The 57,671-nt window shown below is 39.9% G+C and carries 53 protein-coding genes (1 of these 53 running past the window's edge); 40 read left to right on the top strand and 13 right to left on the bottom strand.

What is annotated here, in order from left to right; genetic code table 11:
- Nucleotides 1-40 precede the first annotated feature (40 nt).
- The 4 genes from FSZ17_RS22375 to pdxK form a co-directional block, all read right to left on the bottom strand.
- Nucleotides 41-454, bottom strand: a complete 414-nt coding sequence (locus tag FSZ17_RS22375; RefSeq protein WP_082625268.1) for a rhodanese-like domain-containing protein — start codon at nt 452-454, stop codon at nt 41-43.
- Nucleotides 426-1,091, bottom strand: coding sequence for a bacillithiol biosynthesis deacetylase BshB2 (gene bshB2 / locus FSZ17_RS22370; protein WP_057772689.1), 666 nt, complete (start codon nt 1,089-1,091; stop codon nt 426-428). Before bshB2 ends, FSZ17_RS22375 begins: the two co-directional genes overlap by 29 nt.
- 98 nt (nt 1,092-1,189) lie before the next feature.
- Entirely contained in the window at nt 1,190-1,534 is a 345-nt protein-coding gene (locus tag FSZ17_RS22365) for a YojF family protein (protein ID WP_057772691.1), read from the bottom strand.
- A 185-nt stretch (nt 1,535-1,719) separates the two neighbouring features.
- Nucleotides 1,720-2,547, bottom strand: coding sequence for a pyridoxine/pyridoxal/pyridoxamine kinase (gene pdxK / locus FSZ17_RS22360; protein WP_057772693.1), 828 nt, complete (start codon nt 2,545-2,547; stop codon nt 1,720-1,722).
- Nucleotides 2,548-2,803: 256 nt separating this feature from the next.
- On the opposite strand from pdxK, the gene FSZ17_RS22355 reads away from it, so the two are divergent.
- From FSZ17_RS22355 to FSZ17_RS22330, 5 genes are all read left to right on the top strand, one after another.
- On the top strand, nt 2,804-3,475 hold the full coding sequence (locus FSZ17_RS22355; protein WP_057772695.1) for a response regulator transcription factor: 672 nt from the start codon (nt 2,804-2,806) through the stop codon (nt 3,473-3,475).
- The gene (locus FSZ17_RS22350; protein ID WP_057772697.1) at nt 3,472-4,830 is read left to right on the top strand and encodes a sensor histidine kinase; all 1,359 of its coding nucleotides are present in this window, start codon (nt 3,472-3,474) and stop codon (nt 4,828-4,830) included. Before FSZ17_RS22355 ends, FSZ17_RS22350 begins: the two co-directional genes overlap by 4 nt.
- Nucleotides 4,831-5,183: 353 nt before the next feature.
- Nucleotides 5,184-6,098, top strand: a complete 915-nt coding sequence (locus FSZ17_RS22340) for an ABC transporter ATP-binding protein (protein WP_057772699.1) — start codon at nt 5,184-5,186, stop codon at nt 6,096-6,098.
- Nucleotides 6,098-6,808 (top strand): ABC transporter permease, encoded by a 711-nt coding sequence (locus FSZ17_RS22335; RefSeq protein ID WP_057772701.1) that lies wholly within the window; start codon nt 6,098-6,100, stop codon nt 6,806-6,808. Before FSZ17_RS22340 ends, FSZ17_RS22335 begins: the two co-directional genes overlap by 1 nt.
- A gap of 1 nt (nt 6,809) precedes the next feature.
- Nucleotides 6,810-7,535 (top strand): ABC transporter permease, encoded by a 726-nt coding sequence (locus FSZ17_RS22330; RefSeq protein WP_057772703.1) that lies wholly within the window; start codon nt 6,810-6,812, stop codon nt 7,533-7,535.
- Nucleotides 7,536-7,569: 34 nt separating this feature from the next.
- Here FSZ17_RS22330 and FSZ17_RS22325 read toward each other — a convergent pair whose 3' ends face one another.
- Together FSZ17_RS22325 and FSZ17_RS22320 are read right to left on the bottom strand one after the other, a co-directional pair.
- Nucleotides 7,570-8,259: a response regulator transcription factor gene (locus tag FSZ17_RS22325; protein WP_057773185.1), complete on the bottom strand. Its 690-nt coding sequence runs from the start codon at nt 8,257-8,259 to the stop codon at nt 7,570-7,572.
- Between the two features lie 427 nt (nt 8,260-8,686).
- Entirely contained in the window at nt 8,687-9,631 is a 945-nt protein-coding gene (locus FSZ17_RS22320; RefSeq protein ID WP_057772705.1) for a c-type cytochrome, read from the bottom strand.
- 405 nt (nt 9,632-10,036) lie between these two features.
- Here FSZ17_RS22320 and fdhD point away from each other — a divergent pair, with 405 nt between their 5' ends.
- From fdhD to FSZ17_RS22255, 13 genes are all read left to right on the top strand, one after another.
- Complete coding sequence (fdhD, locus tag FSZ17_RS22315) at nt 10,037-10,783, top strand: formate dehydrogenase accessory sulfurtransferase FdhD (RefSeq protein ID WP_057772707.1); 747 nt, start codon at nt 10,037-10,039, stop codon at nt 10,781-10,783.
- Between the two features lie 60 nt (nt 10,784-10,843).
- Nucleotides 10,844-13,816 carry a formate dehydrogenase-N subunit alpha gene (fdnG, locus tag FSZ17_RS22310; protein WP_146846573.1) on the top strand — a complete coding sequence of 991 codons (2,973 nt, stop codon included), beginning with the start codon at nt 10,844-10,846 and terminating at the stop codon, nt 13,814-13,816.
- Nucleotides 13,816-14,634, top strand: a complete 819-nt coding sequence (locus tag FSZ17_RS22305) for a 4Fe-4S dicluster domain-containing protein (protein ID WP_057772713.1) — start codon at nt 13,816-13,818, stop codon at nt 14,632-14,634. Before fdnG ends, FSZ17_RS22305 begins: the two co-directional genes overlap by 1 nt.
- Entirely contained in the window at nt 14,627-15,298 is a 672-nt protein-coding gene (locus FSZ17_RS22300) for a formate dehydrogenase subunit gamma (RefSeq protein ID WP_057772715.1), read from the top strand. The genes FSZ17_RS22305 and FSZ17_RS22300 overlap by 8 nt, the downstream gene beginning before the upstream one ends.
- A gap of 98 nt (nt 15,299-15,396) precedes the next feature.
- A complete protein-coding gene (locus FSZ17_RS22295; RefSeq protein ID WP_057772717.1) occupies nt 15,397-16,194 on the top strand; it encodes a formate dehydrogenase accessory protein FdhE in 798 nt (265 codons plus the stop codon).
- 19 nt (nt 16,195-16,213) lie between these two features.
- On the top strand, nt 16,214-16,816 hold the full coding sequence (mobA, locus tag FSZ17_RS22290) for a molybdenum cofactor guanylyltransferase (RefSeq protein WP_057772719.1): 603 nt from the start codon (nt 16,214-16,216) through the stop codon (nt 16,814-16,816).
- A gap of 38 nt (nt 16,817-16,854) precedes the next feature.
- Nucleotides 16,855-18,084, top strand: coding sequence for a molybdopterin molybdotransferase MoeA (locus FSZ17_RS22285; RefSeq protein ID WP_057772721.1), 1,230 nt, complete (start codon nt 16,855-16,857; stop codon nt 18,082-18,084).
- A 12-nt stretch (nt 18,085-18,096) separates the two neighbouring features.
- Entirely contained in the window at nt 18,097-20,034 is a 1,938-nt protein-coding gene (locus FSZ17_RS22280; RefSeq protein ID WP_057772723.1) for a molybdopterin biosynthesis protein, read from the top strand.
- A gap of 28 nt (nt 20,035-20,062) precedes the next feature.
- Complete coding sequence (locus tag FSZ17_RS22275) at nt 20,063-20,530, top strand: molybdenum cofactor biosynthesis protein MoaE (protein WP_057772725.1); 468 nt, start codon at nt 20,063-20,065, stop codon at nt 20,528-20,530.
- Nucleotides 20,523-20,756, top strand: a complete 234-nt coding sequence (gene moaD, locus FSZ17_RS22270) for a molybdopterin converting factor subunit 1 (protein ID WP_057772727.1) — start codon at nt 20,523-20,525, stop codon at nt 20,754-20,756. Before FSZ17_RS22275 ends, moaD begins: the two co-directional genes overlap by 8 nt.
- Nucleotides 20,757-20,774: 18 nt before the next feature.
- On the top strand, nt 20,775-21,794 hold the full coding sequence (locus FSZ17_RS22265; protein ID WP_057772729.1) for a MoeB/ThiF family adenylyltransferase: 1,020 nt from the start codon (nt 20,775-20,777) through the stop codon (nt 21,792-21,794).
- Between the two features lie 567 nt (nt 21,795-22,361).
- Entirely contained in the window at nt 22,362-22,646 is a 285-nt protein-coding gene (locus tag FSZ17_RS22260) for a YwdI family protein (RefSeq protein WP_228460255.1), read from the top strand.
- A gap of 47 nt (nt 22,647-22,693) precedes the next feature.
- A complete protein-coding gene (locus FSZ17_RS22255) occupies nt 22,694-23,065 on the top strand; it encodes a DUF423 domain-containing protein (protein WP_057772731.1) in 372 nt (123 codons plus the stop codon).
- Between the two features lie 92 nt (nt 23,066-23,157).
- Here the strand turns inward: FSZ17_RS22255 and gerQ are convergent, their stop codons facing one another.
- Nucleotides 23,158-23,604, bottom strand: a complete 447-nt coding sequence (gene gerQ / locus FSZ17_RS22250; RefSeq protein ID WP_057772734.1) for a spore coat protein GerQ — start codon at nt 23,602-23,604, stop codon at nt 23,158-23,160.
- Between the two features lie 431 nt (nt 23,605-24,035).
- Complete coding sequence (hemQ, locus tag FSZ17_RS22245) at nt 24,036-24,782, bottom strand: hydrogen peroxide-dependent heme synthase (protein ID WP_057772736.1); 747 nt, start codon at nt 24,780-24,782, stop codon at nt 24,036-24,038.
- A gap of 373 nt (nt 24,783-25,155) precedes the next feature.
- Between hemQ and pta the strand changes: the two genes are divergently transcribed.
- Entirely contained in the window at nt 25,156-26,133 is a 978-nt protein-coding gene (gene pta / locus FSZ17_RS22240; protein WP_057772738.1) for a phosphate acetyltransferase, read from the top strand.
- Nucleotides 26,134-26,371: 238 nt separating this feature from the next.
- On the top strand, nt 26,372-27,208 hold the full coding sequence (locus FSZ17_RS22235) for an octanoyl-[GcvH]:protein N-octanoyltransferase (protein WP_057772740.1): 837 nt from the start codon (nt 26,372-26,374) through the stop codon (nt 27,206-27,208).
- A 511-nt stretch (nt 27,209-27,719) separates the two neighbouring features.
- Here FSZ17_RS22235 and FSZ17_RS22230 read toward each other — a convergent pair.
- The gene (locus tag FSZ17_RS22230) at nt 27,720-28,457 is read right to left on the bottom strand and encodes an RsfA family transcriptional regulator (RefSeq protein WP_057772744.1); all 738 of its coding nucleotides are present in this window, start codon (nt 28,455-28,457) and stop codon (nt 27,720-27,722) included.
- Between the two features lie 312 nt (nt 28,458-28,769).
- On the opposite strand from FSZ17_RS22230, the gene FSZ17_RS22225 reads away from it, so the two are divergent.
- The 3 genes from FSZ17_RS22225 to FSZ17_RS22215 all read left to right on the top strand — a co-directional run bounded on the left by FSZ17_RS22225 (nt 28,770) and on the right by FSZ17_RS22215 (nt 31,190).
- On the top strand, nt 28,770-28,994 hold the full coding sequence (locus tag FSZ17_RS22225; protein ID WP_057772746.1) for a YuzB family protein: 225 nt from the start codon (nt 28,770-28,772) through the stop codon (nt 28,992-28,994).
- Nucleotides 28,995-29,344: 350 nt separating this feature from the next.
- On the top strand, nt 29,345-30,658 hold the full coding sequence (locus tag FSZ17_RS22220) for an HD domain-containing protein (RefSeq protein WP_057772748.1): 1,314 nt from the start codon (nt 29,345-29,347) through the stop codon (nt 30,656-30,658).
- 22 nt (nt 30,659-30,680) lie between these two features.
- Nucleotides 30,681-31,190, top strand: coding sequence for a YwgA family protein (locus FSZ17_RS22215; RefSeq protein WP_057772751.1), 510 nt, complete (start codon nt 30,681-30,683; stop codon nt 31,188-31,190).
- 70 nt (nt 31,191-31,260) lie between these two features.
- Here the strand turns inward: FSZ17_RS22215 and FSZ17_RS22210 are convergent, their stop codons facing one another.
- Entirely contained in the window at nt 31,261-31,446 is a 186-nt protein-coding gene (locus tag FSZ17_RS22210) for a 2-hydroxymuconate tautomerase (RefSeq protein ID WP_057772753.1), read from the bottom strand.
- A 408-nt stretch (nt 31,447-31,854) separates the two neighbouring features.
- Here FSZ17_RS22210 and FSZ17_RS22205 point away from each other — a divergent pair, with 408 nt between their 5' ends.
- Nucleotides 31,855-32,511 (top strand): site-2 protease family protein, encoded by a 657-nt coding sequence (locus FSZ17_RS22205; protein ID WP_057772755.1) that lies wholly within the window; start codon nt 31,855-31,857, stop codon nt 32,509-32,511.
- Between the two features lie 60 nt (nt 32,512-32,571).
- Entirely contained in the window at nt 32,572-33,084 is a 513-nt protein-coding gene (locus FSZ17_RS22200) for a YwhD family protein (RefSeq protein ID WP_057772756.1), read from the top strand.
- A gap of 366 nt (nt 33,085-33,450) precedes the next feature.
- On the opposite strand, the gene FSZ17_RS22195 is transcribed toward FSZ17_RS22200, so the two are convergent.
- Entirely contained in the window at nt 33,451-35,514 is a 2,064-nt protein-coding gene (locus tag FSZ17_RS22195) for a transglycosylase domain-containing protein (RefSeq protein WP_057772758.1), read from the bottom strand.
- Between the two features lie 271 nt (nt 35,515-35,785).
- Between FSZ17_RS22195 and speE the strand changes: the two genes are divergently transcribed.
- From speE to FSZ17_RS22170, 5 genes are all read left to right on the top strand, one after another.
- Entirely contained in the window at nt 35,786-36,616 is an 831-nt protein-coding gene (gene speE / locus FSZ17_RS22190) for a spermidine synthase (RefSeq protein ID WP_057772760.1), read from the top strand.
- Between the two features lie 66 nt (nt 36,617-36,682).
- Nucleotides 36,683-37,558: an agmatinase gene (speB, locus tag FSZ17_RS22185; RefSeq protein WP_057772763.1), complete on the top strand. Its 876-nt coding sequence runs from the start codon at nt 36,683-36,685 to the stop codon at nt 37,556-37,558.
- Nucleotides 37,559-37,752: 194 nt separating this feature from the next.
- Nucleotides 37,753-38,190: a YwiB family protein gene (locus FSZ17_RS22180; RefSeq protein ID WP_407643417.1), complete on the top strand. Its 438-nt coding sequence runs from the start codon at nt 37,753-37,755 to the stop codon at nt 38,188-38,190.
- Complete coding sequence (argS, locus tag FSZ17_RS22175) at nt 38,187-39,857, top strand: arginine--tRNA ligase (protein WP_057772765.1); 1,671 nt, start codon at nt 38,187-38,189, stop codon at nt 39,855-39,857. The genes FSZ17_RS22180 and argS overlap by 4 nt, the downstream gene beginning before the upstream one ends.
- A gap of 113 nt (nt 39,858-39,970) precedes the next feature.
- Complete coding sequence (locus FSZ17_RS22170; RefSeq protein WP_057772766.1) at nt 39,971-40,150, top strand: XapX domain-containing protein; 180 nt, start codon at nt 39,971-39,973, stop codon at nt 40,148-40,150.
- Nucleotides 40,151-40,516: 366 nt separating this feature from the next.
- Here the strand turns inward: FSZ17_RS22170 and cls are convergent, their stop codons facing one another.
- Nucleotides 40,517-41,719, bottom strand: coding sequence for a cardiolipin synthase (gene cls, locus FSZ17_RS22165; RefSeq protein WP_057772769.1), 1,203 nt, complete (start codon nt 41,717-41,719; stop codon nt 40,517-40,519).
- Between the two features lie 217 nt (nt 41,720-41,936).
- Between cls and FSZ17_RS22160 the strand changes: the two genes are divergently transcribed.
- The 10 genes from FSZ17_RS22160 to FSZ17_RS22115 all read left to right on the top strand — a co-directional run bounded on the left by FSZ17_RS22160 (nt 41,937) and on the right by FSZ17_RS22115 (nt 56,911).
- Nucleotides 41,937-44,027: a (Fe-S)-binding protein gene (locus tag FSZ17_RS22160; protein WP_057772771.1), complete on the top strand. Its 2,091-nt coding sequence runs from the start codon at nt 41,937-41,939 to the stop codon at nt 44,025-44,027.
- A gap of 675 nt (nt 44,028-44,702) precedes the next feature.
- The gene (locus FSZ17_RS22155) at nt 44,703-45,890 is read left to right on the top strand and encodes an acetyl-CoA C-acetyltransferase (protein WP_057772773.1); all 1,188 of its coding nucleotides are present in this window, start codon (nt 44,703-44,705) and stop codon (nt 45,888-45,890) included.
- Between the two features lie 42 nt (nt 45,891-45,932).
- Nucleotides 45,933-46,784, top strand: coding sequence for a 3-hydroxybutyryl-CoA dehydrogenase (locus tag FSZ17_RS22150; protein ID WP_057772774.1), 852 nt, complete (start codon nt 45,933-45,935; stop codon nt 46,782-46,784).
- Between the two features lie 147 nt (nt 46,785-46,931).
- Nucleotides 46,932-48,062: an acyl-CoA dehydrogenase gene (locus FSZ17_RS22145; protein WP_057772777.1), complete on the top strand. Its 1,131-nt coding sequence runs from the start codon at nt 46,932-46,934 to the stop codon at nt 48,060-48,062.
- Between the two features lie 91 nt (nt 48,063-48,153).
- Nucleotides 48,154-49,293, top strand: a complete 1,140-nt coding sequence (locus FSZ17_RS22140) for an acyl-CoA dehydrogenase (protein ID WP_057772779.1) — start codon at nt 48,154-48,156, stop codon at nt 49,291-49,293.
- Nucleotides 49,294-49,822: 529 nt separating this feature from the next.
- Complete coding sequence (locus FSZ17_RS22135; RefSeq protein ID WP_057772781.1) at nt 49,823-50,467, top strand: TetR/AcrR family transcriptional regulator; 645 nt, start codon at nt 49,823-49,825, stop codon at nt 50,465-50,467.
- A gap of 181 nt (nt 50,468-50,648) precedes the next feature.
- On the top strand, nt 50,649-53,915 hold the full coding sequence (gene icmF / locus FSZ17_RS22130) for a fused isobutyryl-CoA mutase/GTPase IcmF (RefSeq protein WP_057772784.1): 3,267 nt from the start codon (nt 50,649-50,651) through the stop codon (nt 53,913-53,915).
- 146 nt (nt 53,916-54,061) lie between these two features.
- Nucleotides 54,062-54,250, top strand: coding sequence for a hypothetical protein (locus FSZ17_RS22125; protein ID WP_057772786.1), 189 nt, complete (start codon nt 54,062-54,064; stop codon nt 54,248-54,250).
- A gap of 234 nt (nt 54,251-54,484) precedes the next feature.
- A complete protein-coding gene (rpoE, locus tag FSZ17_RS22120) occupies nt 54,485-55,048 on the top strand; it encodes a DNA-directed RNA polymerase subunit delta (protein WP_057772788.1) in 564 nt (187 codons plus the stop codon).
- 258 nt (nt 55,049-55,306) lie between these two features.
- On the top strand, nt 55,307-56,911 hold the full coding sequence (locus FSZ17_RS22115; protein WP_057772791.1) for a CTP synthase: 1,605 nt from the start codon (nt 55,307-55,309) through the stop codon (nt 56,909-56,911).
- A gap of 492 nt (nt 56,912-57,403) precedes the next feature.
- Here FSZ17_RS22115 and FSZ17_RS22110 read toward each other — a convergent pair whose 3' ends face one another.
- Nucleotides 57,404-57,671: the 3' portion of a DUF2529 domain-containing protein gene (locus tag FSZ17_RS22110; RefSeq protein ID WP_057772792.1), read on the bottom strand. It continues 260 nt past the right edge of the window; the window shows 268 of its 528 coding nt (coding positions 261-528); the start codon falls outside the window, past its right edge — the gene reads right to left on this strand; its stop codon occupies nt 57,404-57,406.

Raw genomic sequence — 57,671 nt, 5'->3', positions numbered from 1 at the left:
CAGCTTTCCGCAATGAAAAGGGAAAGCTGCTTTCTATTTTTTATTCTATTTCATATTTCCATTCATTCATCCCTTTTTCGACATTAGAGACATGCTTAAAGCCGTTTTCGATAAGAATTTCACTTGCCTGTGCGGAGCGATTTCCGCTTCTGCAAATGATTAAATAGTGTTGATCCTTATCAAGCTCATCCAATCGGTCCTCTAATTCAGGGAGGGGAATCAATTTAGCTCCTGGGATATGCCCTTCATAAAACTCATCTTCTGAACGAACATCAATGACAGTAACTTTATTTGCATCAATTAATTCTTTTGCTTCATCGATGCTTACATTTTCATAAGAAGCATTTGAACTGCATCCAGCTAAAAGACTAGCTATGAGAATGAAGAAGAAAAACTTTTCATCGAACACACTCCCAAGCTTTAACTTAGAACGGATAGGTCCAAAACCTTTCATAATGAAACCGCGCTATTACTTCCGGATCTTGATTCTCTAAATTTATCGCCGTCTGACTTACCATAAGCTGCGTTTGGGATACATGCGCTTTGATTGCGGCAAGTTTTTGATTGGCATAAGCAGCTACATGATTGACGATATCTGCTTGGCCAATTTCCTCCTCACAGTTATGGGAAAAGGCAACACAATGAACCTTGGGCCGGTTTTCTGCTGGCATCTCTTTGACAGCTCGAATCACGGCTGCTCCGCAGGCATCATGGTCGGGATGCACGGAGTATCCAGGGTAGAAGGTAATAACTAAGGAAGGATTCACATCCTTAATGATGGCGCTCATATGGCTAGCTAATACTTCCTCATTCTCAAATTCCACCGTTTTATCACGATAGCCAAGCATTCTTAAATCAGTGATTCCGAGGATATTTGCTGCATCCTGTAATTCCTTTTTGCGAATATGGGATAATGACTCCCTTGTAGCAAAAGGAGGATTTCCCATATTTCGTCCCATTTCTCCCAACGTTAGACAGGCATAGGTAACAGGTGTCCCGTTTTGGGTATAGGAAGCAATCGTTCCTGATACACCAAATGCCTCATCATCGGGATGAGGGAATACAACAAGAACATGTCTTTCTTTTTCCATGTGGTGTTCTCCTTTCCATGATAAATTAATTTCGGATTTTTAGAATCCTATCGAATAAGGGGAATTGGCGGAAATTCTGCCAATCTTACCTTTCACTTTTAGAAGGGGGTTTCGCTTAGTTGCAGGGCAACAGCAAGCTTGCCTTCGAAATCATGTCCAGCTAAAAGGAGACGACCCTTTTCATCAATTTCAAAATGTGTAATTCCCTCTGCGTATACCCAGCCAAAGTTCATTTTGAGCCCAACTCGATAAGGGCCTTTCCCTGTTATTTTTCCGTGCTCATATTGTAGAAGGGCATTTCGAATATAGGCGCCAGAAGAGAAAAAAGACTTATCGAAATGGGAAGCATATGCTCCATTTGTTGTTTCTAGATGAATATACACATCTTTTTTTGCCAGGCGGTCAATCTCTTTTTGGACTTGCTCAATGATAACCTGTTCCATTATGGGCCTCCTTTCCATGCTTTATCAAATCTAAATTAGTATATGAATCAAGCTTTTAAAAATAGTTCATCAATTACCCATACATTTTACTAAATAAAAGTCCTAAAAGCGAAACTAATGCTTAAAAAAACAGAGCTCAAAGGCTCTGTTCATAGATTTATCGCAGATTCGCATTTTGAAGTAACTTATTCTGATTCTAAACGTCCTGCACCAAATTTGCGGTGAGCACAATGCATAGTAGGCCCAACAAATTGGTTTAATTTAAAGCCATGGTTGATGGCAGCTGTAATGAATTCTTTTGCGGTTTGAACGGCTTCCACGACAGATTTGCCTTTTGCAAGCTCTGCTGTAACGGCAGAGGAGTATGTGCAGCCAGCACCATGTGTATAAGTCGTAGTAACGCGTTCGCTTTCGTATAGCTTGAATTCCTTGCCATCGAATAGAAGGTCAACTGCTTTCTCATGTTCCAATTTGCTGCCGCCTTTAATTAACACGTATTTTGCACCAAGCTCATGAATTTTGACAGCTGCTTCCTTCATATCATCAACTGTTTTAATTGGACCTGTTTTCGCTAATTGCCAAGCTTCAAAGAGGTTTGGTGTGACAACAGTTGCGCGAGGAACAAGGATTTCTCTTAATGCATCTGCTGTTTCAGGATGAAGGACCTCATCCTCTCCTTTACAAACCAAAACAGGGTCAATGACGACGCGGTCTAATTTATTTTCATCAATTGTTTTTGCAGCAAGCTCAATAATTTCTACGGAACCTAGCATGCCTGTTTTCATCGCATCAATGCCAGTTGATAAAATGGTTTCCAATTGAGCTTTTAGCGTATCGATAGCAATTGGAAATACATTATGACTCCAATCATTTTTTGGATCCATTGTTACGATTGTTGTAAGGGCGGTCATTCCATATACGCCAAGCTCTTGGAATGTTTTAAGGTCAGCCTGAATTCCAGCGCCTCCGCTTGTATCTGAGCCTGCAATTGTTAAGACTTTTTTCAACGACATGTGCAAATTCCTCCTTGAAGTTTTACTTCTTAAAGATAGACTGTGTTAAAAATCAGTGTTGATAATGCTATTTTTTTGTTGATTGGAGCGGAAAGCGAGTGCCTGCAGCGGAAATCAACAGGGAAATTTTAACATAGCATAAAGATAAGGTTAATCTTTTTCTAATTATAACAATATTCACTTTGGGGAGAAACTTTAAAATATGATTCTTTAATTTCCAGTTGATTTTCTCTATGATAATGATAGGTGATGAAAAATGAGGAGAATTCTATACATAGAAGATGATTTAGAGATTGGCAGCTGGGTAAAGGAAGATTTAGAGCAACGAGGTTTTGAGATTCAATGGTTAAAATCAGGGGATGGGTCTGAGAAAATCGTAGCCAATCATGACCTTGTCATACTTGATGTGATGCTTCCTGGCCTTGATGGCTTTACAGTAGGCCAACGGTTAAAAAAAGAGGCACCTCAAATCCCAATCTTAATGCTATCAGCCCGTACAGCTGTAGATGATAAGCTGCAAGGATTACAATTTGCTGATGACTATTTAACAAAGCCCTTCCATCCAGACGAATTGGCTGCAAGGATTGAGGTGTTGCTAAGAAGATCAGGTCTATCACTTTCAAATGAGCTGCATCTTGGTCATATTCAAGTTAATCTTTCCGAAAATACGTTTAAGGATCAGCGTACAGGAGAGGAAATTATTTTGACGGGTAAGCAATATCAGATTTTCATGCACTTCCTCCGTCATCCGAACCAAATTTTAACGAAGGAACAAATCTATGAATCAGTATGGGGTGAGCCTTATCTAGAAGGCGATAAAACACTGATGGTTCATATTCGATATCTCCGTGAGAAAATAGAAATAAACCCAGGTACTCCTGAAATAATCGAAACCATTAGGGGAATTGGCTACAGGGTGAAGCAATGAAACTGAAAAACTCTTTATTGAACCAATATTTATTAATTATATTTCTAGCCATTTTAATTTTGCCAATTTCCTTTTTCCTTATTTCAATCTTATTTTACACTCAATTTAGTGGTACAGAGGAATCGAATAAATATCAAAATGGTATCGATTTAGAATCAATGTGGCATGCAGAAGCACAAAGCTTAGCAGGTGCTACAGACGAGCAAATAAATGAAAAATTAAAGAGGCTTCAAACAGAATATTCTGAAGCAACAATGTATTGGGTGGATGAAACAGGTCAAACGAAATATAAGCTGCCGGAAAATGCAACTGTACCGTCGTCATGGTCACCATCTCATACTATAGATTTTATGAAAAAAAACCGGGGATCAAGCGTTGACCCTTTTACTGTAGTAGCATTAATTGGTGAGCAAAAAGAAGAAGGCTTTATGGTTATGCAGGTACCTCGGTCTGCAATGGAAACAACAGGGGATAGTATAGCGGATAAGTATGATTATTGGATTATGCCTTCAGTTGCGGTCGTATTAACGATCTTTATTTTCATCTCATGGATATTCTTTTCTAGAATTAGGAAGCGTCTATTGAGGCTGCGGCAGGCCATGTCAAGTCCGGCAGAAAACGGTATTCCTGATCCAATTAGTGTTTTCAAGAAAGATGAAATTGGCCAATTGGAAATAGAATTTAATGAAATGATTCATCAGCTTGAAAGCAGCCGTCTCCGTGAAAAAGAAGAAGAGGCGCTAAGGAGACAGCTAATAGCGAATTTATCGCATGATTTAAGAACACCACTAACTACGATAAGAGGCCATGCTTTCAGTTTGAAAAAAGAAGTGTTAAGTGAAAAGGGGAAGGAGTCTCTCGATTTAATCGATAGCAAAATAAATTATCTTGGTGAATTAATAGAAAATCTACTTTCCTATACCTTACTCACTTCGGGAAAGTATCCATACAATCCGAAAAAAACGGATATCGTCCGTCTAGTGAAGACCTCCTTTGCAGCATGGTATCCAGTGTTTGAAAATAGGGGCTTTCAACTGGAAATTGAATTCCCAGAAAAATCCTTTCATTGGGACATCGATTCACAATGGATGGAACGTGTACTGGATAATTTTTTCCAAAACATCAACCGTCATGCAATTGAAGGGAAGTATATTGGTGTGAAGGTAGACGTGGAGAAGGAGCAAATCATCATTGCCGACCACGGTCCAGGAATGAGCGGGAAATCGGCAGGAAAAGGAGCAGGAATTGGGCTTTCCATTGTTTCTCTCATGCTAAAAGATATGAAGCTCCATTGGGATATTCAAACTGGAGAAACCGGAACTATTATTCGAATAAGTAGGAAAGAACAAAGCTGACGCTGTCGGCTTTTTTTTCTTTTTTGGCTGTGTTAAAGCTCAGTGTTGATAATGCTATTTTGTTGTTGATTCTCGCTGCAGGCACGAGATCCTCGAAAATGCATTCGCATTTCCTTCGTGCGGTGATTATTCGGGGAAGATTATTCAATGTCCTACGGGAGAAGCGAGTCAAAGGGAGACCCCGCAGGAGCGGTAGCGACGAGGAGGCTTCCGGACCGCCCGCGATCGCTAAGTGCCTGCAGCGGAAATCAACAGGGAAGTTTAACATAGACTCTTTTTTTAAACGAATTTTAAACTTCATCCACCCTTCTTTTTAACCAAGGCTGGTTAAGATGGTAATCGAGGTGATAAGGATGAGTGAATTTATTATTGAAACAAATAAATTAACGAAAAAATTTAAGAATCGGTATGCAGTGGAAAGTGTGAACCTTCAAATTAAGAAGGGTGAAATTTACGGATTTCTAGGACCGAACGGAGCTGGAAAAACGACAACGATCCGCATGCTTCTCGGACTGGCGAAGCCTACATATGGTTCTATTCAAATTTTTGGAAAGGATATGAAAAAAGAAAAGCTTTCAGTATTAAAGAAAGTGGGGTCATTAGTTGAATATCCTTCCTATTATGGTCATTTAACGGCGTACGAGAATCTAGAAGCGATTCGTATTTTACTAGACGCTCCGAAATCAAGGATAGATGAAGTTCTTTCTATTGTCAGATTATCGAAGGAAGCAAAGAGACCAGTTAAAGGCTTTTCCCTAGGAATGAAGCAAAGATTAGGGATTGCAGCAGCATTATTAGGCAAACCGGAATTGCTGATTTTAGATGAGCCGACAAATGGCCTTGATCCATCAGGTATTCTTGAAATTAGAGAATTGATTAAAAGCATGCCTAAGGAGCATGGAATTACGATTCTAGTCTCGAGCCATTTACTTTCCGAAATGGATCAAATGGCTACCCAGGTAGGAATTATTACAAAGGGGAAAATGATTTTTCAAGATTCCATTGAAGCTTTAAGGCAAAGGTCGAAAAGCAAAATTGCGATTAAAGTGAACGAAGCTGAACTAGCATGGAGAATGCTTCTTTCAAAAGGCATTCAAGCAGAGATGGAGAATAAGCAGATCTATTTGCCGCATTCCTCTGATGAAGTTGTCTCCACTGTTGTTGAGGAGCTTATTCATAACCGTTTCTCCGTATTTCGAGTTCAGGAGGAGAAAAAATCATTGGAAGATATTTTCCTAGAGTTAACAAGCGGGGAGGGGAGTCTTTAATGTTAAAGACCTTCGCTTCAGATTTGATAAAAATAAAACGAAAAATGATCTGGTTTTTAATTTTCCTTGGGCCTTTTGGAGTCGTGGCATTAGAAGCAGTCAACTTTGGTCTTCGCTACGACTATTTAACAAAGCTCTATGCAGACGATTTGTGGGGAGGACTAATTGGCGAAGCTCGTTATTTAGCCATTCCAGCTCTTATGCTCGGATTAACGATCATTGCATCGATGATTGCCGGCATTGAACATCAAACGAATTCGTGGAAGCAGCTGTTAGCTTTACCTGTATCGAAGCTGAGAGTTTTTACAGGTAAATTTACTTTAGCCGCCGTTTTACTTTTTGCATCAAGCACGCTGCTCTTCATAGGAGTCATTATTTTAGGTATTATTCTGAAATTCGGGACAGAGATTCCTTTTCTTTCCCTGCTAAAAATGGCATACTTCCCTTATTTGGCGGCCATGCCTTTCGTTGCTTTCCAGATTTGGTTGTCCATTACAATGAAAAACCAAGCCATTCCATTGGTCGTAGGAATTGTTGGCACCATTTTATCGATGATGTCCTTTAACTTCCCAGATTGGTTCCCTTGGAAATGGCCATCTTTGGAAAATGGATGGGGTGACCCGATTTATTCAGTATTTGCTGGATTGGGCTTAGGGCTCATTATCTACTTAATGGGCAGTATTGATTTTGGCAGAAAGGATGTGCAATAGCATGGGGAAAGTGTTGCGATCAGAATTTTTAAAGCTAAGGAAATCATCTATATGGCTGTTAATGTTTATTAGCCCGGTGTTAGCCACTTTAGCGGGCTTAGGGCAGTCGGTTGAAGATACCCCTTATAAATGGGAGATAACCTTAAGTGCCATGTCTTTTTTACATGCGTTATTATTTTTCCCTTTGTTAACAGGTGTTTTTTCAGCATTTGTTTGTCGTTATGAACATCTTGGAGGCGGTTGGAAGCAGCTTCTAGCTATGCCAGTTTCACGCAGCAATGTTTATATCGCGAAGTTCCTTATTGTGATCGGCTTACTTGCCATCACACAGGTTTTATTTGCTGGAGGGTTAGTTCTTGTCGGGCAGCTAAAAGGATTCGAGGGGGCATTGCCTTGGAAAATGATCTTAACAAGTGCAGTTGGGGGCTGGATTGCAAGTCTTCCTCTTGTAGCACTGCAGCTATTTGTCTCTGTTGCTTGGTCAAGCTTTGCAGCCCCTCTTGCGATCAATGTCATTTTTACGCTGCCTAATATTTTGGTTGTGAATTCAGAGCAATTTGGACCTTACTATCCGTGGGCACAGCCTTTTTTAGCTATGATGCCAACAACGGAGGAAAGCTTCGGTGCACTGAATGTGCCAATGGAAACTCTGATGATTGTTATTCTCGGAAGTCTAGTTCTGTTTTTTCTATCAGGCTTCACCTATTTTCAAAGGAAAGAAATCTAGCATCCTTCTATTTTTGGAAGGATGTTTTCCTTATTTATGTCGTAAACTTGTACCCAATGCCTCTGACCGTTTGGATAAAGGGATACTCTGAATATTGGGCGATTTTCTCGCGCAAATTTTTAATATGAACATCAACGGTTCGTTCATTAATCAATTTTTCTTCGTTTTTATAAACGAGTGTGATCAATTGTTCTCTTGAGAATACTTGATCTGGATGAGTCATAAATTGATAAAGCAATTTGTATTCAAAAAGGGTTAAATCAAGTACAGCATCCTCGAATTTGGCCATACCGACAATCGGCTTTAGAGTCAATCCTCGATAGCTTATTTTGCTGCATCTGTTCGCCGTTCTTCTTAATACGGTTTCGACTCTTGCTGTTAATTCGTCAAGACTGAAAGGTTTTGCCATATAATCATCTGCACCTAATTTCAATCCTTCCACTTTGTCCTTTTCAGTATGGATGGCGGAGAGCATAATAATAGGTACATTGCTTTTTAAATCTTGACGAAGCCAGGAGCAAATCTCTTTGCCGTTTATTCCAGGAAGCATAATATCTAAAATGATAAAGCAAGGGTCGTATTTTAAATATTGTTCCTTTGCCTCAAATCCATCTGCTGCTTCTAATACCTCAAAGCCAATTTTTGTTAAAGCCATTTTTATTAATCTTCTGATTCGTTCCTCGTCCTCTACGATAAGAACAGTTTTTCCTCTTAGCTTTTCCATCAAAAGATCACATTCCTTTGTAGACTTTTTAATATCAATCATTTCTATTATATAGAAAATACTTCCTTGTTTGGGTTATATCATGAATTGTTCACTAAAATGAAAAAACCCGGATAAATCCGGGTTCTAGTCAATCATATCCTCTTTACTTTAAAGATAAGAAAGTATAACTTTTCTCGAGTTAGAGAATTGTCTAGCTCCAGCGCCTACCCCCGACGTACAGGACGTACTAGTGTCGACAATGCGACAGGACGTCGCGCTTTTGTCGACCTCGAGGTCGTAAGCCAGTCCGCCAAGAAGGTTAAAGAACAACCTTCCTGTCGGCCTGTCTTATGCTTGTCGGGGGTGAGCATAAAGGAAAGCTTCACGAATAGACAACGCAGGAACAATCTGTTCTTTGATTGTTCCGAAGGCGCTTGCGCTTTTCTTATTTCTTTTCAGCGTTATCAGTCTTTTTCCCTGCAAGTGTTTCGTATGCTGCATCATCTGGTGCATCGCCATTTGGCCAATCATAAATTTTATCAGGGAAATCTGGGCGCATTTGTGAATTAATATATGCAGCAAGATTCATTGCTTCTTCATCTGTGAGTGAGCCTGGTGCATATCCGCCTACCTCTGCTTTTGGCATATATTCTTGAATGAATCCAGCTGATGTTCTTAATCTGGCCATTCCAGCTCCGATATTATAAGAATCATCTCCCCAAAGGGCAAGCGGAGTTCCTTGGCCGCCATTTTCTCCATGGCATGAGATACAGGCTTTATTGTATATTTCTCTTCCATTTTCAATATCAACATTCTCAATATCTGCTTCAGATTTTTTTAATTTTGCCCAAGGCCTTTCAGTTGTTCCATCAGGGACATTTTGTGAGATGTAATCGTAGAAAGCAACCATCGCTTTCATTTCTTGTGAATCCTTTGGAAGCGGTTTCCCGTTCATACTCCTTTTAAAGCAGCCATTAATCCGATCTTCAAGTGTAACCTCTTTACCAGCCCTAGGATTATATTGTGGATGGGTTTTTGAAATACCAACTAGGTCTAGTGAGCCTCCATATCCCCCATCAGCATGACAGCTTGCACAGTTTAATGTGTTTCCAACATACCCATCTAATGCTGTGCTAGTTTCCGTTGCGTATTTGTAGCCAAGCTTAATCAATTCCCCTTCTTCTCCTTCAGGAACATCGTCAAGACTTGGAGGAGCATATGGATGCTTAGCCACTTCTTCCGAAGGGTCTTGGCTGTCTTCATTATCTACTTGTGAATCTACTGCTACATTTTTATCTGAATCTTTCACAACGAAAAAAGTTATGGAAAATCCCACAACTAACAGTGTAGCAATGGCAAGAACAGATGATAGAAATAATTTGTTCTTCATGGTAATCTCCCTTCCTATTTGGAAATTGTCATTTCAAGGATTTGAAAAATATTACTAATTTTCGCCTTCAGTATAGGGGGGGATTATTAAGATTTGATTAATTTTCTCTATCCTATAAATTTGAACATTCTATGAAGACACAAATCATTCACAAATTAAAAATGAACATATTGTGAACAATCAGAAGTTATTAACATTTTCACTGTCTGCATGTGATAAATATTACTGTTTGTTTATTCGCGGGCAGTTAAGATGAAACCGAACTATTATTAATCCAATAATTTAAACTATAGCAACATAATAATTACACAATAGTCTTACTTTTTTGTGACTTTAGTCACGGAATAATATAGTATTCCTTCTTAGAATACAAAGAGGTGCATTCCACATAAAGGAGAGAAAGCAATGAATAAAAAGGGGTGCCCAGAAGAGTTTCCTATAACTCTCAGAATCAATGGATATGAAATGGCTGTTTTTCAGCTAACGAATCACGATTTAGAAGATTGGGCATACGGATACTTGTTTTCAGAAGGTATGATTGCTAGTCGAGAGGATATAAGGTCCATTCATTATGATGAAACGACAGGAATACTTGAAGTTTCCCTTAAGGATGGTTTTGATCCAGAAATAATGTTTTCGAAGAAGAAGCATTATACAGCTGGCTGTGGAAGAGGAGTCACATTTTTCTCGATGACAGATGTGAAAACGTTTTCTAAGGTGCAGTCAGAAAAAACCTATCTATTAAGCTATATTTTGAAGAAGCGAAGCGAATTTGCCAAAAACTCTCCATTGTATGCGGAAACAGGAGGCATGCATGGTGCGTGTATCGTTCATGCAAATGGTGAAATAACTGTTCGAGAGGATATAGGCAGACATAACGCTGTGGACAAAATTATTGGTCATGCCATCCGGACAGGCTGTAATCCGAAGGAGTTGCTTCTTTTGACAACAGGACGCGTTTCCTATGAAATGCTTTCTAAAGCAGCAAAGTTTGGATTTGCTGTTATCGGCTCACGGACAGCAGCAACAAAACAAGCTATTCAATTAGCCAAATTTTTAAATGTCGAAGTGGTTGGTTATTTAAGGGGAAGAATGGCTATTCCTTATACATCATTTGGAAGGGTCATCAATGACCTCGAAGAAAGAATTTAGGGGTTTACCCATATTATTTGGTTTAAATAGATCCTATATATGAAAAAAGGGGGAGAAAGCATGGATTTTACTAGAAGGCAGTTCTTAAAATTGTCTGGTGCTGTAGCGGCTACGATTGCTGTGGTTGAACTAGGCTTTGACGATAAGAAGGCAAGAGCAAAGTCAAAAGATTTTAAAATTGCAGAATTAAAACCAACATCTACTATTTGTCCATATTGCTCAGTAGGATGTGGAATACTCGTTTACTCGAAAGATAACGATGTTATTTATACAGAAGGTGACCCAGATCATCCAATCAATGAAGGGACCTTATGTAGTAAAGGAACAACAGTACGTCAAGTTTATACGTCTGAAAAACGGATAACAAAACCAATGTACCGTGCTCCAGGAAGTAATAAATGGGAAGAGGTAGATTGGGACTGGGCACTTGATAAAGTTGCTAAAAATATTAAAGAAACGCGTGATCGTACATTTGTTCATAAGGAAAATGGCGTGACCGTGAATAGAACAGACGCAATCGCCTATTTAGGCGGAGCGGCTCTTGATAATGAAGAATGTCATTTATTGCAAAAATTATTTCGTGCCGGTCTAGGGTTAACTTATATCGAGCACCAGGCCCGAATATGACATAGTTCAACGGTTGCCGGTCTGGCACCTTCATTCGGTCGTGGCGCAATGACAAATCACTGGAATGATCTTCAGTATGCCGATGTACTAATGGTCATCGGTGCGAACCCTGCTGAGAATCACCCGATCAGCTTTAGATGGATCTCTAAGGCTATTGAAAAAGGCGCAAAACTTATCTCGGTTGATCCGCGCTATACTAGAACATCGCAGATGGCTAGTACCTATGGTCAGCTCCGCTCTGGAACTGATATCGCCTTCATTGGCGGGATGATAAACTATATTCTTGAAAATGAGCTGTATCATAAAGAATATGTATCATCCTATACAAATGCCTCTTATATCGTTGATGATCAATATTCGTTTAAGGATGGTATTTTCAATGGATATGATGAGAAAACAAGAAAATACGATAAAAAGCAATGGGGCTTTAAAAAGGACAAGGAAGACAAAATTATCAAGGATCCAACATTAAAAGATCCTCGTTGTGTCTTCCAGCTTATGAAAAAGCACTATTCTCGCTATGATATTGATACAGTTGTTGGTGTAACAGGCACCGATAAAGAAACCTATAAAGAAATTTGTAAAGCATATGCTTCAACAGGAGAAGTAGGAAAGGCAGGTACAATTCTGTATGCAATGGGAGGCACTCAGCATACAGTTGGTACACAAAATATTCGTTCTTACGCTATTCTCCAACTATTGTTGGGGAATATAGGGATTGCCGGGGGCGGTGTGAATGCGCTTCGTGGGGAATCAAATGTTCAAGGCTCAACAGACTTTGGTCTGCTTTACCATAACGTCCCAGGCTATATGGAAGTGCCGACTGACGCTGATGTAACGTACCAAGGATTCCTTGATCGCATTACACCAAAGGCTGGTTATTTGACAAATAAGCCGAAATTCTTTACGAGCATGTTGAAATCATTCTATGGTGACAATGCTACAAAGCAAAATGAATTTGGGTATCATTTTATGCCAAAGTTAGGTGCTGGCAAAGATTATTCTTATATTCGATTATTTGAAGCCATGTACCGTAAAGAGTTTGAAGGATTAATGATGTTCGGTGCCAACCCGGTAGTAGGGGGACCACATGCAAGCCAATCTATTAAATCACTAGCCAATTTAAAATGGATGGTGTCGATTGACTTATTTGAAACAGAAACATCTTCATTCTGGAAAAAAGAAGCAGGATCTGATCCAGCATCAGTTCAAACGGAAGTTATTTTCCTTCCAGCATGCTCATCCTATGAAAAAGAAGGCTCGGTAACAAATTCTGGGCGCTGGATGCAGTATCGCTGGCAGGCAATTAAACCAAAAGGTGAGTCAAAAGCCGACTTAGAAATAGTTCATATGCTAGCACGTCGTCTTAAAGAGCTGTACAAAAACAGTCCGAATCCTGCTGATATGCCATTGAAAGCTTTGACTTGGAATTATGGTGAATCCGATCATCCAGATATCGACTTAGTTTGCCGTGAAATAAACGGTTATGATGTGAAAACGAAACAGCAAATTAAAGGCTTTGCAGATTTAAAGGATGATGGATCAACGAGCAGCGGCTGTTGGATTTACTGCGGCTTCTATCCTGAAAATGAGAATCTGGCGAAGCGCCGGGATAACACGAATGAAGGCATGAGTAATTTCTTGAACTGGTCGTATGCTTGGCCAGCAAATCGCCGTATTTTATATAACCGTGCAAGTGCCGACTTGAATGGAAAAGCATGGAGTAAAGATCGAGTAGGGATAGAATGGAATCCTGTTGAAGGGAAATGGAAGGGAAATGACATTCCGGATTTCGCAGCAACAAAAGGACCGGATGATCCAACATTTATAGATCCATTTATTATGATTGCAGGTGGTAAAGGAGGATTGTTCGCGGGTATTAATGAGGGACCATTCCCAGAGCATTACGAGCCGTATGAAAATCCAATTTCCAATGCATTCTCTAGTGTTCAATTAAACCCAGCTGTTCAGTTCGGTGAAAAAGCAACAAATGTTAAAGGCGATGTTTCTAAATATCCAATTGTTGCAACGACTTACCGTGTATCCGAGCATTGGCAATCAGGCAGTATGACTCGAAATGTTCCTTGGTTGGCTGAGCTTGTTCCGCATATGTATATTGAAATTAGTGAAGAGCTTGCAAAAGAAAAGGGTATTGCCTATAAAGATAGAATAATTGTTTCGTCAGCCCGTGGTGAAATTGAAGCATATGCATTGATCACAAAACGCTTTAAGCCTTATAAGCTAAAAGATAAAACAGTTCACCATATTGGTATGCCGTGGCATTTCGGTTATAACGGAATTGCAACAGGTGCAACTGCCAACGTCTTAACTCCAAACATTGGAGATGCTAACACAACAATTCCTGAATTTAAGGCGTTCCTTTGTGATATTAGGAGGGCGAAATAATGGCGGATTATATTAAATTTGTTGACGTGACGAAATGTGACGGATGCCGTGCATGTATGGTGGCGTGTAAAAACTGGAATGACCTTCCTGCTCAACCAGAGGAGTTCACAGGTAGTATTCAATCTCATAACACACTTACAGCAAATACTTGGAATGTCATTACCTATGACGAACAAGTAACGGCAAACGGTAATTTTGAATGGTTGTTTAGACATAAATCTTGCCATCACTGCGGAGAAGCTTTCTGTGAAAAAGCATGCCCAGAGACTGCGATTAGCCACACAAAATTCGGTTCTGTTGTTGTCGATGCAGATAAATGTGTAGGCTGTGGATATTGTGTGAATAACTGTCAATTTGGTGTGATCCAACTGGCGACTTATGTAGATGACAAAGGCAAAGAGTACCGTAAAGCACAAAAATGTGACCTTTGCACAGGTCGCTTAGAAGAAGGACTAAGACCTGCATGTGTAACATCTTGCCACACAAACTGCTTAGTTTATGATGAGAAGGAAAAAGTGTTAGCGGAAGCTGAAAAGCGTTTAGCAAAAATTAAAGAACGTTTCCCTAATGCAAATATTTACAATCCACCAGGGATTAAAGGTACAACGACAGTTTATCTTCTTGCAGATAAGCCAACTGTTTATGGCCTTCCAGAAGATCCAAAGGTTGCTCTTTCCCAAATTGTTTGGAAGGATTACGCACAGCCACTTGGGAAAATGATGCTAGGTGCAACAACGATGGCAGTAATTGGTGCAGCGATTTCTACTGCGATTAATAAAGGAAAAGGTGAACATGAAGGAGGTCAGGATCATGAGTAATGAAAAAACCCCAAAAACGATTAAACGATTCAATAAAGGTTTTATCGTAGCTCACTGGGTAAATGCAATTGCATTTTTTACTCTATATATTTCAGCCCTTCCTATGTACACGGAGTTTTTTGACTGGCTATATGTTGTTTTTGGTGGACCAGCTGGTGCTCGCTTAGTGCACAGAATCGCTGCGGTGGCATTTATGTTACCTCTATTCATCATGATCATTTTTGATTTCAAAGGCTTTAAAAATTGGATGAAAAATATATTCTCTTGGAAAAAGCATGATTTAATGTTTTTCCCACAATTTTTAAGAGAGTTCTTCGGACTAAAAGCGAAGGTTCCGAAACAAGACTTCTTTAATGCTGGTGAAAAAATAAATTCTTGGTTAATGATTGTAACAACACTTATGCTAATTAGTTCAGGGTTAGTAATGTGGTTTCCAGCATTTTTCCCATCTGCAGTTTTATGGTGGGCATACCCAATCCATAATATCGGCCTCGGCTTAGCTGTCGCTGTCGCTGTTGGTCATATTTATATGTCTCTAGTAACTGCTCGCCCTTCAATGAGAGGTATTACAAAAGGGGATGTTACTGAAGAGTATGCAAAGGACCATCACGGACGTTGGTATGATGAATTACAAGAAGAAAAGCAACAAAGGAAACAAGCTTAATGTGAACTTGGAATAAATATGCGAAAGAGCTACCCTGAATGAAGGGTAGCCTTTCCTCTATTTGCATTAGTTAAATAAAACCGAAAGCGGTGTTTTTTATGGCAAAAATAAATGTGCTTGATTCAGAATATGAAAAGCTGCAAAAAGATATTCAGGCGTTAAACGATAAATGGAGTGAGCAATGTTCCGATATCATCATAAATGGAATCGAGAAAATAAAGGATATGAAAGCTCCATATCTCTCGCAGCTTGAGCTTGCAATAGACTTTCATCAATACCGATCCTTTATTGAAGAGTTGCTCGCATTAATAAGTTGCAATAAATCAGAGTTGAAAATTTCAGCAGATAAAGCAATTTCACTTTTAAATGACGATGTGCTTCAACGCTGGTTCAAAGAAGCAATTGCTGTGAATGATATTTATTTTAAAAAATTTGCTGAAGAAAATGATCTGCCAGAATGGCTTCCTATGTTTGCAGCTGAGCATGCTGTTCGCCCTTATTTACAGAAAGCAGCAGAAAAGTTAAAAGATAAATTGAAAAAATCGGATCATAATCATGGCTGTCCTTCCTGTGGTGAACCTGCTCGTTTTGCTATAATTGATAAATCGGGCAAGAAGGAACTAACATGTCCTCGCTGCCTCCATTCTTGGGAAGAAAAGAAAATTAGCTGTGCCCACTGTGGAACAGAAGGAGATCTTGTCATCATCAAAATTGAAGAGGAAGAAAGTGCAGAAATCCATGCGTGCCACAAGTGTAAAGGGTATACTAAAGTTATCGATGTAAGACAAATGTTCAAAAAGGAATCTCCAACCTTATTAGATATAAAAAGTATTCACCTAGATTATATAGCTCAAGAGAAGGGCTTTGGTATTCCAGAAGTTACGGGAGCTCATTAATTTTTAGGCAGGTGATAATATGCGGACAACGGGAATCATAATGGCAGGCGGCAAATCGAGCAGGATGGGAACGAATAAAGCCCTTTTAAAAATAGAGGGTAAATCGGTTATTGAAAAAATTGCTGCAGAACTCAAAAAGTCAGTCTCTGAAATTATCATTGTGACAAACACATTTGAAGATTATCAATCTCTCGGTTACCCGATGGTGCACGATCAATGGAAGGGGATGGGCCCCCTTGCAGGAATACATGCCGGTTTGGAAGCCTCTCATACAGATAAAAATCTAGTGGTTGCTTGTGATATGCCGTTTATATCATCAGAATTAGGAACGATTTTGCTCACTTTTTTAGAAGATTACCAGGCAGCTGTTCCTAACATTTCTGGACAGCTTCACCCTTTGTTTGCAGCATATCGTAAAGGTGTTCTTAAGGAATTGGATGCATCTTTACAAAAGCAGGAGCTGCGAATACGACAGTTTTTAGATAAGGTTAATACAAAGACCGTCACAGAAGCCGATCTTCAAGAGGCTGAATTCCATTATAGAGAACGTCACTTATTTAATATGAATCATCCAGTGGAATTTGAAGAGGCTTTAAAAATAGAAAACGGCCATTTGGAATAAAAACAGCCTATGATAAATAAAGAAAGCAGAGATTAAAAATGAAATTTTTTCAGGTTAAATCGGTTGAAGAAACATTCAAGTTAATAAGTGATCAGATTAAACCATTGACTGAATATATAACAAAGCCTCTTTTTGAAGCGCTTCATTTCGTTTTAGCTGAAGATATTTACGCAAAGGAAAATGTTCCGGATTTTCGCCGCTCATCGGTTGATGGATATGCGGTAAAGGCAAAGGATACATTCGGTTCCTCTGAAAGCATACCTGGATTTCTTACTCTCGTTGGGGAGGTAAAGATGGGGCAGGCCCCGCATCAAGCCATTCAAGCTTCTGAGGCTATGTATGTTCCGACAGGTGGCATGCTGCCAGAGGGAAGTGACGCAGTCGTAATGATTGAACACTGTGAGGATTTGAGCGGTCTGATTAATGTATACAGACAAGCAGCTCCAGGAGAAAATGTCATTTCTGTTGGAGAAGATATGCGGCAAGGTGAACTTTTATTGAAAAAGGGCACGATGCTTCGCTCACAAGAATTAGGCGCACTCGCTTCACAGGGGATTACAGAAGTAGTTGTTGTTAGAAAGCCGGTTATTGGATATCTATCATCAGGAGATGAAATTGTCCCAATCGACACTGACAAGCTTGCACCAGGTCAGATAAGGGATATGAACAGCATGACGATTGGGGCACTTGTGAATGGATGGGGGTTCACCTTCCTATACGGAGGAATCGTACCTGATAATCGAGAAGAGTATAAGAAGGTAGCAGAAGAATTATTAGCCAAAACAGATTGTTTAGTCATTTCTGGAGGCAGTTCAGTTGGAACAAAGGACTATTCTGTAGATGTCATTCAATCACTTGGTGAGCCTGGTGTGTTCGTCCATGGTGTGGCGATAAAGCCTGGTAAGCCTACTATATTGGCATTAGCAGATAAAAAGCCTGTCATTGGTCTTCCGGGTCACCCGGCTTCAGCGGTCATTATTTTTCATCTGTTTGGAAAAGTTATTTTAGAACAGCTGCAGGGCTTAAAGTCTCAGGAAAAGCAGCTAACCTTTGCAAAGGTAACGAAAAATATTCCGTCTTCTCCTGGAAGAACAGACTTTATTAGAGTCCGGCTTTTTGAAGAGGAAGGACAATGGTATGCTGAACCGATATTTGGAAAATCTGGTCTCATTTCCACTCTCGTACAAAGTGAGGGGATGATTGAAATTGAGGCTCCGAAAGAAGGAGTTCAAAAGGGGGAACTCGTTCCGGTAAGAATATTTCAATAAGGGGTAGGACCAATGACAACAAATCATTATAGAAGAAAAATATATTTGGAGGACAAGCCACGGCTTGAGGCAAAAAATGAGATGATTAAACATTTTAGGCCAAAAAGGGAAGTAGAGTGGCTTGAATCAACAAATTCTATAGGTAGAGTTTTGGCTGAGCCGGTTTTTGCAAAAAGTTCAATGCCGCATTATCATGCATCAGCAATGGATGGGATTGCTGTAGTCGCTGAACAAACCTATTCAGCTCATGAGCAAAATCCGATTCAGTTAAAACGAAATGAAGATTTTATCTATGTCGATACAGGGAATCAAGTACCATCACCATTTGATGCCGTTATTATGATTGAACACGTAGAGGAGCTTAATGAAGAGACGGTCGAAATCATTGAGCCCGCTTCACCCTGGCAGCATATTCGTCCAATTGGGGAAGACATCGTGCAGGAAGAAATGCTTTTTCCGCAGGGGCATATCATTCGTCCAGTTGATATCGGAGTGCTTCTTGCATCACGTACATTAACCATCCCAGTGATAAAAAAGCCATTCGTTACAATTATTCCTACTGGAAACGAGCTTATGGACCCAGGTGATGACATTGCCCCTGGTAAATTAATTGAATTTAATGGAACTGTTATCGCGAATTATATATCAGAATGGGGTGGGGCCCCTCAATTAAATGCCATTGTGAAGGATGAGCCTGAGCAAATTAAAGCGACTCTTTTGAAAGCCTCGGAGCAATCTGATATCGTCGTGATTAATGCAGGATCCTCAGCTGGCTCAAAGGATTATACAGTCCATATGATTGAAGAGCTGGGAGAGGTCTTTACTCACGGGGTAGCAACTCGGCCAGGTAAGCCTGTGATTATTGGAAAGATTAACGAAACGATTATCATTGGTATCCCGGGATATTCAGTATCCGCCTATTTAGCGTTAGAATGGTTCGTAAGACCATTGATTTGTGAGTTTTTGCAAGTTTCGGAACCAAAAAGGCTGATGCTAAAGGTGAAGCTAGGACGCCGAATCGTAGGGACGATGGGTGCTGAAGATTTTATTCGTATGAATATTGGGTTTGTTGCTGGAGAATTTATTGCCAACCCGCTTTCACGGGCGGCAGGTGTAACCATGTCGCTTGTCCGTGCTGACGGACTTCTTGTGATCCCTCCGACGAGCCTTGGCTATGAACAGGGAGAGTACGCAGAGGTTGAATTGCTAAAGCCTTTGGAAGAGATAAAAAATTCCATCGTATTTATCGGAAGTCATGACTTAACAATTGATCTATTATCCTCTGAAATGAAGAAAAGGAATAGAAGCTCTAGCGTTATGTCATCTCATGTTGGAAGTCTAGCAGGAATGATGGCTATTAAGAAGGGTGAAGCTCATGTGGCTGGAATCCACCTGCTGGACCCTGAATCGAAAACATATAATAAAACCTATATTCAAAGATTTTTAGCAGATAAAGAGGTTGTTCTTTATCCATTTTTAAAACGAAAACAAGGCTGGCTGTTGTCGAAGGGCAATCCGCTTGAAATAAAAACATTAGCAGATATAAGAAATAAGGAGGCCCATTTTGTTAATCGACAAAAAGGCGCGGGTACAAGAATCCTTTTCGACATGCTGTTAAGAGAAAGTGAAATGAGTGTTGAAGAAATCATAGGCTATGAACGAGAAATGTTTTCTCATTTAGGTGTTGCTGCAGAGGTGAAAGGGGATCAGCATGCTGTTGGTCTTGGAATCTATCCTGCTGCAAAATCAATGGGACTTGATTTCATTCCAGTCTCAGATGAGCATTATGATCTACTGATGACAAAAGATTTTTATGAAAGCGAGCAAGGCAGATGTTTAATCGAAGTCATTCAGTCTGTGGGATTTATAGAGAAAGTAGAAGGAATTGGCGGTTATATGATAGAAAAGAACCCAGAGCCAATTTATTTTAATAGCAAATGTGAAGGATAATTTTTTAAAGGAAAGGACGGGTGAGCAATTGAACTTCTACGAGATTTCTAAGGAACCTATTATCATTCAGGAGGTCATTGATAAGGTTGTACAGCGCGAAGCAGGTGCCATCACAACCTTTATCGGGACCGTTCGTGAGCTAACTCATGGGAAAAAAACTTTATACTTAATTTATGAAGCTTATGAATCGATGGCGGTGAAAAAGCTTGAGCAAATTGGCCAGGAGATAAAGGAACGATGGAGTGGTACCGAGGTTGCGATTACTCATCGAGTCGGGAAGCTGGATATTACAGATATCGCAGTCGTAATTGCTGTTTCCACCCCTCACCGAGCGGATGCGTATGAGGCGAATCGGTATGCTATCGAGCGAATTAAGGAAATCGTCCCAATTTGGAAAAAAGAGCATTGGGAAGATGGGGAAGAATGGATCGGAAACCAACTTGAAACAGTTGCATATCCAAAAGGAAAACCGGAGGAGAAGGACTTAAATGAATAATATCTTATTCTTTGCTCATTTACGTGATGCGGTAGGAAGAGAATCTGTTCAGCTAGATGCTAGCGGTAAAACAGTCGCTGAGCTTAAACAGCTTATTACTGATAAATATGAAGCAGTGAATCTTGAACATGTCATGACAGCAATTAATGAGGAATTTGCTTCAAATGAGGATGTTATTCATGATGGTGATGAAGTAGCCTTTATTCCTCCAGTTAGCGGAGGTTAATCGAGGGGAGTTTTGATCATGGATGAAAGGTATTCCCGGCAAACTTTATTTCCTTCCATAGGAAAAGATGGACAAGAGAAAATCCGTTCAAAGCATGTTTTAATGATTGGGGCTGGAGCTCTAGGCTCAGGAAATGCAGAAATATTAACAAGAGCGGGGATTGGCAAGCTGACAATTGTGGACCGCGATTATGTGGAAGCGAGTAATCTCCAGCGTCAGCAGCTTTATACGGAGCAGGATGTTGAAAAGAAGCTTCCTAAGGCAGCAGCGGCGGCCAGCAGATTGCGAATGATTAATTCAGATGTAGACATTCAAGCGGTTATTACGGATGCTACTGCATTAAAACTAGAGGAACTCGTTCAAGGTGTAGATTTAATTATTGATGCAACGGATAATTTTGAAACGAGAATGGCGATCAATGATATTTCTCAGAAGTATAACATCCCATGGATATTTGGTGCGTGCGTCGGCAGCTTTGGCATGAGTCTCTCCATTGTTCCAGGGAAGACACCGTGCTTAAATTGTTTACTTAAAAAAATGCCCATTCAAGGAATGACCTGTGATACAGGAGGGATCATTGCCCCGACCGTGCAAATGGTTATTTCACATCAAACCGCCGAAGCTTTAAAAATGCTTGTGGAAGACTGGGATGCTGTCCGATCTTCTTTTGTAAGCTTCGATTTATGGAGAAATCAATATACGAGTATGAAGGTTTCGAAAGCAAAGGATGAAGGCTGTCTGTCATGCGGAATAAATCGAACGTATCCATATCTTGACAGTGAAAATATGATGAAATCAACCGTCCTTTGCGGAAGAGATACCGTACAGATTCGCCCGCCAATGCAGCAAGATCTTCATTTAGGAGATTTGTCTCGACAGTTAACATCTCTTGGATATACTGTCAAAGGGAACCCTTACTTGATCTCTGTTGAAATGGGCGAACAGCGGCTTGTTATTTTTAAAGATGGACGAGCATTGATCCATGGTACAAAAGATTTAGCACAAGCAAAAACCATATACCATCGTTTGCTCGGTTAAAAAGAGTAAAAGTCCTAACCTTTTGGTTGGGACTTTTTTTAAATTAACTAGAAAAAACATGTATATTGTTGAAATCCTGTAGGTTTTACGTGGATTTTACAAAAATCAGCACGTTTCACGTGAAACAGACATTTTTTGACTATTAAAGAGGAAGAGAATGCTGTCTAATCGAAAATTCATATGGTTTCATGTATAATGTAGATTGAATAATTTGGAGAATGATTAGAAAATGAAGACAAATAGAATTGATTGTTTAAAGTGTAGATTTTTCTATGTTACGTGGGATAATAGATTCCCAAGGGGATGTAAAGCTTTTCAATTTAGCTAATAGGAAAAATTAAGTTTATTAACGTACTAAAGTAAAGTGTGATTTCAATTAAATATCCGCTAATAAGATCGCATAAGAAAAACTAAGGTATTCGCCAAAAAGGACTTGGCGAACGCCAAGTTTTTCTAAAAACGAATAATCTTCCTTCAGTAGAGGTAATGCGAGCTTCTGGCAAGCCTTGCTTGCGTTTTGAAAAGAAAGATCTTTGAATATAATAGATATTAGAATTTTAAGAGGTGATGATGTTGAATATTTCCGTTCAGCAATTGCTTGGAAAGATTGAAAAGGAATTAATGGAAGCGAAGGAGAGTTCAACAACTGCCAGGATAAGGGAAAGAGTCCAAGCTATGAAATCACTTTGTGAACTCATTCTTGATGAGCCTGAGACAACAAAGGGAATCTCTTCAACACCAACCGCATTTATGCCCCCAGCCGTCCAACCAGTCCAACCAGCTAGCATTCAACAGCCAAAGAGATTGGAAATGGAGGATGAGGCAAACGGGGAATCATTATTTGATTTTTAATATCAAATAAGTTTGAACTATATCATTGAGATGCGAGGGAAAATGAAATGAAGTTATTTATTATTCTAGGGGCTTTGAATGCTTTTCTATCAGTGGCATTAGGAGCATTCGGTGCTCATGGACTTGAAAAATGGGTAGAACCAAAGTATATGGAGATTTGGCAAACAGGTGTACAGTATCAAATGTTCCATGCAGCAGGCTTATTGGTGATAGGGGTGTTGCTTGGCAAATTGCCGGATAGTTCTTTATTATCTTGGTCTGGATGGATGATGTTAATTGGTATTATTCTTTTCTCTGGAAGCTTATATGTATTAACGCTCACAAAAGTAGGTATACTGGGTGCGATCACTCCGTTTGGCGGAGTTTCCTTTTTAGTAGCTTGGGTGCTGCTGATCATTGCTGCTGTTAAGCATCTATAACAAAAAGAAGCTTTGACCATTGTGTCAAAGCTTCTTTTTGGGGTTGAACACATATTTACTTTTCAATGTTGATACTGGCTGAAATCTAAGTATTATCGTGGGCTATATTGCGATAGCATACCAGGTGGTGGGGTAATTCCGGGATATTCGTATTCGATTGGCTCACTAAATACCACATAATCCAAATAAACCATTGGGATTAAGTATCTCACACCTGTTTGCGGATCACTTATTATGACGTGGTCTCTGCCGGCTGCTTCTATAATACCTTCAAATTTTTTTTGTTGCTTGTCTTCGAAGGTAGCAAAGATCGTTACAAGCTTCCCTTTGTTCAAACGCAAAATGTTTTCAATGTATGACTGTTCAAGTGGAAGCATACCAGTGACTTGCGGTGCTGTAGTTGTTTGCGGGACTGGCATTGGCATAGGCGCAGGCGGGACTCCATACGGCGTAGTCCTTTGTGCAGAAGCACCTGCAAATGGCTGCTGATACCCATAATATGGTGTAGTTGTGTACGGATTAAAATTAGATTGACTCACTCTTTTTCCCCTCCCAAAAATCAAAATCATTCAAAACCCATAGAGTGGAGCTCGCGGCCACTAAAGCTAAACGATATAGTAGTGCAGTGGAGCAAGGTTTTGCTTATTTAATTCTCAAAGCAGCTTTAAAACAAAAAAGTGGAGTTTAATCATATTTTCTCAATAGGGTCCGAATCTTAAAGTAACGATTGAAAGATTTCCTTGCGATACCTTGAGAAAAATCAATAACATTGAAAAGGTATGGATAAACACTCACTAATTCATAAGTATGTATAAGCCATTTTTTTTATTCCAATATTTTATCGTGGATAATTGCGTCAGCTTTTCGCTAGTTTTAGGAGAGATCTTCTAGGAAATGAGGACCAAAAAGGAGGATCATCCGTTCATTTCTACGTAAAAAAACTCCCAGACGGGGCTGGGAGTTTAAGAGATTAATTTACATGCAGCAGCTTGCTTACTCGATCTTCCTCAAGAAGATTTCCAATGAAGAATGAGCCAAATTCGCCGTAGCGAGCACTTACTTCATCGAAGCGCATTTCGTATACAAGCTTTTTAAATTGAAGAGCATCGTCCGAGAATAAAGTAACGCCCCATTCGTAATCATCGAAGCCAACAGAACCAGTAATAATTTGTTTTACTTTGCCTGCGTATTGTCGGCCAATCATGCCATGGCTGCGCATCATGTCGCGACGGTCCTCCATCGGAAGCATATACCAGTTATCATTGCCTTGACGACGTTTATCCATAGGATAGAAGCATACATGCTTCGCTTTAGGCAAAATTGGGTAAAGACGAGCAAGAATTTCAGGACTTTGATATGGATCCTGATCGGAAGGTAAATAATTGCTTAATTCAACGACTGACACATAGGAATAAACAGGTACCGTATATTCTGCTAACTTGGTCTTATTGAATTCATTTTCAATTTCATTAATTTCCTCTAATGTCGGTCTTAAGATCATCATCATAAAATCAGCTTTTTGGCCAACGATTGAATATAATGCGTGGCTGCCTTTTTTCTCACTTTGAGTTCTGTTCCACTTCTCAACAAGGGATAAGAACTCATGAATAGCCGTTTGGCGTTCATCACTTGATAACAACTTCCAAGACGTCCAATCAATAGCACGAAAGTCGTGTAAACTATACCAGCCTTCAAGTGTTTTTGCTGCTTCACTCATTACGATCACTCCTAATAGACATTTCTCTAACTTAAGAAAAATTATTTTTCCTTTTAATTTTTACACCATAACTATACCATAGTTTCTCCAATTAACATGTTAATAAAACTTGAAATAGAGATGGAAGTAGAAAGAGTATGGCTAAAATGTGGATATTTTGTTACAGGCAGCAAATATTAAACTTTGTGAATTTGGGGAAAAATGGTCAAATAGCTAGAAATGATTTGAAAAGACTATATTTCTATTGGAATACTGGTCAGTATTTAATATCTTGAAATTACAATTATGTACGGTATTCTAAATAGGTGAAGTGAAATAAGCATCAAGTATTATTCTTAAATACATAGATACTTACATCCAAAGGAGAATTCGAATGAGTGACTTATTTTCATTGCTAAAAGAAAAGGTAAATGGCCAAAATGTAAAGATTGTATTTCCAGAAGGGGTGGACGAGCGAATATTAGGAGCGGCAGGAAGGCTTGCTGCTGAAAAAATCATTACCCCAATCTTGATCGGAAATATTCAAGATATTGAGTCAAAAGCTAATCAAATGGGTATTTCTCTGGAAGAGGCAGAAATCTATGATCCTAACCAATATGCGATGGTGGATGAATTGGTTGCGGCATTTATAGAAAGACGGAAAGGGAAAGCTACTGAAGAGGAGGCACGCAGGATCCTCCTTGATGAAAACTATTTCGGTACGATGCTTGTTTATACAAATAAAGCAGATGGGCTTGTTAGCGGTGCAGCTCATTCTACAGCTGACACGGTTCGACCTGCACTACAAATTATTAAAACAAAGGAAGGAGTCCGAAAAACTTCTGGTGTGTTTATCATGGTTCGGGAGGATGAAAAATATGTTTTTGCGGACTGTGCCATCAATATTTCTCCTAACAGCCAAGATTTAGCCGAAATTGCGATTGAGAGCGCAAAGACAGCGAAAATGTTTGACATGGAAGCACGTGTAGCCATGCTCAGCTTTTCAACGAAAGGATCAGCGAAATCGCCAGAAACGGAAAAAGTGATTGCGGCCGTTGAAGAGGCAAAAAAACGAGATCCACTTCTAATCCTTGATGGAGAATTTCAGTTTGATGCAGCCTTTGTTCCGTCTGTTGCCAAGAAAAAAGCTCCAGACTCGCCGCTGCAAGGTGATGCGAATGTATTTATTTTTCCAAGTCTTGAAGCGGGAAATATTGGCTACAAAATTGCGCAGCGCCTAGGTAATTTTGAAGCAGTTGGTCCAATTTTACAAGGACTAAATCGACCTGTGAATGATTTATCTCGTGGCTGCAATGAAGAGGATGTTTATAAATTGGCATTAATAACGGCGGCACAGGCGTTAAATCATTAAGGACAAGCAGTTTCAAAGAGCCGGGCTTCATGCCCGTCTCTTTTTTTCTGCCTTTTTAGCTGTTATAATGGGGTCTGGCCGATATAATAAAAAATTGACCGATATAATTGAGAATTAACCGATATATGGCGAAAAGTAGCCGATATTTTAAATGCAGAATGATAATGAGATTAAAAAATAGATAAAAAAGGATCATTTTTGATGGATTTGTTCCTTTTTAGATAAAAGGAGTACAAAAATGAGTGATTTATTACAGCAAGAGCAATGGAGAGTTATCGATCAATCGGCTCTAGCCGTTCATTTAAATGCTTTATATTCATTCGGGATGGACGATACGTTATGTACATCTGTCGGGGCGAACGCGGCTCCACCGACAGCTCGAGCTTGGGTTCATCATGATACCATTGTATTAGGGATACAGGATACGAAGCTCCCTTTTATTAAGGAAGGGATAGAGTATTTAGAGGGGAAAGGCTACCGTGTGATTGTCAGAAATTCCGGTGGACTTGCGGTTGTATTGGATGAAGGTGTATTAAATCTTACGCTTGTTTTTCCTGAAAGTGAAAAGGGCATCGATATTAATCGTGGATACGATGCGATGTGGGAACTTATTAAAGAAATGTTTTCAGATTTTAATAAGGAAATAGAAGCGAAGGAGATTGTAGGCTCTTATTGTCCAGGAAGCTATGATCTAAGTATTGGAGATAAGAAATTTGCGGGTATTTCACAAAGGCGTATTCGAAATGGGGTTGCCGTGCAAATATATCTTTGCGTAAATGGCAGCGGAAGTGCTCGTGCAGAACGGATTGAACATTTCTATTCCCTTTCAAGAAAAAACGAAATAACAAAATTTCAATACCCAGAAATAAAGCCGTCTGTCATGGCTTCTTTATCTGAATTATTGCAGGCGGACTTGACGATACAAGATGTAATGCTTCGTTTCTTGCTAGCCTTAAAAAATAAAAGCAATCACTTATTTTCAGGAGAGCTGTCTGGGGAAGAACCTTCTTTGTTTGAGGCTTATTATAACCGAGTAATGGAACGAAATGAAAAAATACTAGGTGAAGAGAAATAGTAAAAAGGGATTGTCCCATAAGTTGTCTGGCATCCATATAATACACAATATCTAGAATCTCACTCGCTTATTGATACTAGATATTGTTCTTGGTGCCTGACACCTATACTTTGGGGACAACCCCTTTTCTTAATCGAAGATTTGTTGCCTTCTCCTTCTCCCAATATAGGAAGTTTTATTTATAGAAAAATTGTCCTTTTTTTGAGTTAGAGAAATGTCTAGCTCCGAAGTACAGGACGTACTAGTGTCGACGTTGCCACAGGACGTGGCGTTATTAGTCGACCAGCGTCTACCCCGACGTGCAGGACGCACTAGTGTCGACAATGCGACAGGACGTCGCGTTTTTGTCGACCTCGAGGTCACAAGCCAATCCTCCCAGAAAGGTAAAGAACACCTTTCAGTGAGGCTCGTCTTGTGCTTGTCGGGGGTGGACACAAAGGAATGCTTCAGCGAATAGTCATCGCAGGAACGATTGTTCTTTAATTGTTCCGAAGACGCTTACGCTTTTCTATTACTCGGCTAATTTTTCCAAATTTCCGTTTCGGTCCATTTTAAATTTTGTTGCGGGTCTTTCTTCTTCTTCAAAAAGGACAAGCTTACGAGCGCGGTTCATGATCTTCATTAAGGTCTCGTAATCTTCTTGAATCGTTTCTGTATTTTCCTCCAGATGAATGATTTTGCCTTCTAATTCATTATTGCGACTCTTAATCTGCGCATTTTCACGCTTTAATCTTTCATTCTCATTTTTTAAAATTTCCAATTGAATACTCGAGTGTTTTAAAGTTTGTAAGTATGAAATGACATGATCAAGATTTAATTCTGAACTAACTTGATAGCTTATTTCCTCAGAGTTAACCGGGACAGTGATCGTTTCAATGGTTTCCACGATTTCCACCTGCTCTTCCATTGGAGGAGCCATAAGGGTAGTTGCAGTTATAGACACTGACTCAACCTCTGATATAGATGGTACTGGCGGTGAATAAAGTAGCTTTTTCTTTCCGCTTTGTTCCTTTCCGAGCAAACGATGCCTTTGCTTTCTCTGCTTTTTAGAAAGCTGCAATGCTTTTTCATATTGGTGCCTGACAACCGCATTCCAGCGAAAACCGCAGGCTGCAGAGGTTCGGTCTAATCGATCTCCTACTTCCTCAAAAGCATTTAATTGTGTACTGCCTTCTCTCACATGTCTTAAAACAGTTTCAGCTAGTAATAAATCATTTTCTTCAGTCCATGCATCTTGACGAACTTTCATGTTCTCAACTCCTAATTCATTTACATTTTGATTCCTTAATCTAAGCATGGACATTTAAGAAGAAAAATATACAATTTTGGATTAAAAGGATAGTAGATTTTTTTCTTTTTCCATTTTTTCACTAGATAGATATTATGAACGGCTTAAGATTCATAATATGCTGTCGCACTATTGTCTTTGACTATGTTCAGGTGCTTGCATTACTAGGAAAGAAGCTGTAAAATACAGCAAGGAGCTAGATAAGTAAGAAAGAAGAAAATCGGCTCAATTTGATCTAATAAAAAGTTTGACCGTAGAAAGGTTGTAATAGATATGGCAAACGAATTTCGTGTTTGCGACGATTGTCAAGGTGTTAACCTAAAAACATTAATCCCTCGTCTAAAGGAAGTTGATCCTGAAGCGAAGATAGAAATAGGCTGTCAGTCTTATTGTGGACCTGGACGGAAGAAAACATTTGCATTTGTGAATAATCGTCCGCTCGCTGGTTTAACAGAAGAGGAATTAATGGAAAAAATTAATAAAAAGCTTAAGAAGTAAAATCACCTTTTGAAAATGATCTTAAGGTGATTTTTATTTTGGCAGTGTTAAAGCTCAGTGTTGATAATGCTAATTTGTTGTTGATTGGAGCGGAAGGCGCGAGACTCCTGCGGGAGAAGCGAGTCAAAGGGAGACCCCGCAGGAGCGATAGCGACGAGGAGGCTTCCGGACCGCCCGCGATCGCTTAGTGCCTGCAGCGGAAATCAACAGGAAAGTTAAACATAGCCTTTATTTCAAAGCCTCATCCATCAAGGTTCTGTCGAATTATGATGAAATGACATAAATTCGATAATGAATTGCTAGTAAATTAAGGATATAATATAGACATATTAGAAAATCGGAGGTAAAAGATGGCATATCCGGTGGAGAAATTACGTGAAGAAAAGGTTTTTAAAGATCCTGTACATCGGTATATTCACGTGAGGGATAGAATAATCTGGGATTTAATTGGGACGAAGGAATTTCAGCGTCTCAGAAGAATTAAACAGCTTGGAACAACCTACTTAACCTTTCATGGTGCCGAGCATAGCCGATTTAATCATTCTCTTGGTGTTTACGAAATTACACGACGGATTGCCGATGATGTTTTTCATGAAAGACCTGAATGGAATGAAGATGACCGACTCCTCTCATTATGTGCCGCATTACTCCACGATTTAGGACATGGCCCATTCTCCCATTCCTTTGAAAAAGTATTTGATTTAGACCATGAATATTTTACAAGAGCTATTATTCTCGGAGAAACAGAAGTTAATAAAGTTCTTCTAACAGTTAGTAACGATTTTCCTATAAAAGTAGCTGAAGTCATTGCAAAAACTTCAAAAAACAAATTAGTAGTTAGTCTTATCTCAAGCCAAATTGATGCAGATCGGATGGATTATTTGCAAAGAGATGCCTATTTCACAGGGGTTAGCTACGGCCATTTTGATATGGAACGAATATTGCGTGTCATGCAGCCTGGAGAAGATCAGGTTGTCTTTAGAAAAAGCGGCATGCACGCAGTTGAGGACTATATCATGAGTCGCTACCAAATGTACTGGCAGGTGTATTTCCACCCTGTTACGCGAAGTGCGGAAGTCATTTTGACAAAAATTTTGCACCGGGCTAAGGATTTACAAAAACAAGGTTATTGTTTTAAATCAGATCCGCATCATTTTCATTCCATGTTCAATGGAGCCATCACACTAGAAGACTATATCAAGCTGGATGAGGCGATCGTTCTTTACTACTTCCAAATGTGGCAGGAAGAGGAGGATCCAATTCTACGAGACCTTTGTCGTCGCTTTATGAATCGCAATTTATTTAAATATGCTGAATTTGATCCTGCAAAAGAATATAAGAAGCTTGCACAGCTATCGATTTTGTTCCAAAAAGCAGGCATTGATCCGGAATATTATCTTGTTGTCGATTCATCCTCAGATCTACCTTATGATTTTTATCGTCCAGGAGAAGAGGAAGAACGTCTGCCAATTCATTTGTTAATGAAAAACGGAGAAATTCGTGAATTATCTAGAGAATCCGAGATCGTAGACGCGATTTCTGGAAAAAGAAGGACAGACCATAAATTGTATTATCCTGCTGATGTCCTCAAAGACAATTCAACTGCAAAAGAAATAAAGGAAGAAATTCGTAAACTATTAGAGATAGACGAGTCACGGTATTAATCGGAGTAGGAGTTGACGAAGCTTGTTAAAAGATCATGCTAAAATCATTCATGCCATTGCAGCATCAGAGGAAATTATCGGACGGAAAAAGCTGCAGAAAATGGTTTATATCGCGAAAAAACTGGAATTCCCATTTCAAGAGAGGTTTCAATTTCACTTTTATGGCCCTTATTCAGAGGAATTGACATTAAGAGTTGAAGAGCTGTGCAATATGGGATTTTTAAATGAAATAAAGGAAAAAAAGGGCGGATACTATCAATATCGATATACCTTAACAGAAAGCGGCAAGGAGTTCTTAAGTCTAAATGAACAAGTTTCCATGCCTAATCTTCAAGATTGCATGTCTGATATGAACTGCCAAAATGCAAGATTTCTCGAACTTGTGTCGACGATATTATATTTTGATAATCTTCCGAAAGAAGAAGTTCAGGAAAAGGTCTTTACATTAAAAAGCAAGCAACGCTATACAGAAGAAGAAGTAGGGACTGCTTATCAATATATTGAAAGCTTAAAGGGAAAAGCCGGGCATTAATGAAACTGCCTGATAAAGTAAAGAAATCGGCTAATTAGCCGATTTCTTTCATTTGAACCTCAGGAAAAACCTATTGGTCACTCAATCGTTTTCCTGCGACCGCATAATGGTTTTTAGACATTTCTTCAATAAATACGACGACATTTTCCTTCGGTGCTCCTGTTGTTTCACTAACAGCGTCTGTTACCTTTTCTACGAGTGATTTTTTTTGTTCCTCTGAACGGCCTTCAAGCATTTTTACAGTTACATATGGCATAGTCGGTTCTCCTTTTTAAGAATAAGAATGTATTACTTTTCTTGAGTTAGAGAAATGTCTAGCTCCAGCGCCTACCCCCTCGAGGTCACAAGCCAATCCTCCCAAAAAGGTAAAGGACACCTTTCCGAGAGGCTCGTCTTGTGCTTGTCGGGGGTGAACAAGGCGCTTCCGCTTTTCTTATATGAACTCAGTTTTTCATATTTCTGAAAAATGTGCAAGTGTTTGGAATGGATTGGTCCTTTTTCTCTTTGCAGGTCATTTCGTGCTTACTTAAGTTTGCCTGTAATGAATCTACTCGATATAATTTAAGTGCAAGAATGGATTTAAGATAGATTTTCAAAAATAAAATCGTATCAGAGGAATTCTCCTTATCTGTAAGGAATTTCCTTAAAAAAGGGGTTATGAAAGTTGGAACAATTTTTGGCCTTTTCATTGAGGGAAATTCCATATGTCGCCCTTACGTTAATGATAGCCTTTACTATTCATGAATTTGCTCATGCCTATGTCGCATATAAATTTGGAGACCCGACGGCAAAAAATCAAGGCAGATTAACTTTGAATCCAATCCAACATTTGGATCCATTTGGAACCATTCTTATTTTTATCGCTGGCTTTGGGTGGGCTCGTCCTGTCCCGGTCAATCGATTCTTCTTTAAAAACCCAAGATTAGCTGGAATATCTGTCTCCATTGCGGGACCAATAAGCAATTTTATTTTGGCGATTCTTGGGTTTATTATTTGGTATACGCTGCTAGCATTAGGACTTGCTGCATCGGTCCCATCGTTTGTACCAGATTTTTTAGATGTTTTTATTCATCTCAATCTAGTATTATTTGTCTTTAATCTACTCCCATTCCCACCACTGGACGGGTATAGGATTGTTGAAGATTTGGTGCCAGCCACAATGAGGCCAAAGCTTACTCAATTAGAAGCATATGGGTCTGTAATATTTTTAATACTTGTGATTACGCCGCTTGATCAATATACAATTCAGCCGATATTTAGAGTTGTTCTGCCCGTACTAGTAGATGGTTTGGGCCAATTCTTTAGTGGTATATTTTTGTAAAATGTTTGGATAGTGTGAAATTGCCTTTTTAATAAAACTTCTTTGAAGGAGGACTATACTTTGGAAGAGAAAAAGAAGAAAAATATTGGCTTCAATATTATTAAAAGTGATCCAACTGCTGGACATAAGGGGTTTGGCACTGGAGCACTAAGCTTGGACAATGTATCACCTGTTATTCTAGATGTAGAAGCAGGAGAGGCTGCAATTGAAGTGGGTGCTATGCACGCTCGCAGCCCGGTAGAGAAGGGTATTAAATTTCTTCCCAATAAGGATGAGGTGCCGAATGGAAAGCCTTACTGGCTCATTTGGGTGACAATTGACCGGAAGGAAGATGGCCCATACTATGCAGGTGTAACAGCTTGTGAAATGACAGTTGACAGAGCCATTCGCCGAGGCTTTAAATCATTGCCAGAGCATGTGAACCGGATGGATAAATCCATAAAAAGACAAATTATCGTTGACCATATGGATGACAAATCGAAGGGAATTCTTACTGAGTTTTTGAAAAACCATGATTTAGGGATGTGGGAACGCTCTATACAACAACTTAAGGATGATTTACAAGTAAATTAAGAAAAAAACTGTGAATTTATGACCAAATTGTGACAGTTTACTGACTTAAATTTCTAACTACTTGCCCAAATCAGATAAAAAAAGTAAACTATTTATCAGTGTGAAGACACTGTATAGAACTAGGACACGAAAAACCTCGGGGTAATCCCCGAGGTTTTTCACATTGTTTTTCCGCTTTTCTATGTCTATTTCCAGCGCCTACCCCCTCGAGGTCACAAGTCAATCCTCCCAGAAAGGTAAAGAACACCTTTCCGTGAGGCTCGTCTTGTACTTGTCGGACTTGCACAGGATGTGCTGACGTCGATGTTCGCCACAGGACGTGGCGGTCTTTAGTCGACGTTCCTTTGCAAAGGCGCTTCCGCTTTTCTAGCTCCAGTCAAATAATTTTTTGTACCAGGGCTTTTTAGTCGGCTTTGCTTTTTTAGCAGGAGCCTCTTTCTGATATAACAAATGATCTGTACAATATTCAGTCGGTTCTGTTCCCTCAACAAAGTAGGTTAGCCGCTTAATCGGGCAGTTATCTGTGGCTAACTTTCCGTTTTCTGGATTTACATAGACGCCAACCGTCCCTTTTGGCGGCTTGAAGCCTTTTATTGGCATGCCTTTATGTGCATCCTCCATAAAACGGATCCAAATATTTTTTGCGTATGATTTGTCGGCGGTCAAATGGATGCTATGCCCTTTATCATAGCCAGTCCATACGGCTGAGACGAGTTGTGGAGAATAACCGATCATCCAGCTATCCGTATCTGTAGACCCCGATTTTCCGGCATATGTTCTAGTCATGTCATTGATGATAGTCCTTCCAGTGACACTTGTATAACCGTTAAGCTTCGGATCAAATATTCCCGTCATCATCTGTGTCATGACAAACGCCAATTCAGGCTTTAAAATGGGGAATGCCTCTTTTTTATTCTCGAAAATAATATCCCCTTTATAATTCTCTACACGTTTGATTAAAACGGGTGAGACCTTTTTTCCTCCGTTAGCAAATATGCTATAGGCATTAGCCATTTCAATCACACGAACGCCTGAGGTTCCGAGCGCCAAAGAAGGAACTTTGTTCATTTTTGTAGAAAGTCCAAATTTTTTAGCTGTATTAACAAGTGTATCAACGCCCAAAAATAAATGGGTTTTCACAGCGTAAATATTATCAGAAAGGGCAAGGGCCTGCGCCATTGTAATCTCTTCATTGGCATATTGGCTATTAAAATTCTTTGGTGAATATTCTGCTCGATCATCATCAAATCGAAAAGTTGTTGGCTCGCTGCGCATCATCGTGGAAGGGGTAAACCCATTCTCTAAAGCAGCGTAATAGAGCAGTGGCTTCATTGTAGAACCGGGCTGGCGAATCGCCTGAACAGCTCGATTAAAAGGGCTTTCTTCGTAATTTCTGCCTCCAACGAGTGCCTTTACATGTCCGTTTCTCGGATTCATTGATACAAGGCTAGCCTGAATTTCGGAGTCTTTTGAAATTAATCTTTCAATAGTCTGTTCAGCAATGGCTTGCTGCTTTAGATCAATAGTTGTATACACCTTTAAACCGCCTAATTCAATCGTCCGGTCGTCAAGTTTTAGCTCCGTTTTTAAGGCGTGACGAACAGCATCCTGGAAGTATGGTGCAGTACTCGTTTTTGTATGAAGATGTTTGCCGACAATTGTGAGTGGTTCAGTTATAGCAGTCATTGCAGAATTCTTGTCAATATAATGGTTTGTGACCATTGTCTGTAAAATAATTTTTTGTCTTTTCTTCGCGTTTTCCATGGATACAAGAGGTGAATAAATACCCGCCCCTTTTGGTACGCCTGCAAGAATAGATGCTTCTCCAAGGGTTAACTCATGAGCAGGCTTGCCAAAGTAAAACTGGCTTGCCGCTTCAGCTCCGTAAGCGCCATGCCCATAATAAATCGTATTTAAATAGCCCTCTAATATCTCCTTCTTTGAATAATTCATTTCGAGCCGAATGGTGTAGAAGGCTTCCTTTAATTTGCGCTCCCATGTTTTTTCGTGAGCAAGAAATAAGTTTCGAGCATACTGCTGGCTAATTGTGCTTGCTCCTTGAACCTTAGCCATTGCTTTAATATCAGCGATAAGGGCACCAGCAATTCGCTTATAATCAAATCCATTATGGGAATAAAACTTTCGATCCTCAATTGAAATTGTGGCATCCACAAGATAGGGGCTAATTTCTGAAAGCTCTACCCAATACCTCTTTTGGCCATTATGACTTTCTCCAATCACTGTTCCATCATCTGAGTAGAATAAAGTCGATTGCGGGACAGCAAGTGGTGGTGGCCCAAGCAGCTTTGCATAAAGCAAAATACCAGAAGCCAAAATGATCGCTATTGCGACCCCAATGAGGCTTAATATAAAAAATGCCCGTATATATTTACCTGCTTTTCTGAAGCGTTGATTTGTTATAATCTCCATTGTGAATACCACCACCTTATCTGGGAAAAATTACATCTTTCCATAGTATTGAAGAAATGAAGCTGTTTTAAACATTTTTCTCTAGTAAAAGCATTTTTTTCTTGCATTTTTGCTAGATTCATCTATACTTTTTCTCATGTTTGTATTTATTGAGTTTGGGAAGTATAAAAAAAGCGATAGTGCTTAAACTTGAATAGTTCTCTCTAACTCGAAAAAATTTATACTTATTCTAAAAAAAATGCAGATTTTAACCGAAAGGAATGATCCAAAAATGGGTGGACTTTGGTTTACAGAGAAACAAACAGAGAATTTTGGAATTACAATGAAGGTGAAGCGCACTTTACATACAGAACAAACTGATTTTCAAATGCTTGAAATGGTAGAAACAGAAGAATGGGGAAATATGCTTTTACTAGATGGGATGGTCATGACATCTGTTAAGGATGAGTTTGTGTATCATGAAATGGTGGCTCATGTGCCGTTATTTACTCATCCTAATCCTGAAAAGGTGCTTGTTGTCGGTGGAGGAGACGGTGGAGTAATCCGTGAAGTTTTAAAACACCCAAGCGTGAAAAAAGCAACGCTTGTCGATATTGACGGAAAAGTCATCGAGTATTCTAAAAAATACCTTCCAGAAATTGCAGGCATGCTTGAAGACCCTCGCGTTGATGTACAAGTGGGAGATGGATTCATGCACATTGCCGAAAGTGAAAATGAATACGATGTCATTATGGTTGACTCAACAGAGCCTGTAGGGCCTGCTGTTAATCTATTTACAAAAGGTTTTTATGCTGGAATTTCTAAAGCTTTAAAGGAAGACGGGATTTTTGTCGCGCAATCAGATAATCCTTGGTTTAAAGCAGACTTGATTCGCAGTGTTCAAAAGGATGTAAAGGAAATTTTCCCGATCACACGCCTTTATGTAGCGAATATTCCAACATATCCAAGCGGTATGTGGGCCTTCACAATTGGTTCTAAAAAATATGATCCATTAGAAGTAAGTGAAGACCGATTCCATGAAATCGAAACAAAATACTATACAAAAGAGCTTCACAATGCTGCTTTTGTATTGCCAAAATTTGTACAGGATTTAGTGAAATAGTTCGGCAGAAAATGCTGATTGGCTGAAAAACTGTTTAGGTTAATTACTTATGAACGAGGGATGACAATGGTACGTTTTGATGAAGCTTACTCTGGTAATGTTTTTATAAAAAGCCATCCAAATTATGAAGAAAGTGAAGCGGTCATTTACGGAATGCCGATGGATTGGACAGTAAGCTATCGTCCAGGCTCCCGTTTTGGCCCAGCGCGCATTCGTGAGGTCTCCATTGGACTTGAAGAGTACAGTGCTTATTTAGACCGAGAATTAGAAGAAGTGAAATATTATGATGCCGGTGATATCCCTCTTCCATTCGGGAATGCGCAAAAAAGTCTTGATTTAATTGAAGAATTCATTGATAAGCTTTTAGCTGAAAATAAATTCCCTATCGGAATGGGCGGAGAGCACCTCGTCTCTTGGCCAGTTATCAAGGCAATGTATAAGAAATATCCGGACCTAGCTATCATTCACATGGATGCTCACACTGATTTACGTGAGAATTACGAAGGGGAGCCACTATCTCATTCAACTCCAATTCGAAAAGCATGTGATTTAATGGGACCGCAAAACATTTACTCATTTGGAATCCGCTCTGGTATGAAGGAAGAATTCCAATGGGCGAAAGAAGTCGGTATGCATATTTCCAAATTTGATGTCCTAGAGCCATTGAAGGAAATCCTTCCGACACTTGCAGGACGCCCAGTGTATGTTACAATCGACATCGATGTGCTTGACCCGGCACATGCACCTGGAACAGGAACGGTTGATGCAGGGGGCATTACATCGAAGGAGCTCTTAGCTTCTATCCATGAAATCGCCCGTTCCAATGTGAAAGTCGTCGGCTGCGACCTCGTGGAAGTAGCGCCAATCTATGATCCATCTGAACAAACAGCGAACACAGCAAGCAAGTTGATTCGCGAAATGATTCTTGGGTGGGTAAAATAGAGGAAGTACAGAGCTAAATTCGTTGATTTTTCCAGTTTATTGTCTTCATTCAAGCTCAATGAGGTCAAGTTACGTTAATGAAGTTAAACCAGAAACGGAGACAAGCTGTCTCCGTTTTTTTCAAGTCATTGTCCTTGAAATGTAGAACCTGTTGCTCAATTCAACTATAATGAAATGAAAAGGAAGTGTTGCCGTTGCCTAAGGAACAAATGCCTGTAAAAATAAAAGTGAAAACGGACATTCGCGAAGGAAGCAGCAAAGATACTTTTGAATTAACAGCGTTTGGTCGATACTACATAAAAGAAAATGCCCGATTTCTTCAATATGATGAGGCAATGGAAGAGGGAATGGCAAAAACGATTATTAAAGTATCGGATCAGGAAGGTCTTATATTACGAAGTGGAGCAGTCAAAATGAGGCTTCCTTTTAAAATGAATAAAAAGCTTCAAGGGAACTATCATACCCCGTATGGCGTGTTTGAGATCGGGACAATGACAAAAAGGCTTGACCATCAGTTTGATGAAGAGACAGGCTCAGGTTCAATCGACCTTTTATATGAATTAAAAATGCAGGGGGCTTCCACGGGAACATACCATTTATTCATTACATTTGAAGAGGAGGAAGAACAATGAACAGTGTAGAGCAAATGCAAGAAAAGCTGAAGCTAGAAATCAAAGCTGCTGTTATGAAGGCAAATTTAGCCTCAGAAGAACAAATTCCAAATGTTATTTTAGAAACACCTAAAGAAAAGGCGCATGGTGATTATTCTACGAATATGGCAATGCAGCTTGCACGTGTTGCTAAAAAGGCGCCAAAAATGATTGCAGAAGAGCTAATCGCTCATTTTGACAACTCAAAGGCTTCCATCGAAAAGATTGAGATTGCAGGTCCAGGCTTTATCAATTTTTATATGGATAATAGCTATTTGACAAACTTGATTCCAGCCATTCTTGAGGCAGGGGATCAATACGGGGAAACGAATGTTGGTGCGAATCAAAAAATTCAAGTTGAATTTGTATCCGCTAACCCGACTGGAGACCTTCACCTTGGACATGCTCGTGGTGCTGCAGTAGGGGATTCCCTATGTAACATTCTCGCGAAAGGAGGATATGATGTTTCCCGTGAGTACTATATTAATGATGCAGGAAACCAAATTAATAACCTCGCATTATCTGTTGAAGCTCGCTATTTTCAAAGCTTAGGCATAGAAAAAGAAATGCCTGCCGATGGCTACCATGGAGAAGATATTATTGGAATTGGGAAAAAGCTTGCAGAGGAATACGGCGATAAATTTGCGGGCGTCGATGAAAAGGAGCGTTTCGACTTTTTCCGTGACTATGGTTTAAAATACGAAATGGCGAAGTTAAAGGCGGATCTTGAGGAGTTTCGCGTACCGTTTGATGTTTGGTACTCAGAAACATCTCTTTACAATAATGGGAAAATTGATACCGCATTAAAAGCTCTTAAAGACAATGGCCATATCTTCGAAGAGGGCGGTGCAACATGGTTCCGTTCCACTGTATTTGGCGATGATAAGGACCGTGTACTCATCAAAAATGACGGCTCCTATACGTACTTAACACCAGATATTGCTTACCATAAGGATAAGCTTGAGCGCGGCTTTGAAAAGCTTATTAATATTTGGGGCGCAGACCATCATGGATATATCCCACGTATGAAGGCAGCCATTCAGGCATTAGGCTATGACCGGGATGCACTTGAAGTTGAGATCATTCAGCTTGTTCATTTATACAAAAACGGCGAAAAAATGAAAATGAGCAAACGGACAGGAAAAGCAGTAACAATGCGTGATCTTGTAGAAGAAGTAGGGCTAGATGCAACCCGTTATTTCTTTGCGATGAGAAGTGCAGATACTCATATGGACTTTGACTTAGATTTAGCCGTTTCGGAGTCCAATGAAAACCCTGTTTACTACGCACAATATGCTCATGCACGTATTTCAAGCATTCTGCGTCAAGGTGAAGAACAGGGCTTGACTGCAGGCAGCAACGCAGATTTCTCTTTAATTTCAGCGGAAAAGGAAATGGACGTTTTGAAGAAGCTAGGTGAATTCCCGCAAGCAGTCGGAGAAGCCGCGCAAAAACGTCTGCCGCATCGTATTACGAATTATATTTTCGAATTGGCATCCACTTTCCATAGCTTCTATAATGCTGAAAAAGTATTAGATGCCGATCATCCTGAACGTACGAAAGCAAGACTTGCCTTAATTAAAGCGGTCCAAACAACTTTGAAAAATGCACTCGCTTTAATTGGCGTTTCTGCTCCGGAAAAAATGTAATATTAAAAAGCTGGCTCACAAGGAGAAAACTCCTTATTTCGAGCCAGCTTTTTCTGTTTTGATCAAGGGAAATTGGGGAATATAAGAAAACTGGCATAAATAAGGAGGACATTATGAAAATTGTGATCTTATCACTAATCACTGGTTTTTTAGTCGGTTTTCTTTTTGCTTTGCTTAAGCTGCCAATCCCTGCACCACCAGCGCTTGCTGGTATTATTGGAATTGTTGGTATTTATCTAGGCTTTAAAACGTTTGAGCTGATTACGCCATTTATCCAAAATATGATGAAATAAGAAAAGCGCAAGCGCCTTCAGAACAATCAGAGTTCAGATTGTTCTTGCGATGATTATTCGGAGGAGCTTTCCTTAGTGCTCACCCCCGACAAGCATAAGACAGGCCGACGGGAAAGGTGTTCTTTAACTTTCTTGGCGGACTGACTTATGACCTCGAGGTCGACCAAAGCGCGACGTCCTGTCGCATTGTCGACACTAGTACGTCCTGTACGTCGGGGGTAGGCGCTCCTCCTAAAAGCTCCACTTTTAGTCGTGCGATGCATATGCTGCCGAAGCATTCCTTGTGGAGCTAGACAATTCTCAAATTCGAAAAAACTTATACGTTCCTTTGAAAAAAGGCGGCAGTCAGCCGCTTTTTCATACACCTTAAAGAAACATTCTTATCGAGCGGGCAACAATTTCTTTACATGACCGCCACGGGTCAAACTGATTTAATTCCTTAAGCGTCAGTTTTTTGGAATGATGAATATCTGTTTCAATCACCTTTAGCACCTTTTGAATAAAAGCATGATCATAAATGTAACAGTTAATTTCATAGTTTAGAAATAGACTCCGATGATCAAAATTAGCGGTGCCAATATCGCAGATTTTGTCATCAATGATACAGGTTTTTGCGTGATAAAAACCATTAAGAAATTGATACACAATCGCACCCTGACTTATCAATTTTCTTAGAAAAGGATAGGAAGCTTCCTTGACAAAAGGATGATCAGCTGTCTTTGGAACAAGAATGGTGAGGGTGACTCCTCTGCCCCGTGCAGCTAATAAATCATTCAATAATCTTTTGCTCAGAATAAAATAGGGTGAGCCAATGATGATGCTTGTCCGTGCATTTCGAATCATGGATGAGAAGGTTTCCTCTAAATAGATTCCTCTAGAGGGAATAATTTGATGCTGACAGCTGCCTTTTGGCAGAGAAGGAAAATAAATGGGGTTTTCTAATAAATGTATTTTCTTCTCATTATACCAATCCGTTAAAAATTCCTTTTGTAAATCTGCAGCACCTTCACCAATCATTTTTAAGTGATAGTCTCGCCAAGGACTTAGCTTTGGATCTAAATTAATATATTCTTTGCCAATGTTAAAGCCGCCAATATATCCAATCTTCCCATCAATGACGGTTATTTTTCGATGATTCCTTGCATGTAATGAATAAAAAATAAAAGGAAACCGCAATGGATGGGAGAAGGCAAACTTGACTCCATGACTCTCCAATGACTGAATGGTATTTTCCTTAATTAAATGGCTTCCAATCCGGTCAAGAAGAAGGCGAACCTCCACTCCTTCTTTTGCTTTATCCTTCAATATATTCAAAAACTCTGTACTAAATTGATCGTCTTTTACAATATAAAATAAAATATGAATATGATGCTTCGCCTTCTTTAACTCGGAAAAGAAATCGGCGAATAATTCTGGTCCATCTGTATACAAATCAATATGGCTATGTCGGAAAGGAGGATCCTGTCGTTTTAAATGTTTTATCTGATTTTTTCTTCCAAGGTAAAAATCAAGCGATAGCCAAAGTAGGATGAAAAGAAGTATGATTATAAGAATAAATAATACTTTCATTGCTATCTGCTCCCCGAAGTTGTTTCCAGTTATTATCTCCTGCATAGGCAATTCTATAATATTTTCTAGTTAAAAATAAAAAACTGGTTGACTGAATGCTCACTCATAATATAATAGATACAAGAAATAAATTCTGAAAATTTGGTTGTATTAAAAATTTTAGACTAGTGAGTAATACAGTCCATTTTGAATTTTCACGAAAGGAGAGTTAATTATAGTGACAGGATTATTATGGGTGAATTTAATCGGCTTTCTCCTTGTAACCGCTTACGCAATCAGTTTATTTGTGTATGTCATTAAGACGAGAATTGAATATATCAAACTCGGAAAAAAGGTAGAGTTCGATAACAATGTGAAAGAACGTCTCGGGAAGATTTGGGTCAATGTGTTTGGTCAAAAGAAACTTTTGAAGGACAAGAAGAGCGGGATTATCCATGTTATGTTTTTCTATGGATTTATTCTTGTCCAGTTCGGTGCCATTGATTTTATCATAAAGGGGATTAAACCAGGTGCACATTTGCCACTTGGCCCGTTATACCCAGGTTTCACGTTTTTCCAAGAACTTGTGACCTTAATGATTCTAATAGCTGTGATTTGGGCTTTTTATCGCCGGTATGTGGAAAAGCTCGTCCGTTTAAAAAGAGGCTTTAAATCGGGACTTGTTCTTATTTTCATCGGGGGCTTAATGCTTTCCGTGCTACTTGGAAACGGTATGAGCATGATTTGGCATGGTCATGAGGGATCATGGACTGAGCCCGTTGCTTCTGCCATTGCTGCTGGTTTCTCTTGGATGGGAGAAACAGCTTCCATCGTTGTATTCTATATTGCGTGGTGGATCCACTTAATTTTCTTATTAGCTTTCTTAGTTTATGTTCCGCAGTCCAAGCATGCTCACTTAATTGCTGGGCCAGTGAATGTTTACTTTAACCGTCTTGAGAAGCCAGGGAAATTAAAGAAGATTGATTTTGAAGATGAAACACAAGAGAGCTTTGGTGTTGGTAAAATTGAAGATTTCAACCAACTGCAAATGATTGATTTCTATGCTTGTGTAGAGTGCGGACGCTGTACGAATATGTGTCCTGCAACTGGAACAGGCAAAATGCTTTCACCAATGGATTTAATTCTCAAGCTTCGCGATCACTTAACGAATCATGGAGCAGTCGTAACCTCTAAGCAGCCATGGGTGCCAACCTTTGCATTTTCCAATACAATGGGAAATCAGCTTGCCTTATCCGCAGCAGGAAAGGCTGCAGAAGAAGCGGCAGCAGGCCTTGCTTATAGCCCGAGCTTAATTGGGGATGTCATTACGGAGGAAGAAATCTGGGCTTGTACAACTTGCCGAAACTGTGAAGATCAGTGCCCGGTTATGAACGAGCATGTGGATAAAATTATTGACCTTCGTCGTTATCTTGTTTTAACAGAAGGGAAGCTTGACGCAGATGCACAGCGTGCGATGACAAATATCGAACGCCAAGGAAACCCTTGGGGATTAAACCGTAAAGAGAAGGAAAACTGGCGCGAGGCTCGCGAGGATGTTCACGTACCAACCGTTAAAGAAATGAATAAAGCTGGGGAAGAGTTCGAATATCTTTTCTGGGTTGGTTCAATGGGATCCTTTGACAACCGCAGCCAAAAAATTGCCCTTTCTTTTGCAAAGTTGATGAATGAAGCTGGCGTAAAGTTTGCCATCCTCGGAAACAAGGAAAAGAACTCTGGTGATACGCCAAGAAGGCTGGGAAATGAATTCTTATTCCAAGAGCTTGCCACGAAAAATATTGAAGAGTTTGAGAAGAACGAAGTGAAGAAAATTGTTACGATTGACCCTCATGCCTACAATATTTTTAAAAATGAATATCCTGATTTTGGATTAGAGGCTAAAGTGTACCATCATACAGAGATCCTTGCGGAACTGGTAGAAGAAGGAAGACTTAAGCCGCAATACCCAGTAAATGAGACGATTACATTCCATGATTCCTGTTATTTAGGGCGCTATAACGAGGTATATGATCCACCACGTGAGATCTTGAAATCGATCCCTGGTGTGAAGCTCGTGGAAATGGAAAGGAACCGTGAGACAGGTATGTGCTGTGGTGCAGGCGGAGGATTAATGTGGATGGAGGAAGAAACAGGCCACCGTATCAACGTATCCCGTACAGAGCAAGCATTGGCAGTGAATCCATCGATCATTAGCTCAGGCTGTCCATACTGCTTAACGATGCTTTCTGATGGAACGAAGGCAAAGGAAGTAGAAGAAACTGTTCATACCTATGATGTAGCGGAAATCCTTGAAAAATCAGTTATCGGGTAAAGAAAACTCGCCGATTGGCGAGCCTTGGAAAGGCGAAGACAGAGGCGTAGTTGCACTTATACTTAATTCCTAAAATTGGCAACTACGTCGAATTATCTTCTGCGCTGGCAATTTATACTTTCTTAACGTGTAAAAAGAACCACTTGTATCGTAAGAAAGTGAACTCTCAATAAACGGAGTTCTAAAAGCACGTTTTTCGTAAGTCTGCGATATTTAATAATTTGTAGAAATTGAAGCACAGCAAAAGATTATCTCAGAAGCAAATTCTGTAAGATAATATTATGAATTTTGCGCAAAGTGTTTCAATTTCTACTATTTTTAGAGTAAAATAGAATATAAGATAAAGCGCTTTCAAAATTCCTGATGCATCTTCTTTTTTTGCAAAGGTATTGAGCGAGCGTTCAGTCGTTAGCTAGTCCATTATAAAGTGAAACTTCCATCAGTGGGGGGGGTCTTTCATCCCCCACTGATGGTTAGTTGAACCAATCGGGCCTTTACGGGCAGTTGATGCCCCACTTAGGTTTCTTTGATTCTCTCGCATCCTTGAAGTGGGGGGGCTTACTGCCCGTTAATCTGCGATAAATAAAACAGCTATGAACGAAAGCAATCAACATTATTTTTTCATCAAAATTTTTTGACTATAAAAAATATTAAATTTAGGAAGGAGCAATTCTAATGGGAAAAACCGTAATCATAGGGGGAGCAAGAACACCATTTGGGAAATTTGCAGGCGGGTTAAGCAGCTTTTCAGCATCAGATCTTGGTGGATTTGCTGTGAAAGAGGCTTTAAATCGTGCTGGGGTCAACCCTGAGGAAGTTGATGAGGTTATTTTAGGAACGGTTCTTCAAGGAGGGCAAGGTCAAATTCCATCTAGACAGGCTGCACGAAAAGCTGGTTTGCCATGGAATATAAAAACAGAAACTGTTAATAAAGTTTGTGCTTCAGGTATGCGCAGTGTAACGCTTGCTGATCAAATCATCCGTCTTGGTGACGAAGAGGTTATTGTAGCTGGAGGCATGGAGTCGATGAGTAATGCGCCATACTTCATGCCAAAAGTTCGCTGGGGATTGCGTATGGGAGATTCTGCTGTGAAAGATCTAATGACACATGATGGCTTAAGCTGCAGCTTTACTGGAGTTCATATGGGTACGTATGGAAATGGGGTAGCGGAAGAATTCGAGATTAGCAGGGAAGAGCAAGATGCTTTTGCTTTTAGAAGCCATAAGCGTGCAATTGCTGCTATAGAGTCAGGGAAGTTTGCCGAGGAGATTGTGCCTGTTGAGGTTCCGCAAAGAAAAGGAGAACCAGTCATCATTTCCGAAGATGAATCTCCACGAAGGGATACTTCCATTGAGAAGTTAGCTAAACTTGGCTCTGCCTTTGGTCAGGGCGGTACGATTACAGCTGGGAATGCGCCTGGAGTCAACGATGGAGCTGCAGCATTAGTTCTGATGAGTGAGGGAAGAGCAGCCCGAGAAGGAAGAAAACCAGAAGCCATTATTCTAGGTCATTCAGCTATTGCGGTTGAAGCAAAGGATTTTCCGAAAACACCTGGCCTTGTCATCAATGAGCTTCTAAGAAAGACTGGAAAAACAGTTGATGAGATTGACTTATTTGAAATTAACGAAGCGTTTGCAGCAGTCGCTTTAACAAGCGGAAAGATTGCAAATCTAGATGAAAATAAAGTGAATGTGAACGGTGGAGCTGTCGCACTAGGTCATCCTATTGGAGCGAGCGGCGCAAGAATCATATTGACATTGATGTATGAATTAAAGCGATTAGGCGGAGGAATCGGAATAGCTGCAATTTGCAGCGGCGGCGGTCAAGGTGACGCCATTATGATTGAGGTACCGAAAAACTAATTTGTCTTTTTGGGCGGTTTACTAAAGAATGGGGGAACAGAAATGAATGTACAAAAAATCATGGTAATCGGTGCAGGACAAATGGGATCAGGTATTGCGCAAGTATGTGCACAAGCAGGATATAGCGTGCTATTAAATGACTTGAAGCAAGAGTTTGTCGATCGCGGCCTTGGGATAATCAAGAAGAATCTGTCCCGTCAAGTAGAAAAAGATCGGATAACTGCTCAGCAAATGGAGGAGGTATTAAGCAATCTTACTCCATCTACAGATATTCAGGATGCCAAAAACGTCGATTTAATTATTGAAGCGGCTGTTGAAAATATGGAAATCAAAACAAAAATTTTTAGTCAGCTTGATCAAATTGCTCCAGAGCATGCCATCCTTGCGAGCAATACATCTTCCTTGCCAATCACAGAAATTGCTGCTGCGACAAAGCGTCCTGAAAAAGTAATTGGCATGCATTTTATGAACCCAGTGCCAGTAATGAAGCTTGTTGAAATTATCCGTGGGTTAGCCACAACGGATGAAGTCTATCAAACTATTGAAGATATAACAAAAGCATTGAAAAAAGTACCTGTTGAAGTAAATGATTTTCCGGGCTTTGTTTCAAACCGAGTGCTAATGCCGATGATTAACGAAGCGATTTTTACTCTTTATGAAGGAGTTGCTACAAAGGAAGCCATTGATGAGGTAATGAAGCTTGGAATGAATCACCCGATGGGACCATTAACTTTAGCTGATTTTATCGGACTTGATACTTGCCTTTATATTATGGAAACGCTTCATGAAGGATTCGGTGATGATAAATATCGCCCATGTCCGCTTTTAAGAAAATATGTAAAAGCTGGCTGGCTAGGAAAGAAAACAGGCAGAGGCTTCTACGTTTACGAATAAGACTAAAGCAATGACAAATGGCAATCGGCGCAACGCCGATTGCTCTAATTGCGACCCCTAACCTCAAGGGATACCATTTTTATCGCAGCAGATTACGAAATAAATTGAACACTATACAGCAGAGAGTTAGTAACGGAGGGATAGCATATGAACTTGAGATTCACAGAAGAACAGGAAATGATGAGAAAGATGGTGCGTGATTTCGCGCAGTCGGAAATTGCACCATTTGTTGAAAAAATGGAAAAGGGTGAGTTTCCTCGAGAAATTTTACGAAAAATGGGGGAGCTAGGCCTAATGGGAATTCCAATTCCTGAACAGTATGGCGGTTCAGAGATGGATTTTACCTCGTATATTATTGCGATCAATGAATTATCAAAAGTAAGTGCAACGGTTGGCGTTATTCTTTCCGTCCATACATCAGTTGGGACGAATCCAATTCTTTACTTCGGTACGGAAGAGCAAAAGCAAAAATATATCCCAAAGCTTGCTTCAGGAGAATACCTAGGGGCATTTTGTTTAACAGAGCCAAGTGCTGGATCGGATGCAGGCAGCCTGAAGTCAAAAGCGGTTAAAGACGGAGATCATTATATCATTAATGGCTCAAAAGTATTTATTACAAACGGTGGAGAAGCGGATGTTTATATTGTTTTCGCTTCGACAAATCCTGAGCTTGGAAGTAAAGGGGTTTCTGCTTTTATCGTTGAAAAAGGTACTCCTGGTCTTGTAATCGGCAAGGACGAGCATAAAATGGGCTTGCATGGTTCAAGAACATTACAGCTTAGCTTTGAGGACATGCGCGTTTCGGTGGAGAATCTTCTTGGTGAAGAAGGGGAAGGCTTTAAAATTGCAATGGCTAATCTCGATTCAGGTCGAATCGGCATCGCAGCGCAAGCTCTTGGAATTGCAGAAGCAGCACTTGAAGCTGCAGCAGCGTATGCTAAGGAGCGTGTTCAATTCGGCAAGCCGATTGCTGCCCAGCAAGGTATAGGCTTTAAATTAGCAGATATGGCAACAGCTGTTGAAGCGTCAAAGCTATTAATCTATCGTGCGGCTAATTTAAGGCAGAAAGGTATAAAGTGCGGCAAGGAAGCGTCTATGGCAAAGCTTTTTGCCTCCAGAACTGCAGTAGAAGTGACAACAGATGCCATTCAAGTATTTGGCGGCTATGGTTATACAGAGGATTATCCAGTTGAACGCTATTTCCGTGATGCAAAAATCACTGAGATTTACGAAGGAACAAGTGAAATTCAACGTATTGTTATAAGTAAGCAGTTATAAAGTGGGGTAAGTCGTTCTTTCAATAGAATTTTCTATATTTTAGATAAAATCAAAATAAACAGGCGAAAAAACAATAATGGGGGATAGGCAAATGAACTTTCAATTAACTGAAGAGCATGAAATGATTAGAAAAATGGTGCGTGATTTTGCAAAAAACGAAGTCGCCCCAACTGCTGCAGAGCGTGATGAGGAAGAACGCTTTGACCGCGAAATTTTTGATAAAATGGCGGAGCTTGGCTTAACAGGTATTCCATGGCCAGAAGAATACGGCGGAATCGGCAGCGATTATTTAGCCTATTGTATTGCAGTTGAAGAGCTTTCAAGAGTATGTGCTTCTACAGGAGTTACGCTTTCTGCGCATACATCTCTAGCAGGCTGGCCAATTTATAAATTTGGCAGCGAGGAGCAAAAACAAAAATATTTACGCGCTATGGCTCAAGGGGAGAAAATTGGCGGCTACGGATTAACTGAACCAGGAAGCGGATCGGATGCAGGCGGAATGAAAACGACTGCTCGTTTAGAAGGCGATCATTATGTGCTTAATGGTTCAAAAATCTTCATAACAAACGGTGGAATCGCTGACATTTATGTGGTCTTTGCTCTTACTGACCCTGCTGAAAAGCATAAAGGAACAACAGCATTCATCGTTGAGTCTGGATTCGAGGGCTTCTCAGTTGGCAAGAAGGAGAAAAAGCTTGGAATTCGTTCTTCACCAACAACAGAAATTATTTTTGATAATTGTAAAGTTCCAGTAGAAAATGTACTAGGTCAAGTAGGAGAAGGCTTCAAAATTGCCATGATGACACTTGATGGCGGTCGAAACGGGATAGCCGCTCAGGCTGTAGGTATCGCACAGGGAGCTCTAGATGCATCCGTTGAATATGCAAAGGAGCGCGTTCAGTTCGGCAAACCAATCGCTGCTCAGCAAGGAATTGGCTTTAAGCTTGCAGACATGGCAACAAGCATTGAGGCTTCTAGATTATTAACCTATCAAGCTGCATGGTTAGAATCCGAAGGGCTTCCATATGGAAAAGAATCGGCTATGTCCAAATTACTAGCTGGCGATACAGCCATGAAGGTAACGACAGATGCTGTACAAATTTTTGGCGGCTACGGCTATACGAAAGATTATCCTGTTGAACGCTTCATGCGTGATGCAAAAATCACACAGATTTATGAAGGAACACAAGAAATACAGCGACTCGTTATTTCTCGTATGCTAACAAAATAGGAGAGGATCTGTTCCTCTTTTAATTAAAGGACTGCTTTGGCAAACTTCTAAATGTTTATTAGACCATTAAACAAAGGAAAACAGCCAAAAGCGGTCCGAAAGCATTCGAAAGAGACCACTGAACCAGAGAAACCGAGAAAGAGTGGTCCGAAAGAAAGCTAATAAGACCACTGAACCAGAGAAATCGAGAAAGAGTGGTCCGAAAGAAAGCTAATAAGACCACTGAACCAGAGAAATCGAGAAAGAGTGGTCCGAAAGAAAGCTAATAAGACCACTGAACCAGAGAAACCGTAAAAGAGTGGTCAGAAAAAACCAGATAAGACCACTAAACCAAAGAAGCCAATAAATGTGGTCTCTATCTTTTACAACAATAGAGGGTGCGCTCAAAATAACAATCATAAACTGAATAAAGCATAAGAATGTATTAAGTCAAATTAGATGACTATTTAACTGAAGCGCCTCCCCCCTCGCAGAAGCAAGTTAATTGTTTAGAAAAGGCGCTAGCTCTTTTCCAAAATGGTGGTGTGAAATGAAAAAACGTGAAGTTCAGGCGTCTGTTAAGGACGAACGCCTTGTGAAAAAAAGACGTGATCAGATGATTAAGGGTGCGGTAACCCTTTTTATCCAAAAAGGATTTCATCGTACAACAACGAGAGAAATTGCAAAGGCAGCTGGTTTTAGTATCGGAACATTATACGAATACATCCGGACGAAGGAGGATGTATTATACCTTGTTTGTGATAGCATTTATGACCAGGTCAGCGAACGGCTTCAAAAGGATCTCGATACAAATCGGGGAACAATTGAAAGCTTAAGAATGGGGATTGCTGATTATTTCCGGGTTGTTGATGAAATGCAGGATGAGGTTCTTGTCATGTATCAGGAAGTAAAATCATTATCAAAAGACGCTCTCCCATATGTTCTAAAAAAGGAAATAGAAATGGTGGAGATGTTTGAACAAATTATTACTGGGTGCGTAGAGAACAAGGAGTTAGATTTGCCAGAGGCTCAGATTAAGATGATTGCTCATAATATTTTTGTTCAGGGACAAATGTGGGCTTTCCGCCGCTGGTCACTGAAAAAGTTGTACTCAATTGAGGATTATATTAACCTGCAAACGGAATTGCTTTTCCAGGGGATAAAAAGCCCTGTGTATAATGAAAGTAACGTTTAATTTTTCTGAATTTTTCTAACTATCTATCTTAGAAATCTAGAATGCACTAGTGTGATTTTACCGTTGAATAAGGGAAGCTTCGTCAGAAAAATACATCGCAAGACAATAAAATGAGAGGACGTAGGTATTAGACCGCTTTCATAATGAAGGAACTCTACGTCTTACGTTTAGGAGGAGAAAAATGAGTAATCTAGAAGTATATAAGCCAAAGAATCATATTCGATTTGTAACTGCTTCTAGTCTATTTGATGGTCATGATGCTTCTATTAACATTATGAGAAGAATTATTCAAGCAAGTGGAGCAGAAGTCATCCATCTTGGACATAACCGTTCAGTAGAAGAAGTGGTAAATGCAGCGATTCAAGAGGATGTTCAAGGAATTGCTATTTCTTCCTATCAAGGAGGGCATGTTGAATATTTCAAGTATATGTATGACCTGTTAAAAGAAAGAGGTGCTTCACATATTCGTATTTATGGCGGTGGTGGAGGGGTCATCATCCCAAAAGAAATAAAAGAACTGCATGACTACGGAATCGCAAGAATCTTTTCTCCTGAGGATGGTCGCCAGCATGGCCTTCAAGGCATGATTGATATGATGATTAAAGAATGTGATTTCCCGACATATACACTAGAAGCAACGGAGCAAATTGAGAAGCTTCAAGAAGGGAATATCAATTCAATTGCAAAGTTAATTACTCTAGCTGAACACCATGTCAATATTGATAAAGAATCAGCAGCAGCACTAGACTCTGTAATGGAACAAGTGAAATCATTGGAAAAACATGTGCCGGTTCTAGGGATTACAGGGACAGGAGGAGCTGGGAAAAGCTCTCTAACAGATGAACTAATCCGCCGTTTTATCAATGAAATTCCTGACAAGAAAGTTGCGATTTTATCAGTAGATCCGACAAAGCAAAAAACAGGCGGGGCTCTTCTTGGTGACCGTATCCGTATGAATGCCATTTTCAATCCTCGTGTTTATATGCGAAGCTTAGCAACAAGGAAGTCGAAAAGTGAATTATCACTTGCTATTAAAGATGCCATTTCAGTGGTAAAAGCGGCAGGCTTTGATCTAATCGTTGTAGAAACGAGTGGAATAGGTCAAGGGGATGCTGAAATAACTGAAATTTGCGACGTTTCTATGTATGTAATGACAAGTGAATTCGGAGCGCCTTCTCAGCTTGAGAAAATTGACATGATCGATTATGCCGATTTAATTGTCATCAATAAGTTTGAGCGTAAAGGCTCAGAGGATGCTAAACGCCAAGTACAGAAACAATATCAAAGAAGTCGTATGCAATTTGAAAAGGAATTGGATGAAATGCCTGTTTACGGCACGATCGCGAGCCAATTCAATGATCCTGGAACAAATGCTGTCTTTGCTGCTATCATTGAAAAATTAAATGAAAAAGCAGGTACAGCATGGCAAACTAGTTTTTCAAAATACGCCCTCGTTGAAAAGCAAAATGTCATTATTCCGAATGAGCAGCGCTATTATTTACGGGAAGTATCAGAAACGGTGCGGAGCTATCACAAGAAGGCAGAAGAACAGGCCGATTTTGCACGCAAGCTATTCCAGCTTGAAGGTGCTCTTCTTGCTGTGAAGGAGCAAGAGGCAAATGAGGAAGTGATTGCTTCCCTTGAAGCAATCAAATCGAATACCCTGTCCCAGCTCACAGCGGAAACGAAGAAAATTCTTGAAGGCTGGGAATCACTAAAGGAAAAATATACAGGCGACCAATTTGTTACAAGAATTCGTGATAAAGAAATCGTCACAGTATTAAAAACAAAAAGCTTATCTGGATTAAGTATTCCAAAGGTTGCTTTACCTAAATATAAAGATTACGGTGAAATTATCCGCTGGGTTTACAGAGAAAATATACCAGGATCCTTCCCGTACACAGCAGGTGTATTTCCATTCAAGCGTGAAGGGGAAGATCCGAAAAGACAGTTTGCTGGGGAAGGTACACCGGAAAGAACGAATCGCCGTTTTCATTATTTATCAAAGGATGATGCAGCAAAGCGTCTAAGCACAGCCTTTGATTCCGTTACTCTTTACGGAGAAGATCCTGATTACCGTCCTGACATTTATGGAAAGGTTGGGGAAAGTGGAGTCAGCATTTGTACATTAGATGATATGAAAAAGCTGTACGCAGGCTTTGATCTATGCCATCCATCTACATCCGTATCGATGACGATCAATGGTCCAGCTCCAATTATTTTAGCGATGTTTATGAATACCGCTATTGAACAGCAAGTCGAGAAGAAGGAAAAAGAACTTGGTCGCGTATTAACAGAAGCCGAATTTACTGAAGTTAGAGCTTTAACATTACAAACAGTAAGAGGAACGGTTCAAGCTGATATTTTAAAAGAAGATCAAGGCCAAAATACATGTATTTTCTCAACAGAATTTGCGCTTCGAATGATGGGTGATATTCAGCAATATTTTATTGACCAAAAAGTACGCAACTACTATTCGGTTTCCATTTCCGGCTATCATATTGCGGAAGCTGGGGCAAATCCGATTTCGCAGTTAGCCTTTACACTTGCGAATGGCTTTACGTATGTTGAGTACTATTTGAGCAGAGGAATGGATATCAATGAGTTTGCACCGAATCTATCGTTCTTCTTCTCTAATGGTCTTGATCCGGAATATACGGTACTTGGACGTGTGGCACGACGTATCTGGGCGACTGTCATGAGGGATAAATATGGGGCAAATGAACGAAGTCAGAAGCTTAAATATCATATTCAAACATCTGGACGATCACTACATGCTCAGGAAATTGATTTCAATGATATCCGTACGACTCTGCAAGCGTTAATGGCGCTGCATGATAACTGTAATTCTCTTCATACGAACGCTTATGATGAAGCTATTACAACACCGACGGAGGAATCTGTACGCCGCGCGATGGCGATCCAAATGATCATTACGAAAGAGCACGGCTTAACAAAGAACGAAAACCCGCTGCAAGGTGCATTTATTATTGATGAGTTAACAGACCTTGTGGAAGAACAGGTTCTGCAAGAATTCGAGCGGATTAATGACCGTGGTGGAGTTCTTGGAGCAATGGAAACGCAATACCAGCGTGGAAAAATCCAAGATGAATCCATGTATTATGAAATGAAAAAACATACAGGTGAGCTTCCAATAATCGGTGTAAACACCTATCTAAATCCGAATCCTCCTTCTGAGGAGGAAATGAATAATATGGAACTGGCGAGAGCAACGCAAGAAGAAAAAGAAATACAAATCCTAAACCTGCGCAGCTTCCAGGAACGAAACAAGGACAATACAGAAGAAGCTCTTAAGCGCTTAAAGGAAACGGCCGTAACAGGCGGGAATATTTTTGCTGAATTGATGGAAACCGTCAAAATGGCAAGTCTTGGCCAAATCACGCGAGCACTTTATGAAGTAGGCGGACAATATAGAAGAAATATGTAAATACCGGGAGTTGAAAAAAGAGAAATCGGTGAGTAAGCCGATTTCTTTTTGTCGTACACAATCTTTACCAATTCCTTTATAATCAAATTAATTGAGAGAGCTGGAGAATCGTTACTTCTGGATATTAAGTTGCAGGATGTGGAGATGTGAAACAGTTATTTATGTTTGCGGCCATAATGGGGATTGTTATTGGGACGTACATTCTTTATCAAAAACAGCTTGGTGCAATTGCATTTTTTTTATTATCATTCTATTTCTTTTCTCTAGCTTATAGCCAGCTCTCCGAAAAAACACATGATGACAATGAAGAAAAAGAGAATGGACGTGAGATATAGCTAGCATAAACCCTAAAATTTTGTTTATAATGAAGAATATGCATTCTTAAGGGTTGTATAAAAGCATAGAAATCAATATGGTTAAAACGATTAACAGCTCATTTATAAAATAGGATAGGTGAGATGGTCAAGTATTTGGATTCATGATTGTTGTAAGTGAATCTGGCTTTAGTTTTTTTAATGTTTATTTTCGCTTTTCTAGGAAGCGTTACATAGGGAAAGGACGTGCTAATATTGAATTTAAATGAACTTACTAAAGAAGAATTACAGGAAATGTCTCTCATTGAAATCGCTTATGAACTATTAAGAAGTAGAAAAGAAGCGATGGCTTTTAAAGAAATTATGGATGAACTTATTAATCTACTTGAGCTATCAGATGATCAAGTAAAAGCAAAAATTGCCCAGTTCTATACAGATTTAAATATTGATGGCCGCTTCTTAGGTTTAGGAGACAATAGATGGGGTCTGCGAGTCTGGTATCCAGTTGACCAAGTGGAAGAAGAAGTTGTTACAGCTATTAAACCGAAGAAGAAGAAAGCGAAAAAGGCTCAGGAAGATGAGGATCTTGATGATTACGATGATCTAGATGACGAAGATATTGATTATGATGATATTGACGATTTAGATGACGAAGATGAGCTATTAGACGATGAAGATGATGAGGATTTGCTTGAAGATGATGAGGATTTAGAGGATGATGAACTCATTGAGCGAGATGAAGAGTATGATCTTGGTGATGAGGACGAAGAGCTAGATGACGAAGATTCCGACTTAGACGAGGATGAAGAGGATATATAATCATCTTGACTTTTCTTTATTAGGCTTGTAGAATCATTTTTGGGCTCCTTAAAAAAGGAACGATTCATTAGACGCGAATAGCGCTCCCTTACTCGTGATGAGTAAGCGGAGCGTTTTTTATTTTTTTAAGGAACCAGATGACCCCCACTACAACCGCACAGCCATTTCCGAATGAATGCTGCGCAATAAATTAAATTCATTATTTTAGTCTTTAAATAAAGGCGAATATGCACAAACTTAAGATGAGGGGGAATTATGATGACGAAGTATATTTTTGTAACAGGTGGCGTTGTGTCATCACTTGGTAAGGGGATCGTTGCAGCTTCTCTTGGCCGTTTATTGAAAAACAGGGGGTTAAGTGTTACGATTCAAAAATTCGATCCCTATATTAATGTGGACCCGGGAACGATGAGTCCTTACCAGCACGGAGAGGTCTACGTAACGGGTGACGGAGCAGAAACGGATCTGGATTTAGGTCATTACGAGCGTTTTGTTGATGTGAACTTAACAAAATACAGCAGTGTGACAACAGGAAAGATTTATTCAACTGTTCTTCGAAAAGAACGTCGTGGCGAGTACAATGGTGGTACCGTTCAAGTTATTCCTCATATCACAAATGAAATTAAAGACAGAGTTTTCCGTGCAGGACATGAAACGAATTCAGATGTGGTCATTACAGAAATTGGTGGAACTGTAGGGGATATTGAATCACTTCCATTCTTAGAAGCTATTCGTCAAATCAAAAGTGATATTGGCCGAGATAATGTCATGTACATCCACTGTACGTTAGTGCCTTATATTAAAGCAGCGGGAGAAATGAAAACAAAACCAACACAGCATAGTGTAAAGGAATTAAGAAGCTTAGGAATTCAGCCAAACGTGATCGTCGTTCGTACAGAAATGCCGATTTCACAGGAAATGAAGGACAAGCTCGCATTATTCTGTGATATTGATAAAGAAGCCGTTATTGAATGCAGAGACGCTGATACTTTATATTCCATTCCACTTGCTCTTCAAGATCAAAATCTTGATAGCATTGTTTGTAACCACTTAAAACTAGCTTGTGGTGAAGCGGATATGACAGAATGGAAACAGCTAGTTGAAAAGGTAACAAATTTATCTAAGACAACAAAAATTGCCCTTGTTGGAAAATATGTTGAGCTTCAGGATGCTTATATTTCAGTAGTTGAAGCGTTAAAGCATGCAGGCTATGCTCATGATTCAGATATTGAGATTAAATGGATTAATGCTGAAGAAGTAACAGAAGGCAATGTTTCTGAGCTATTGAGTGATGTTGATGGAATTCTTGTTCCTGGAGGATTCGGCGACCGCGGAGTAGAAGGGAAAATCCTTGCGATTCAATTTGCCCGTGAGCAGAAAAAGCCATTCCTTGGTATTTGCTTAGGGATGCAATTAGCTTCTATTGAATATGCTCGAAATGTTTTGAATCTTAATGGAGCACATTCATCAGAACTTGATCCAAATACAAAGCATCCTATTATCGATCTTCTTCCGGAGCAAAAGGATGTTGAGGATTTAGGCGGAACATTGAGATTAGGTGTTCAGGCGTGTAAACTAATTGAAAATACAAAAGCGTATGAAGCCTATCAGGATGAAGTCATTTATGAACGCCACCGTCACCGCTATGAGTTTAATAACCATTACCGACAAGAGATGATTGATGCAGGATTTGTTTTCTCAGGTACAAGCCCAGATGGACGCCTTGTTGAAATTATTGAACTTAAAGATCATCCATGGTTTGTGGCATCACAATTCCATCCAGAGTTTATTTCAAGACCAACCCGTCCGCAGCCTTTATTCCGTGACTTTATAGGTGCGTCAATAAAATTTAATGAGATTTAATTAGAAAAGCGCAAGCGCCTGAAATGGAACGTCGACTAAAAACTGCCACGTCCTGTGGCAAACATCGACGTCAGCACATCCTGTGCAAGTCCGACAAGCACAAGACGAGCCTCTCAGAAAGGTGTTCTTTACCTTTTGGGGAGGATTGGCTTGTGACCTCGAGGTCGACAAAAACGCGACGTCCTCCCAAAAGCTTCTCTTTTGGTCGTGCGATGTGTTGCTGACGAAGCTTTCCTTGTCCTGTCGCATTGTCGACACTAGTGCGTCCTGCACGTCGGGGGTAGGCGCTGAAGCTAGACATTTCTCAAACTCGAAAAAAGTTATACTTTCTTATTATTAGAAAAGGGGCGAACTCTTAAGTCGATTGCTCGGCTTAGAGTCGCCCCTTATTTATTAACAATGTTTTTTATTGTTGAGATATTTCAGCCTTTGGATAATTTAGAAAGAAATCAACTACTCGTCGATTTTTCTAATCTAGCCTCCAACATTTAATTACTCATATTCTTCAAGAATTTCTTCAAGTATGAACTTAATTCCATAGTACACATAAAGTGCAGCCATTGATGCGGGATAGCCGAAGCGGTTGCCGGCTTCGTCTGGTAACAGACCTTTTGTGAGCTTTAGGTCAATATGGATATCAGCTAGTTCTGCTAAGCCTTTATCATTAGATTGAATCGAAGATACCGCAACAAAGGGGATTTTTTTCTCTGAAAGGAATTCTGCTAGCTTGATCACCTCTTCATCTGCGGCATTTCTCGTT

The sequence above is a fragment of the Cytobacillus dafuensis genome, assembly GCF_007995155.1.
GTDB lineage: Bacteria > Bacillota > Bacilli > Bacillales > Cytobacillaceae > Cytobacillus > Cytobacillus dafuensis.
This window is presented reverse-complemented; position numbering and strand designations above follow the sequence as displayed.

What these genes read in the sequence shown, in the direction of transcription:
- FSZ17_RS22375 (WP_082625268.1), bottom strand. Translation starts at nt 454, where the DNA reads ATGAAAGGTTTTGGACCTATCCGTTCTAAGTTAAAGCTTGGGAGTGTG.
- bshB2 (WP_057772689.1), bottom strand. Translation starts at nt 1,091, where the DNA reads ATGGAAAAAGAAAGACATGTTCTTGTTGTATTCCCTCATCCCGATGAT.
- FSZ17_RS22365 (WP_057772691.1), bottom strand. Translation starts at nt 1,534, where the DNA reads ATGGAACAGGTTATCATTGAGCAAGTCCAAAAAGAGATTGACCGCCTG.
- pdxK (WP_057772693.1), bottom strand. Translation starts at nt 2,547, where the DNA reads ATGTCGTTGAAAAAAGTCTTAACAATTGCAGGCTCAGATACAAGCGGA.
- FSZ17_RS22355 (WP_057772695.1), top strand. Translation starts at nt 2,804, where the DNA reads ATGAGGAGAATTCTATACATAGAAGATGATTTAGAGATTGGCAGCTGG.
- FSZ17_RS22350 (WP_057772697.1), top strand. Translation starts at nt 3,472, where the DNA reads ATGAAACTGAAAAACTCTTTATTGAACCAATATTTATTAATTATATTT.
- FSZ17_RS22340 (WP_057772699.1), top strand. Translation starts at nt 5,184, where the DNA reads ATGAGTGAATTTATTATTGAAACAAATAAATTAACGAAAAAATTTAAG.
- FSZ17_RS22335 (WP_057772701.1), top strand. Translation starts at nt 6,098, where the DNA reads ATGTTAAAGACCTTCGCTTCAGATTTGATAAAAATAAAACGAAAAATG.
- FSZ17_RS22330 (WP_057772703.1), top strand. Translation starts at nt 6,810, where the DNA reads ATGGGGAAAGTGTTGCGATCAGAATTTTTAAAGCTAAGGAAATCATCT.
- FSZ17_RS22325 (WP_057773185.1), bottom strand. Translation starts at nt 8,259, where the DNA reads ATGGAAAAGCTAAGAGGAAAAACTGTTCTTATCGTAGAGGACGAGGAA.
- FSZ17_RS22320 (WP_057772705.1), bottom strand. Translation starts at nt 9,631, where the DNA reads ATGAAGAACAAATTATTTCTATCATCTGTTCTTGCCATTGCTACACTG.
- fdhD (WP_057772707.1), top strand. Translation starts at nt 10,037, where the DNA reads ATGAATAAAAAGGGGTGCCCAGAAGAGTTTCCTATAACTCTCAGAATC.
- FSZ17_RS22305 (WP_057772713.1), top strand. Translation starts at nt 13,816, where the DNA reads ATGGCGGATTATATTAAATTTGTTGACGTGACGAAATGTGACGGATGC.
- FSZ17_RS22300 (WP_057772715.1), top strand. Translation starts at nt 14,627, where the DNA reads ATGAGTAATGAAAAAACCCCAAAAACGATTAAACGATTCAATAAAGGT.
- FSZ17_RS22295 (WP_057772717.1), top strand. Translation starts at nt 15,397, where the DNA reads ATGGCAAAAATAAATGTGCTTGATTCAGAATATGAAAAGCTGCAAAAA.
- mobA (WP_057772719.1), top strand. Translation starts at nt 16,214, where the DNA reads ATGCGGACAACGGGAATCATAATGGCAGGCGGCAAATCGAGCAGGATG.
- FSZ17_RS22285 (WP_057772721.1), top strand. Translation starts at nt 16,855, where the DNA reads ATGAAATTTTTTCAGGTTAAATCGGTTGAAGAAACATTCAAGTTAATA.
- FSZ17_RS22280 (WP_057772723.1), top strand. Translation starts at nt 18,097, where the DNA reads ATGACAACAAATCATTATAGAAGAAAAATATATTTGGAGGACAAGCCA.
- moaD (WP_057772727.1), top strand. Translation starts at nt 20,523, where the DNA reads ATGAATAATATCTTATTCTTTGCTCATTTACGTGATGCGGTAGGAAGA.
- FSZ17_RS22265 (WP_057772729.1), top strand. Translation starts at nt 20,775, where the DNA reads ATGGATGAAAGGTATTCCCGGCAAACTTTATTTCCTTCCATAGGAAAA.
- FSZ17_RS22260 (WP_228460255.1), top strand. Translation starts at nt 22,362, where the DNA reads ATGATGTTGAATATTTCCGTTCAGCAATTGCTTGGAAAGATTGAAAAG.
- FSZ17_RS22255 (WP_057772731.1), top strand. Translation starts at nt 22,694, where the DNA reads ATGAAGTTATTTATTATTCTAGGGGCTTTGAATGCTTTTCTATCAGTG.
- hemQ (WP_057772736.1), bottom strand. Translation starts at nt 24,782, where the DNA reads ATGAGTGAAGCAGCAAAAACACTTGAAGGCTGGTATAGTTTACACGAC.
- pta (WP_057772738.1), top strand. Translation starts at nt 25,156, where the DNA reads ATGAGTGACTTATTTTCATTGCTAAAAGAAAAGGTAAATGGCCAAAAT.
- FSZ17_RS22235 (WP_057772740.1), top strand. Translation starts at nt 26,372, where the DNA reads ATGAGTGATTTATTACAGCAAGAGCAATGGAGAGTTATCGATCAATCG.
- FSZ17_RS22230 (WP_057772744.1), bottom strand. Translation starts at nt 28,457, where the DNA reads ATGAAAGTTCGTCAAGATGCATGGACTGAAGAAAATGATTTATTACTA.
- FSZ17_RS22225 (WP_057772746.1), top strand. Translation starts at nt 28,770, where the DNA reads ATGGCAAACGAATTTCGTGTTTGCGACGATTGTCAAGGTGTTAACCTA.
- FSZ17_RS22220 (WP_057772748.1), top strand. Translation starts at nt 29,345, where the DNA reads ATGGCATATCCGGTGGAGAAATTACGTGAAGAAAAGGTTTTTAAAGAT.
- FSZ17_RS22210 (WP_057772753.1), bottom strand. Translation starts at nt 31,446, where the DNA reads ATGCCATATGTAACTGTAAAAATGCTTGAAGGCCGTTCAGAGGAACAA.
- FSZ17_RS22195 (WP_057772758.1), bottom strand. Translation starts at nt 35,514, where the DNA reads ATGGAGATTATAACAAATCAACGCTTCAGAAAAGCAGGTAAATATATA.
- speE (WP_057772760.1), top strand. Translation starts at nt 35,786, where the DNA reads ATGGGTGGACTTTGGTTTACAGAGAAACAAACAGAGAATTTTGGAATT.
- speB (WP_057772763.1), top strand. Translation starts at nt 36,683, where the DNA reads ATGGTACGTTTTGATGAAGCTTACTCTGGTAATGTTTTTATAAAAAGC.
- argS (WP_057772765.1), top strand. Translation starts at nt 38,187, where the DNA reads ATGAACAGTGTAGAGCAAATGCAAGAAAAGCTGAAGCTAGAAATCAAA.
- FSZ17_RS22170 (WP_057772766.1), top strand. Translation starts at nt 39,971, where the DNA reads ATGAAAATTGTGATCTTATCACTAATCACTGGTTTTTTAGTCGGTTTT.
- cls (WP_057772769.1), bottom strand. Translation starts at nt 41,719, where the DNA reads ATGAAAGTATTATTTATTCTTATAATCATACTTCTTTTCATCCTACTT.
- FSZ17_RS22155 (WP_057772773.1), top strand. Translation starts at nt 44,703, where the DNA reads ATGGGAAAAACCGTAATCATAGGGGGAGCAAGAACACCATTTGGGAAA.
- FSZ17_RS22150 (WP_057772774.1), top strand. Translation starts at nt 45,933, where the DNA reads ATGAATGTACAAAAAATCATGGTAATCGGTGCAGGACAAATGGGATCA.
- FSZ17_RS22145 (WP_057772777.1), top strand. Translation starts at nt 46,932, where the DNA reads ATGAACTTGAGATTCACAGAAGAACAGGAAATGATGAGAAAGATGGTG.
- FSZ17_RS22140 (WP_057772779.1), top strand. Translation starts at nt 48,154, where the DNA reads ATGAACTTTCAATTAACTGAAGAGCATGAAATGATTAGAAAAATGGTG.
- FSZ17_RS22135 (WP_057772781.1), top strand. Translation starts at nt 49,823, where the DNA reads ATGAAAAAACGTGAAGTTCAGGCGTCTGTTAAGGACGAACGCCTTGTG.
- icmF (WP_057772784.1), top strand. Translation starts at nt 50,649, where the DNA reads ATGAGTAATCTAGAAGTATATAAGCCAAAGAATCATATTCGATTTGTA.
- FSZ17_RS22115 (WP_057772791.1), top strand. Translation starts at nt 55,307, where the DNA reads ATGACGAAGTATATTTTTGTAACAGGTGGCGTTGTGTCATCACTTGGT.